A 53,981-nucleotide genomic window follows, 5' to 3' on the forward strand; every position below is an offset into this window, starting at 1 on the left:
GTATCGGGCCCGCCGCCATCGGTGCGCAGCAAACCGCGCGCCAGCAGGTCCGATTGCAGCCGTGCATAGTAGCGGGCGAGGTCACGACTGGCCTGCGATGCCTGTTGTGGTGCCGGCGTCGCCGCAGCCGGTTTGGGCGGCACCAGTCCGGCGGGCCGGGTCTGCGGTGTCGTGGCCGTGTTGCGGGGCGCAAGCTGACTGGTGTCGCACCCGGTCAGGGCCACGGCCAGTGCGGCCGCGCAGGCGGCCCTGAACAGGCGCCCCGCGGCCATGTCAGTTGGCGGGAACCGCGGTGCCGGCATTGTCGCCGACCCCGTCGCGGCGGGCCTTGGCCGACGCGAGCGTGTCGCGCAATTCGGCCTCCATCTTCTTCAACTCGGCCTCGGCGGCGGCGCGTCGCGCCTTGCCTTCGTCGGCGATCTGAAGGCTTTCCTGAATCGTACCGATCAGGTCTGCATTGGCCTGCTTGACCGCCTCGATGTCGAAGACGCCGCGCTCCATTTCCTCGCGGATCATGCGGTTGCTGTCGCGCAGGTTCTTGGCGTTGGCGGTCAGCAATTCGTTGGTCAGATCATTCGCGTCGCGCACGGCGGCGGCGGCCTCGGCGCTGCGCTGGATGGTCACGGCCTGGGCCAGTTGGGTTTCCCAAAGCGGAACCGTGTTGACCAGGGTCGAGTTGATCTTGGTCACCAGCGACTTGTCGTTTTCCTGCACCAGGCGGATCGACGGCAGCGATTGCATCGTGACCTGGCGGGTGAGTTTGAGGTCGTGCACCCGGCGTTCCAGATCGTCGCGCGCCGCGCGCAGGTCGCGCAATTCCTGCGCCATCATCACCTGGTCGTTCTCGGGCGCTTTCTGGACCTGGGCCTCTTTCGCCGGGATATCCTTTTCGTCCAGTTCTTTCAGCTTTTCCTCGCCCGCGGCGATATAAAGCGCCAGTTCATCGTAGAATTGCAGGGTCTTCTCATAGAGCAGGTCGAGCGACTTGATGTCCTTGAGCAGCTTGTGTTCGTGCTCCAGCAGGTTGTCGGTGATCCGGTCGATCTGGCCCTGCACCTTTTCGAAGCGCGCAGTGAACTTGGCGAAGGGCGCGGCCCGGCCCAGCAGCTTTTCCCACCAGGTGCGGTCGCGGCGGACGTCCAGTTCCGATACCGAAAAGCCGCGGATCGTGGTGACGATGCCGCGCAGGCTGTCGCCCGCGGGGCCCACATCCTTGTTGCGGACGTCCGACAGCATCGCCTGGCTGATTTCCTGCAACTCGGCCTGGGCGGCCGAGCCGAAAGAGACGATGGAATTGGTGTCGTCCATGTCGATCTCGCCCATGCGCGACCGGATCTCGGCGCCGACCTCGGCCGGGGCCTCGGCCAATGGCACGACGGCGTTGGCCTCGGCCGGTTCGGGCAGGATCACCGCGGTGACTTCATCGACAAGCGCCAGCGCCTCCTGCGCTTTCTGGCGGACCGTTTCAGACATGGAATACCTCCGTGTAAATTCCGTCACCCCTGGTCGAGGCGCACACCTTCGCGCTGCAAGCGATCGCGCAGCACATCGATTTCGACCGTCAGGTCGGTATTGTCGTCCAGAAGCAGCTTGCGTGTCTTCTGGCCAAAGCTTTCCTCGAGATCGGTCAGCAGCATCATGAAGCCCGACCGCGCCTCGCGGTCCTGCGTGCGCGAATAGACGTCGGCGAACTTGCCTGCCGCATCCCGCGCGCCCATCAGGTAGACGCCCAGGTATTTCTTGGCAGCGGTCAGGTCGCGCGGGTCTTCCTCGACCGTGCGGATCAGTTCGCGTGCCTTGATGGTAAAGCGTTCGACGCGGGCCTCGACCTGGCGGTCGCCGGCGCGACGCACCGCGTCGGCCATCGCGGCAAGATGCGCTTCGGCCTGGTCGACTGCCTTGGCCACGCGATCCTGCTGAAAGGTGTCGATGCCTTCCATTCCCTTGTCGCGCATCGGGTCGAAGCCGAAGGCGCCGATATGCAACACGCCTGCCGCAATTCCGAATATCGCCGGTGCGACGAAACCCGGTTCGGCCTTCCAGGCGGCGACCGCGGTGCCGATCCCGGCCAGGACCGCGGCAAAGGTCTTGCGCGGGATTCCCGGCCGCCGTGCGACCTTGCGGGCGTTGTAGGCGGCTTCGGCCTTGAGCCCGTCGCGCAACAGCCAGGCACCCAGCAGCAGCGACCCGGCTCCGATCAGGCCGGCGGCCAGTCCGGTCGCCCCGTCGTTGAGCGAGGTGAAGGCCAGAATGACAGGAGGGATGAAAAGCACATTCGAGCGCGCGCCGACCGGATCGACCTGCGCGCCGTGATAAGCCGGGCGGTCCGCGCCCTGTTCCGGCCCGCCGCCATCGGGGCTGAATTTTCCGCCATACCGCTTGGCCATCTCACATGCCTCCGATGACCCCGGACGTCACACCGAAGAGCAGCAGGATCAACAGGATGTAGGCGACCTTTTGCAAGGCTGTGCCGGACATAACACCCCCCGTTTGTGCTGTGTCGCAGCAAAGGTAAGGGGAATTGTCACGGCTTGCTAGGGGGAAAGCCCTGCGTTCGTCCTCAGGCCGCGCTTTCCCGCGGCATGCGGTTCAGAAGCAGGTCGGCTTCGCGGTCGTAGATGTCTTCCTTGGGCGACGCGACCCGGCGGTGCATCATGTTCTCGAAGGCGGACACCAACGCGTCGAGCGCCGCGACGTAACGCGTGCGGGCGAACTGAGAGCCCGAGCCGTCCCATTGGGTTTCGAGCCGTGCCACTTCGGCGTCCAGCAGGCGCAGCAACTTGGCTGTCGCCTTTTCGCCTTTCGGCGTTTCGGCATGGCTGGCCGCCGCCGTACGCAATCTGGCGATCACCCGGTCGCGTGCCGATTCCGTGCGGTAGGTCAGATCGGTATCGCCGAGCCTGGCGACACGGCCGATGATCAAGTCGAACTGCCCGGCGGTGCTTCCTGCCGGATCCGGGCTGTCGTCCGTCTCGACAGCGGATTCCTCGGCCCGGGAAGCGTTTTGCGCAAGGGTGTCAGGGCCGAAGGCGGCAAATGCCAGCCCCGCGGCCAATATCCCGCACAGCGATGCCGGAAGCAGTCCGTCGATCTTGTGACCGGCCAGGACGAACACGACCAGCCCGATCAGCAAGTAGCCGAAAGCCTTGTACGGCAAGCGTGGCAGCGGGTTCGACGGATCGGCGCGATGGGCGTTCTGCAGCGCCAGACCGTTGCCGATAAGATGCAGCGCAAGGCCCAGGAAGCCCATCATGACCGCCGCAGTCGTCATGCTGAAATGGTCTGCGCCGAACGGCCAGATCAGAACCGGTATCGCAGCAAGGAAAAGCGCCCCCAGATTGCCGACGGCGTGGGGTTCGACCATGCGGATGATCCGGGCGCGTTGCAGCTTCATGTCGCCATCCTCAAAAATAGCTCAGGCCGAAGATGAGCAGCCACAACGCGGCAAAGGCCAACCGCCCATGCAGGCCGCTGCGCTGGCGCGCGCGTGTCGCAGCCACGCTGATCGCACCGATCGTGTCCTGCGTCACTTCACGCAGGCTGGTCAGTATCGCGACAAGGGTCATGGCCAGAACGGCCAGCGCAATCAAGGTCCACATGGGGCGAGTGTTTCGCCGAATCCCGGCGAAATCTGGGCAAGGATTCGAAAAAACAAGGAATAGTTAACGCCGCGCCAGAAAGGTTCAGCCTGGTTTGCCGCGTCGGCGACGGGACGGTTTGGGCCTGTCGGGCTTGGCGCCGTCCAGTCCCAACTGGTCGCGCACGACCCGTCCTCGGACCTCTTGCACTTCACCCGGTTTCAGCTGTCCCAACTGGAACGGACCATAGGAAACCCGGATCAGTCTGTTCACCGTCAGCCCGATATCGGCCATCGCGCGGCGAACCTCGCGGTTCTTTCCCTCACGCAGGCCGACCGTCAGCCAGGCATTGGCACCCTGTTGCCGGTCCAGCGTTACCACCATCGGCTGGAAACGCTGACCTTCGACCACGATCCCGTCACGGAGCGGTTGCAGCATGGCGTCGGTCGGACGGCCGTTGACCCGGACACGGTACCGGCGCAGCCAGCCGGTGGACGGCAGTTCCATCCGCCGTTTCAGCGCGCCGTCATTGGTCAGCAAAAGCAGGCCTTCGGAATTCAGGTCCAGCCGGCCCACCGACATCACGCGCGGCAGATCGTCGGGCAGGTCGTCGAAGATCGTCGGGCGCCCCTGGTCGTCGCGATGCGTCGTCACGAGGCCGGGCTTTTTGTGATAAAGCCACATCCGCGGCGCTTCGGGCGCTTCCAGGGCGACGCCGTCCACGGTGACCCTGTCACTGTCCGTGACGTTCAGCGCCGGGCTGTCGATCACGGCGCCGTTCACCGTGACGCGGCCTGCCAGGATCAATCGCTCCGCCTCGCGACGGCTGGCGCGTCCCGCGCGGGCGATCACCTTGGCGATCCGGTCGCCTGTCTGTTCGGACTTGCTGCTCATGCGGCGGCTCTAACGCAAAGCCCGCGCCGGGGAAAGCGTTGCGATGCGCGCCTGCGCCGCGCTAAGAGGCGGATCATGCAATCGCCCGGCCATATGGATACCGCCCTTGCTGAAGCCCGCGCCGCAGCCGCGCGCGGCGAAGTGCCCGTTGGCGCGGTACTGGTCGGTCCGGACGGGCGGGTCGTCGCCCAGGCCGGGAACCGCACGCGCGAACGCAGCGATCCCACCGCCCATGCCGAAATCGAGGTGCTGCGCGCCGCCTGCGCTGCCGCCGGGTCGGAACGGCTTCCTGATCACGATCTCTATGTGACGCTGGAACCCTGTCCGATGTGTGCCGCCGCGATATCCTTTGCCCGCATCCGTCGGCTGTACTATGCGGCGGCCGATCCCAAGTCCGGTGGCGTGGCGCATGGCGCGCGGGTCTTCGCGCATCCGCAATGCCACCACGCGCCCGAAATATACGACGGCATAGCCGCCGAAGAGGCCGAGGCGGTGTTGAAAGCGTTCTTCGCCGCAAGGCGGCCATGAGCCGCGTCGTCCTGTTCAACAAGCCCTACGGCGTGCTGTCGCAATTCACCGATCGCGGCAATGCCGACAGCCCCCGCGCCACGCTGTCGGATTTCATCGACCTGCCGGGCGTCTACCCGGCGGGTCGCCTAGACCGTGACAGCGAAGGCCTGCTGGTGCTGACCGATGACGGGCGGCTGCAGGCGCGGATCGCCGCGCCGAAATTCGCCAAACCCAAAACCTATCTCGTACAAGTCGAAGGAAGACCGGACACGCCGCAACTGGATGCGTTGCGGCGCGGCGTTGTGCTGAAGGACGGCCCGACCCGTCCGGCGCAGGCCGAAGCCATCGCACCGCCTGACCTGTGGCCCCGCGACCCGCCGATCCGGCTGCGCAAGACGGTGCCCGATTCCTGGCTGCGGCTGACCATTACCGAAGGGCGCAACCGGCAGGTGCGGCGGATGGTGGCGCATGTCGGTCTGCCCTGCCTGCGGCTGGTGCGCTGGTCGGTGGGCGAGTGGTCGGTCGAAGGGCTCGAGCCGGGGGCTTGGCGCGTGTTGTGATGCCTCGGTGAGGGGCCAGCCCCTCACACTCCCCGGGATATTTCAGGCCAGATGAAGCGGATCAGGTCCACTTGGCCACAGGCGGCAGGCTCATCAGCACCGCGTTGGCGTCGTGACCGGTGGCCAGCCCGAACTTGGTGCCGCGGTCGTAGACGAGGTTGTATTCGGCATAAAGCCCGCGGTGGACTAGCTGGGCGTCCTTGTCGGCATCGGTGAACGCCTGCACCCGGCGCCTTTCGACCAGCGGCAGATAGGCGGGCAGGAAGGCACGGCCGATGTCCTGTGTCAGCGCGAAATCGGCCTCCCAATCGCCGGAATTGCGATCGTCCATGAAGATGCCTCCGACGCCGCGGGCGCGGCCGCGATGGGGAACGAAGAAATACTCGTCCGCCCAGGCCTTGAGCTCGGGATAGAGCGCGTCCCCGTGCGGATCGAGATGGGCTTTCTGCGTGGCGTGGAAATGCGCGGTGTCCTCGGCGTATTCGATACAGGGGTTGAGGTCGGAGCCGCCGCCGAACCACCAGGCATGCGGCGTCCAGAACATCCGCGTGTTCATGTGCACCGCGGGCACGTGCGGGTTCTGCATATGCGCCACAAGGCTGATGCCCGAGGCCCAGAAGCTCGGATCGTCTTCCATGCCCGGCACGCCGCGCGCCGCCATCGCCTTTTGCGCGGCAGGACCAAGCGCGCCGTAGACGGTCGAGACGTTGACACCGACCTTTTCGAACACCCGCCCGCCGCGCATCACGCTCATCAACCCGCCGCCCGCATCCGCGCCGTCATCGGCGTGGCGCGTGGTCTTGGACACCTCGAACCGGCCGGGCGCGCGATCGCTGAACGGGCCTTCGGAATGGCTGTCCTCCAACGCTTCGAAGGCGGCGGTGATGTCGTCGCGCAGCTGCCGGAACCAGGCGCTGGCGCGGGTCTTTTCGGTCTCGAAACTGTCGGTCATCGCGGTCGTCCCCTTTTTTGCGGACCCTTCCGCATCGGGTCGGAAATCGCAACCGGTCAATGCGCCGGCGCGGCCACCGGATCGAGCAGGGTGCGGCCGCCATCCACGGTGATGATCTGCCCGGTCATGAAACCCGCGCCTTCGGAGGCGAGGAACTGCACCGCTTCGGCCACTTCGCCGGGCGCCGCGATACGGCCCAGCGGCGTATGTTTTTCGATATCGCCACGGTAATCGCGGTGGTCGCGAAGTGTTTCCCTGAGGCTGCTTGACATCACCGACCCGAATGCGACGGCGTTGACCCGGATGCGTTCTGGGGCAAGGGCGACCGCCATGGATCGGGTCATCTGATCCAGCGCTGCGCAGGCAACGGAATAGCCCATTAGGTTCGGATGCGACCGGCGCGCCGCGATCGAGGACATGTTGATGATCGCGCCCGCCTGGCCTTCTTCCTGTCCCTTCGCCTGTTTTATCATCCGTTTGGCGACCAGTTGGCTGAGCCTGAGTGCCGTCATCAGGTTCTGGTTCAGCAGTTGTTCCACGGCGTCGTGATCCAGGTCGAGCGGGTCCGAGGGCACCACCTGGCGCGAACCGTTCACCAGGATGTCGACCCGGTCGAAGGCGTCCAGCGTGGCGGAGAGCAGGTTCGCCAGCGTCAGCCTTTCGCGCAGATCTCCCGCGAAATAGCGCATACCGTTGCCGTCATCCTCGGTGCCACATTCCTTGGCCAGACGGTCTTCGTCCATGTCCGCGAACATGACGTTCGCGCCCATGTCCGAGAAATGCCGCGCGATGGCGAGGCCGATGCCGTTGGCGGCGCCGGTCACGATCGCGGTCTTGCCCTCGATGGAAAAACTCATGGGTTTGCCCTTGCTTGTGTTGCGCGACCCTAGCCGGGTTCAGCCCTTGTGACGAGTGGGGCGGCGCGCGTGAAGGATCTTGAACCGGGCGTCGCCGCCGGTTTCGGTGCAGTCCCGAAAATGCTTGGTCAGCGCGGCTTCGTAAGGCAGGTGACGGTTGGCGACCATCCACAGATGCCCCGATTGCGACAGCAGCCGCGCCGCAGCGGCGATAAACGATTGCCCGATACCCGGATCGCCCCGGCGCCCGGCATGAAAGGGCGGGTTCATTACCACGGCGTCCAGCGGCGCGGGCGTTTTCCACGTCGTCGCATCCGCCCAATGAAAGTGCGCGCGGGGGTCGGTCACGTTGCGCCGCGCGCAGTCCAGGGCCGCCTTGTCGGCTTCTACGAGGTGAAGGGCCGCGACCGTGTCGCTGCGCAGTATGGTCGGTGCCAGCGCGCCCCAGCCGGCGCCCAGATCGGCGATCTGCCCGGACAGGCCACGCGGCAAAGCGTCGGCCAGAAAGGCCGAGGCCGGGTCAGTGGCATCGGACGAAAACACACCCGGCGCCGTCCAGAAACCGTCACTGTTGCGTGTCGCGCCATGCGCCCAGTCGGCAAAGGCATCGGATGCGGCCAACCAGGCAAGCTTGCCATGCGCCTTGGACACCACGCCCTCAAGCGTCGTCCTGCCGCGCATCGCCTTGAGCACGGATTCGACCCCGTCTTCCTTTTGCCCGTCGATGATGACCAGTCCGCCCGGCGCGAGCGCGCAGGCCTGCGCGACCCGGCTTTCGGCCAACGCACGCGCACGGGGTATGAATGCGATGGCGATGTCGAATGGGCCCTGCGCGTTATCCGTGACGGTGACGCCCCGCCGCTCCCAATGATCGAAATCCGGGCGAAAGTCCTGTTGCACAACCGTCGAGCCCGGCGCGAAGGCGTCGATTTCGAAATCCCCCGGCGCTCCGATCAGAACGCAGCGCGCGTCGTCGGGAAGGACAAGCCCGGATTTCAAGGCGTGTTGAAGTCTGTCGGATCGCATGCTGACGCGGGCCGTGGCCCGACTATTCCTTTTCCATCGTGCATTGCAGAGGATGCTGATGGCGGCGGGCGAAATCCATCACCTGGCCCACCTTGGTTTCGGCGATCTCGTGGCTGAACACGCCGACCACCGCGACACCCTTCTTGTGCACGGTCAGCATCACTTCGAATGCTTGGGCATGGCTCATGCCGAAGAACCGTTCGAGGACGTGGACGACGAATTCCATCGGCGTGTAGTCGTCGTTCAGCAACAGCACCTTGTAAAGCGGCGGGCGCTTGGTCTTCTGACGGGTTTCCACCACCACACCGGTATCGCCTTCGCCCGGAGGCGTCGCCCCGGCCATGCGGATCGTGTGGAATGTGAAGACGTCGGTCATCGTGGCGCGCGTCTATCCGGTTGGCTGACTTCGTTGCGGTTATATAATCGGACGGGCGGCAGAGAAAAGAGCCGCGATGGGTCTAGGCGCGGCATGACACGGAATTTGCGAACAATCGGCTTCGATGCGGATGATACCCTTTGGCACAACGAACGGTTCTTCCAGCTGACGCAGGAACGATTCGCGGCGCTGCTGCGCGACCATGCGGAGCGTGAGCATCTCGAGCAACGCCTGATCGCCGCCGAGCGCCGCAATATCGGGCATTACGGTTTCGGCGTTAAAGGCTTTGTCCTGTCGATGATCGAAACCGCGGTCGAAGTGACCGACGGCAAGGTGCCGGGAACTGTGGTTGCGGCGCTGCTGGACGCTGGACGCGAGATGCTGGCCCACCCGATCGAATTGCTGCCCCATGCCCGCGACGCGATCGAGGCGCTGGCCGGCAGTCATCACCTGGTGCTGATCACCAAGGGCGATCTGCTGCATCAGGAACGCAAGCTGGCGCAATCGGGTCTGGGCGACCTGTTCGACCACGTCGAAATCGTGTCTGACAAGACCCCGTCCGTCTATGCGCGCATCTTCCATCCGCTTCCCGGCGGCGTTCGAGCCGCGATGATGGTCGGCAACTCGATGAAATCTGATGTTTGTCCGGCGATCGAGGCGGGCGGCTGGGGCGTTTTCGTCCCGCACGATCTGCAATGGGATCTGGAACATGCCGAACCTCCGGACAGCCCCAGATACCGCGCGATCGACGACCTTGGCGGGTTGCCGACGCTTGTCGGCGACATCGGTTGAAAACGCGCGGATCAAGCGCATTTCCGCCGCCTTATTCCCGCCACATTTGCCTTATTTCCGCCACAATGGCCGGTTTTGGGCGGGGTGTTTCCCCAACCGCTAGATGTTGAATGCATGCTTCTGAAAAATAAGGGGATATCAAGGGATTGTAGGCTTCTCCTCATGCCCTTGTTGTGGTAGCCTCTAGAAAATTAAAACAAATGCCCACCGAAAAATCGGGGGCTTGAGGCAGAAGAGGCGGAAAACCGTGACGGGACGGCGCAGGCAGCCGGGCCGCATTGGCCTGTATTTAATCACAATCGTTTGGCTTGCGCTGATCGTGCCATTCAGCGCGTTGGCCGCACCCTACGCGGCGATGGTCATGGACGCCCGAACGGGCGAAGTCCTGCATTCGCGCAATGCAGACACACGCCTGCATCCGGCCTCGCTGACCAAGATGATGACGCTCTACATCGCCTTCGAGGCGGTTCAGAACGGCGAACTCAGCATGGATACAAAGGTGACGATCTCGCAGAAGGCGGCGTCTGAACCTCCCTCCAAGCTGGGTTTGCGTGCCGGTCAGAAGATCGCGCTGCGTTACCTGGTGCGCGCCGCGGCGGTCAAATCGGCCAACGATGCGGCCACGGCCATCGGCGAGGCGATCAGCGGGTCCGAAGCGGCATTTGCCCGGCGGATGAACCGCACGGCAAAAGCGTTGGGCATGACGCGGACCACCTTCAAGAACGCCCATGGGCTGACCGAATCCGGTCACCTGTCCACCGCGCGCGACATGACCATTCTCGGCCGGCACGTCCTGTACGACTACCCGATGTACTACAATCTGTTCTCGCGCCGGTCGACCGATGCAGGCATCCGTGCGGTCAACAACACCAATTCCCGGTTTCTGGCCAACTACAAGGGCGCCGACGGGATCAAGACCGGCTACACCCGAGCCGCGGGGTTCAACCTTGTGGCGTCGGCCGAACGCGGCAGCGAACGGATCATCGCGACCGTCTTCGGCGGGCGTTCGACCACCTCGCGCAATGCGCAGGTCGCCGAATTGCTGGATCTCGGGTTTTCCCGGGCACCCAGCCGCGTTGCCCTGCGCAAACCTTCGAAACCCGCCTATATCGGCGGGTCGCGAATTGCAGAAGCCGAGACAGATACGCTGCCGGCAGTGACGACGACCTCGCAGGATGCCGTTGCGACCACGGGCACCCGGGCCAAGACGATCCGCGTCGCCTCTGCCGCCGTCACACGCAGCTTGCGCCCCACCTCGCGCCCGACCACCGAACAGGATGTCGCGCCTCTGGTGGCCGAGGTGAAGGATGACATCGAAACCCTGCTGGCCGAGGTCAAGACCGCGCCCACCGCGCCCAAACCCGAGGCGCGCCCGGCCGACCTCGTGGCAGAGGCGCCCGTGCAGGAACCCGCTGACGTGACGGTCGCCGAAACGGTGGCCGCCGTTGTCGAAGCGGTCGCCGCTCCGGTCGTCCAGGCGTCTGCGGTGGCCCCGGTGGAGTCGGCCAAGCCGATGATCCGGCCCAAGGGCGTCGTTCTGGCCGCCGTCGCGCCGCAGGAACCGGCGACACCAAGCCGTAAGGCCGAGGTGGTGACCCGCGTGTCGACGTCGGGCGGGCGGCACTGGGGTATCAATGTCGGCCGCTATCCCAGCAAGTTCGACGCCGAGAAGGTGCTGCTGAAGACTGCCCTTGCCGAAATGTCGACGCTGGACGGGTCGCTGCGCAAGGTCGTCAACCGCAAGGGCGGGTTCGACGCCAATTTCCTGGGCCTGACCCGCGAAACCGCCGACCTGGCCTGTCGCCGGCTTCAGGCGCGGCAGATCACCTGTTTCATGATCGGCCCGGACTGATCCGTCACTCGGGCATCTGCCAGTATTTTTCGGTTCCGCGCGCGACTTCGCGCAAGGTGGGCATCCGTTTCGTCGGGGGCCTTTCGCCTGTCTGGAAAAGCCGGCCCAGATCGTCGAGCACGCCGCGGTTGCGGGCATAGATGTTGTGATTCAGCGACAGGATTTCAGTGCCCACGGCGCTGACATCGATGCTGTCCATGCCCGGCACGATGACGGGACCGTTCGGGCCGATGTCACCCAGGCGCACATGGTTCTTTCGCAGCGATTTCGACGCGAAAAGCGCCATGTCGGTAGACGCCGCATACAGCGTCACACCCTTGGCGACATCGGTGAAATGCTTGGCGATCGACGGAAACTGGCTGGCATCGAGATCGGGCGCCGCAAGAACAAGCTGATCGATCGGCTTGCCGTCGCGTCGCGAGATCTTCGTTCCGGCGCGGGTCAGGAACTCTGCCAGCGCCGCGTTGCCCATGGAATGCGCCAAGACATGCACCTTTTCGACCCCGGGGATGCCGAACACGGTGTCAAAGAATTCGTCCATGTGCAGGGCGGCGTTGTCGGCGCTGTCCAGATCGGTCACGTAGTCCGCCGTAGCGCCGACGCTCGGCCAGCTATAGGCGAAGGCCGGGCCGTCGAACCCCAGGTCGTAGGTCAGTTGCGCGGCCCGGAACATCGCGGCGCGGAAGGTGGTGTTGAAGCCGTGGATGAAGACGAAGGCGGAGGCCGGATAGGTTTCTGCCGCCACGGCGGCCTCGGATGCCATCGCGACAAAGGTGTCGCGGTCCAGCACTTGGGTCTCGTACACGGTAAAGTGGCGAGCGGGGTCTTCGGCCTCCTCCCACAGCGTCACCGTGAAAACGGTGAAACTATTGGGCAGCTCGATCTCGCCGATGGCATGGGCATCGCTTGGGATGGTGACGTCGCGATAGCCCAGCGTCAGTTCACCGGCGCGTTCATGGCCGAAAACCGGCCCGATTTCGGTCTCGCGTTCCAGGTTGCGGTCGGTCCCGAAAAAGATGCGCTGGACCGCGTAGTCCTGGTCGCGAGCGGGTTCGACGACCGCGGGCTCGATGACGGGTTCGGCGATAGGGGTTTCCTCGGCGAAAAAACGCGAGCTGTCCCAAAGATAGAACGCCACTGCGCCAAGGGCGAAACACGTCGCCCCGATCAGAATGGCGGCAGTCAGCCCGATAGGTTTCGAAGGTTCAGCCATGCGCGTGATCCAAAGGTGTTTCGCGGCAAACGCCGCTTAATCAACCCTCAGTAGAACGCACGCGGTCGCATTGGGCAAGCACCAAGGCGGGTACGGAAAAACCAAACCCCCGAAGCGGGCTCCGGGGGTTCGTAACTCTTTCAGCTCGGAAATCGGCTGCCGGTCTTAAAGCAGACCTTCACGCTGGGCCTTCTTGCGCGCCAGCTTGCGGGCGCGGCGGATGGCCTCGGCCTTTTCGCGCGCTTTCTTCTCGGACGGTTTCTCGAAATGCTGCTTGAGCTTCATTTCGCGGAACACGCCTTCGCGCTGCAGCTTTTTCTTCAGGGCACGAAGCGCCTGATCGACATTGTTGTCGCGAACACTGACCTGCATGTGGTTGTCACCACCTTTCTAGGTTGAAGTTGCATGGATTTGCAGGAGGTGGCCGTATAGCAACCCGCCCCTAGTTTGTCTAGTCTAGCGATAGCCAACACGCAGGAGTGTGCCATGGACCCCGATCTGACCAACAAGCTGCTGGATGCGGTTTTGATGCACGTACCGTTCGACGGCTGGTCCGAGGCGGCGTTTCGCGCCGCCATCGCCGATATCGGCTGTGATCCGATGGTGGCACGTGGCCTGTTTCCGCGCGGCGCGATCGATCTCGCGGTGGCCTATCATCGGCGCGGCGACGACGCGATGGTCGCCGCCATGAAGGCAGCCGACCTGTCGCAGATGTCGATCCGCGAGCGGGTTACCTTTGCCGTCCGTGCCCGGCTCGAGGCGGTCGAGGATCGCGAAGCGGTGCGCCGGGGCACGACGCTGTTTGCCCTGCCGACCCACGCGGCAGAGGGTGCCCGGCTGATCTGGGGTACGGCGGACCGAATCTGGGATGCCTTGGGCGACAGCTCGCGCGACATCAACTGGTACACCAAGCGGGCCACCCTGGCCGGCGTGTATTCGTCGACCGTGCTGTATTGGCTGGGTGACGATTCGCCGGATCAGCAGGCAACGTGGGCCTTTCTGGACCGCCGGATCGAAGACGTGATGCGGATCGAGAAAATCAAGGCGCAGGTGCGCCGCAACCCCGGACTGCAAAAGTTGCTGGCGGGGCCGAACTGGCTGCTGTCCCGCGTCAAGGCGCCCGAACCGCGCCAGAACGACGATCTGCCCGGCGGATGGGTGGCACCGCGCTGACCCTTTGGCGATTGCACCGGCGCTACGTCCTGTTACCAAGAACGGCCAGGAGGATCGCCCCATGACCAAAACGATGCGCGCCGTTGAAATCGCGAAGCCCGGTGGCCCCGATGTTCTGACCCCGACCGAGCGCACGGTTCCGCAGGCCGGTCACGGACAAGTGGTGATCCGCGTCGCCTTTGCCGGCGTCAACCGTCCCGACGCGCTGCAACGGGCGGGAAGCTACGCACCGCCGCCGGGCGCTTCGGATCTGCCCGGGCTGGAAGCCGCGGGCGAAGTCGTGGCGGTGGGTGCCGGTGTCGATTGGCCCGCGCCCGGCGACATGGTCTGCGCGCTTCTGCCGGGTGGGGGTTACGCTGAATACGTGGCCACCCCCGCCGCGCACTGCCTGCCCGTGCCGCAAGGGATGGGATTGAAAGAGGCCGCATGCCTGCCCGAGACCTTCTTCACCGTCTGGACCAACGTCTTCGACCGGGGTGGTTTGCAGGCGGGTGAGCGGTTCCTGGTGCATGGCGGATCGTCCGGAATCGGCACGACCGCGATCCAGATGGCCAGCGCGTTCGGCGCGCGGGTGTTCGCCACCGCCGGATCGGACGAGAAATGCGCGGCTTGTACGCGTCTGGGGGCGGAACGGGCGATCAACTACCGGGCCGAGGATTTTGTCGAGGTGCTGCGCGCCGAGGGAGGCGCGAACCTGATCCTCGACATGGTGGGGGGCGACTACCTGCCGCGGAACGTCAGGACGCTTGCCGATGACGGCCGGCTGGTGCAGATCGCGTTCCTGCAGGGTCCCAAGGTCGAGTTGAACTTCGCACAGGTGATGATGCGGCGGCTGACGATCACCGGCAGCACGTTGCGGCCGCAAAGCGACCTGGCCAAGGCACGGATCGCGCAGGCGCTGCGAACTCATGTCTGGCCGTTGCTGGAGGCAGGGCGCGTGGCGCCGGTGATGGATTCGGAGTATCCGCTGGAGGACGCGGCGGCAGCGCATGCCCGCATGGAAAGCTCGGACCATATCGGCAAGATCGTGTTGAAAGTGGGCTGACAAGAGGGGAGGAGACCATGGTCAAAACCGTAATCATCGAGGCCCATGGCGGGTCGGATATGCTGAAAGTCGTCGATCGCGAGGTCGGCGAACCCGGGCTGGGCCAGATCCGCATCCGGCACGAGGCCTGCGGGCTGAACTTCATCGATGTCTACCAGCGCTCGGGGCTTTACCCGCTGCAACTGCCGCAAGCCTTGGGAATGGAGGCCGCCGGCGTGGTCGAGGCGGTGGGAGAGGGCGTCACCCACCTGAAACCCGGCGACCGCGCCGCCTATGCGTCGATGCCGCCGGGCGCCTATGCCCAGGCCCGCGTGATGCCCGCGTCACAGGTCTGTCCCCTGCCGGACGGCATTCCGTTCGACCAGGCCGCGGCGATGATGCTCAAGGGGCTGACGGTTCAATACCTGTTCCACCGAACCACGCCGATCAAGGCCGGGGACACGGTGCTGTTTCATGCCGCCGCCGGCGGTGTGGGCCTGATCGCCTGCCAATGGGCGAAATCCGAAGGCATCCGCGTGATCGGCACCGCGGGCACGGACGAGAAATGCCAGTTGGCGTTGGACCACGGCGCCGAGGCTTGTATCAATTACCGCACCGCGGACTGGGTTGCGACGGTGCGCGAACTGACCGGCGCGCGCGGCGTCGACGTGGTGATGGATGCGGTGGGGGCCGACACGTTCGAGGGTTCGCTCGATTGCCTCGCGCCTCTGGGCATGATGATTTCGTTCGGCAACGCATCCGGCCCGGTGCCGCCTTTCAACATCGGCATCCTGGGGCAGAAGGGATCGCTCAAGATCACGCGGCCGACGCTGTTCACCCACATCTCGGATCACGCCACCTGCCAGGACATGGCCTCGATGCTGTTCGACAAGGTGGCGTCCGGGGCAGTGAAGATCCGCATCGACCAGCGGTTCCCGCTGGAGCAGGTCAGGGCCGCGCATGACGCGCTGGAGGCGCGCAGGACGACCGGGCAGACGGTTCTGATCCCCTGAGACAGGTGGCTGGCGCGGCCTATGTCCCGTGCCAGTCGAAAAACCCGGGTCCCGCCGCGCTCAGCAGTTCGCGGGCCAGCGATACCCCCATTTCGGCGGCATCGGAAATCGGCCCCTGGCGTTCGCCCGAAAAGGCGGCGCTGCCGTCCGGGCGCAGGATTTCTCCGCGCAGGAACAGGCCGCCGCCCTGCAACTCCGCCAGACCGGCAATCGGCGTCTCGCAGGACCCGTCCAGTTCGGCCAGAAAGGCGCGTTCCGCCGCGAGGCGGTGGCCCGTCGGCGTGTCGTGGATCGCGTCGAGCATCGCTTCGGTGCGCGGATCGTCGGCGCGCCGTTCGATGCCGATGGCCCCCTGTGCCACGGCCGGCAGCATGTCGGTCGTCTCGATCGGCGTTTTCGGCACGTCGTCCATGCCCAGTCGGTTCAGGCCCGCCATTGCCAGAAACGTGCAGGACGCCACGCCATCTTGCAGTTTCTTCAACCGAGTCTGCAGGTTGCCGCGGAACTCGACCACCGTCAGGTCGCGGCGGCGGTTCATCAGTTGCGCCCGACGGCGCAGCGACGAGGTGCCCACTGTCGCACCCTTGGGCAGGTCGCGGATCGAGGCGAAGTCCGGCGAGATGAAGGCGTCGCGGACATCCTCGCGCGGCAGGTAGCAATCCAGCAGCAGTCCACCCGGTTGTAGCACCGGCATGTCCTTCATCGAATGCACGGCGATGTCGATGTCGCCCGCCAGAAGCTGTTCCTCGATCTCGCGCGTGAACAGACCCTTGCCGCCGATTTCCTTGAGCGGGCGGTCCAGGATGCGGTCGCCTGTTGTCTTGATGACCACGATCTCGAACGCAGCGTTGGGCAGGTCGAAGGCCGCACCCAGACGGCGGCGCGTCTCATGGGCCTGGGCGAGCGCCAGCGGCGAGCCGCGGGTGCCGATTTTCAAGGGCTTGTCGGGTGTGGGCAAGTCGAGTGTCATGTCCGCAGCTTTAGTCGCGTCGCCGGGCACTGACAACCGTCACTTGACACCGCCGCGGCTTCATATGACCACGGGGCTCGACCGAGGAAGGACAGCCGATGACCAAGACCATTCTGCGCGCGCTTGCCGGGGAAACGCTGCCGACGCCGCCGATCTGGATGATGCGTCAGGCCGGGCGATACCTGCCGGAATACCGCGCGACGCGGGCCGAGGCCGGAGATTTCCTGTCTCTGTGCTACAATTCCGAACTGGCAGCCGAGGTCACCCTGCAGCCGATCCGACGCTACGGGTTCGATGCGGCGATCCTGTTCGCCGATATCCTGCTTCTGCCACAGGCCCTGGGCGCGGACCTCTGGTTCGTGACCGGCGAAGGGCCGCGCCTGTCGACGATCACCAGCCAGGCCGATTTCGACACGCTCGGTCGCGGCGAGATGATCCACGACACGCTGAACCCGGTCTACGAGACGGTGCGGATCCTGCGCCGCGAATTGCCGCCCGAGACCACGCTGATCGGTTTCGCCGGCGCGCCCTGGACGGTCGCCACCTACATGATCGCCGGGCGCGGCACGCCCGACCAGGGGCCGGCGCACGCGCTGAAGGCCGAAAACCGCCCGCTTTTCGAGGCGCTGATCGACCGGCTGACGGAATCCACGGTGGATTACCTGTCCGAGCAGGTGAAGGCGGGCGCCGAGGTGGTCAAGATATTCGACAGTTGGGCGGGCTCGATGCAGGGCGACGAGTTCGACCGCTATGTCACGGAACCGGCCCGCATCATCACGCAAGAGATGAAGGCGCGGTTCCCCGGCCTGCCGGTCATCGCCTTTCCGCGCCAGGCCGGCGACAAGTATATCGGGTTCCACGCAGCGACCGGCGCCGATTGCGTGGCGATCGACGACAGCGTCACGCCGGAATGGGCGGCGGAACACGTGCAGACCGGCGGTTGCGTGCAGGGCAACCTGGCGTCGTTGCACATGGTGACGGGCGGGCGGGCTCTGGTCGACGAAACCCGGCGCGTCGTGCAGGCGTTTTCCAAGGGGCCGCATATCTTCAATCTCGGCCACGGGATCACGCCGGATGCCGATCCCGAGAACGTGCAGCTGATGATCGACACGGTGCGCGGAATGTGAGCCGGGGCAGGGGGCGCTGCCCCCGCTTGCCTGACGGCAAGCCCCCCCGGGATATTTCCGGCCAGATGAAGCGGATCAGCGCCGCGCCCAGAGCCCCCGCCGGCCAAGCTGTCGGTGGCCTTTCCGCCGTTCGCGCAAGAACACGAACAGGCCCGAACCGAGGATCAGGGCGCAGCCGATCCAGGTGGTCGCATCCGGGATTTCGCCGAAGATCAGCCACCCCCAGAAGAACGCCAGCGGCAGCCCGAGATATTCGAACGGCGCGATGACGGCGGCGTCGGCCAACCGATAGGCGGCGGTCATCGCATAGACCATGAACCCCGCCACGAATCCGAGAAAGACCAGAAACCAGATCTCTTCGGCCGGGGGGCGGATCCAGGGGCGCAGCAGGAATTCCAGGCTTGCGGGCGTGGTCTCGGCCACGAAACGGCCATCGCCTGCGACGGCGAAGAACAGCAGGCTGACCGCGACAAAGACCGACTGGTTGTAGATCGCCATCGTCGCGGTGCTGGCCGATACGCCCAGCCGCCGTGTCAGCACCTGCATCAGCGCGTAGAAGGTGGCGGCGATCACCGGCAGCGCCATGACGACGCGGGGCGCGTCGGTCGCGTCGGCCCAGGGGCGCTGCATGACCAGAACGCCAACGAACCCGACCAGCACCGCGCCCAACCGCAGCGGGCCGACCCTTTCACCCAGAAGCGGAACCGACAGCAAGGTGATCAGCAGCGGCGCGACGAAAAACAGCGCCGTGACCTGGCCCAGCGGCATCACCGCCAGTGCCGCGAAGAAGGTCAGGTTGGCCATCACGATCAGCAATCCGCGCAAGATGAGCAGGAACGGTTTGTCGGTGCGCAGCGCGCGTAGCCCGCCTTCATGGCTCAGAAAGACGAAGGTCAGCAGCAACCCGCAGACGGCGCGGATGAACACCAGCTGGTGCAGCGGATAGCCGCCCGACAGGTACTTGATCGTCAGGTCGTTGAGCGAAATCAGCAGGACGCCCGCACAAACGAAGAGGATTCCAAGGGTGGGGCGGTCGTGCTGGGCCATGTCTCGGCCTAGCGCGGCGCGTCCGTCTTCGCCAGCCCGATTGCGACATGAACAACGGCCATGCGATATTGCACGATTGCACTTGCGGGGGGCGGGGCTAGGTTGCGCGCACAAGAACGAAAGGACCGATCCCATGGCCATGGTGGAAATCCGCGACCTGCAAAAGGTCTATGACGGCGGGTTCGAAGCGCTGAAGAGCGTGTCGCTGGACATCCAGGAAGGCGAGATCCTGGCGCTGCTGGGCCCCAACGGCGCGGGCAAGACGACGCTGATTTCCGCCGTTTGCGGCATCACTCTTCCGACCGCCGGACGGATCCGCGTGGGCGGCCACGACGTGATCGACGACTACCGCGCGGCGCGCAACCTGGTGGGCCTGGTGCCGCAGGAAATCAACCTGGAACCCTTCGAGAAGGTGATCAACACGGTGCGCTTTTCCCGCGGCCTGTTCGGCAAGCCGCGCGACGATGCCTTCATCGAACAGGTGCTGCGCAAGCTGTCGCTTTGGGACAAGAAGGACAGCCCGATCCGCGCGCTGTCGGGTGGGATGAAACGCCGCGTGCTGATCGCCAAGGCGCTGAGCCACGAACCGCGGGTGCTGTTTCTGGACGAACCCACCGCCGGCGTCGATGTCGAGCTGCGCCGCGACATGTGGGAAACGGTGGCCGAGCTGAAACGTGACGGCGTGACGATCATCCTGACCACCCATTACATCGAAGAGGCCGAGGCGATCGCCGACCGGGTGGGTGTGATCAACCGCGGCCAGATCCTGCTGGTGGAAGAAAAGTCCAGCCTGATGACCCGCATGGGGCAAAAGGAATTGCGTGTCGACCTGGCCGAGCCGTTGACCGCTGTACCCGACGCGTTGTCGGAGTTCGACCTGGCGCTGGATGACGGCGGCCAGACGCTGGTCTTCGCCTATGACACCGCCGCCGACCGGTCGGGCATCGCACGGCTGATGACCGCGCTCAGCGGGGCCGGCGTGGCGGTGCGCGACGTGCATACCCGACAGAATTCGCTCGAGGATATCTTTGTCGGGCTGGTCAGCAAGCAGGAGGACGCGGCATGAACTGGCAGGCCATAGCCGCGATCTACCGGTTCGAGATGGCGCGGTTCTTTCGCACGCTTCTGCAAAGCTTCATCTCTCCGGTCATCTCGACCTCGCTTTACTTCGTCGTCTTCGGTGCGGCGATCGGGTCGCGGATCGACCAGGTCGAGGGGGTCAGCTATGGCGCCTTCATCGTGCCGGGGCTGGTGATGTTGAGCGTGATGACCCAGGCGATTTCCAACGCGTCTTTCGGCATCTATTTCCCGAAATTCATCGGCACGATCTACGAATTGCTGTCCGCACCGGTGAATTTCCTGGAAATCGTGGTCGGCTATGTCGGCGCGGCGGCGACCAAGGCGCTGTTCATCGGGGTGGTGATCCTGGTCACGGCGTCGTTGTTCGTCGATCTGGATATCGCGCATCCGGTGGCGATGCTGGCCTTTCTGGTGCTGACCTGCCTGAGCTTCGCGCTTTTGGGGTTCATCATCGGCATCTGGGCCGGCAATTTCGAGCAGTTGCAACTGGTGCCGCTGCTGATCGTGACGCCGTTGGTCTTTCTGGGCGGGTCGTTCTACTCAATCTCGATGCTGCCGCCGGTCTGGCAGACGATCACGCTGTTCAACCCGGTGGTCTACCTGATCTCGGGTTTTCGCTGGTCGTTCTTCGGCATGGCGGATGTCCCGGTGGGGCTGTCGCTGCTGGCGATCGCCGGGTTCACCGCGCTGTGCCTGGGCGTGATCTGGTGGATATTCAAGACTGGCTGGCGCATCCGCAACTGAACCGGCGAGAGGGGCCAGCCCCTCTGGCGGCAAGCCGCCATTCACCCCGGAGTTTTCCGGGCAAGATGAAGATCAGGCCAGCGCCGGGGCGCCGGGGCGGCGCAGGATCGTGTCCATCGTGATGCCGCCCACCCACATGGAGAACAGCGCAAGCCAGGCGGTGCCGGCGAAGATCGATCCGCCGGTGACGCCCGCGCCGATAGCGCAGCCACCGGCCAGCATGCCGCCGAAACCCATCAGCGCGGCGCCGATCATCGCCTGGCGCATCGGGATGGCGCCTTCGAAGCCCTGGAATTTCAGTTCGTGCGCCCAGGCGGCGGCGGCGAACGAGCCGATCACGACACCCGGCACGAGGCCGATATCGAATTCCAGCAGCGACGAGCGATCGAGGAAGAACATCAGCATGTTGGCCGAAGGCCCCGTGAAGGTCAGGCTTTCGATCGGCACCGGGTCGAAGGCGACCTGCGACAGGGCATGGGTCAGCCCGTAGCCGAGCGCCACGGCAAAGCCGACACCGGACGCGAAAACCAGCCGCCGCGCGCCGATGCGGTGGCGGCGCGACAGTTCCAGCGCCAAGACCGCGATCGCCAGGCCGAAGACCAGTCCCGAACCGCGCGGCAGGTGCAGGGCCGTGAGCAGATCCAGGTTGCGCCCGCCGGAGGTGATCCAAAGGGCCGCCAGCCGGTCGCGCAACGGCGCCAGCCAGCCGGTCAGCGTCATCTGGGCCACCACGGCAAAGATCATCCCCGAGACGACGGAGCGCAGGTTGCCGGTGGCCGCCAGAACCAGCAGACGCCCCGAACAGCCGCGCGCCAGCACCATGCCGGCGCCGAACAGCAGCCCGCCGATGATCGCGCCGGACCAGCTCCCGGGCACTGCCATCATCCGCGCCTCGGCCGTGTCGATCAGGCCCAGCAGGCGCGCCCCCTGCACCCAGACCAGGGCAGTCGAGAAGGTCAGCAGCCAGACCGCAACCTTGTCTTCCAGCTTGCCGCGGGCGAATTCGACCGTTGCGGCGCGCAGACAGAATCGCGAGCGCTGCGCGGCCACCCCGAAGACAAGACCCGTCAGCAGGCCGAACAGCGCCGCCGTGGGCGCTTCGCCGATGCGATCAACAAGACCGACTAGATCCATGGGCTCCTCCGCGATGCCACATACATGCGGGGGTTCGCATCCGACCGCCTTGATTCAGATCAGCCGCGGGGGGACTCGCCAAGTCTGCGCAAACGGCGTAAAGCCGCCGTCATGATGCCCGTTCCCCTGCACGAGGCCCGGTCCCTGCCGCTGTGGCGGCGACCCGTGACGCTGCTGTTTCTCATGGCCATCGCCATGCCGCTGTCCTTTGCGACGTGGTCGGCGCTGCTGAACAACTTCGTCATCGAGGCGGCGCAGTTCGACGGTTCGGACATCGGCTGGCTGCACACGGTACGCGAGATTCCCGGGTTCCTGGCCATCGGTGTGATCGTCGTCATCCTGTTCGTGCGCGAACAGACGCTGGCGATGATCTCGCTGGCGCTGCTGGGCGTGGCCACGGCGATCACGGCGCAGTTTCCGACCATGGGTGGGTTGCTGTTCGTCACGCTCATCAGTTCGATCGGCTTTCACTATTACGAGACCGTGAATCAAAGCCTGCAACTGCAATGGCTGCCCAAGGATCGCGCGCCGCAGATGCTGGGCCTGTTGATCGCGGCGGGATCGGCCGCGACACTGGTGGCCTATCTGGCGATCGTGATGACCTGGCGCGCCTTCGATCTCAGCTACGATTTCGTTTATGTGGTCTCGGGCGGTCTGACGCTGCTGATCGTGGCCTATTGCGTGCTGGTGATCCCGCCCTTCGAGTCACCCAACCCGCAGCTCAAGACATTCGTGCTGCGGCGCCGGTACTGGCTATACTACGCGTTGCAATTCATGTCCGGCGCGCGGCGCCAGATCTTCATCGTCTTCGCCGGCTTCATGATGGTCGAACGCTTCGGCTATTCGGTGGACGAAATCACCCGGCTGATGCTGGTCACGCTCGTGGCCAACATGGCGCTGGCGCCGGTTCTGGGCCGGATCGTGCACCGCTTCGGCGAACGCAACGCGATGGCGTTCGAATATGTCGGGTTGACCACGGTCTTCGTCCTTTACGGCGGGATCTACTGGTTCGGCTGGGGGGCGCTGCTGGCGGCAATCCTGTACGTGACCAACAACATCTTCTTCTCGCTCGCGCTGGCGATGAAGACCTACTTCCAGAAGATCGCCGACCCCGGCGACATCGCGCCGACGGCCGCGGTGGCCTTTACCATCAACCACATCGCGGCGGTGTTTCTGCCTGCGGCCTTGGGTTATCTGTGGCTGGTGTCGCCCGGTGGTGTCTTCGGGCTGGCCGCGGGGATGGCCGTTGTCTCGCTGATTCTGTCGCTGATGATCCCGCGCCATCCCGAGCCGGGCAACGAGACCGTCTTTTCCCGCTTTGCCGCCGCGCCCGCCGAATAGGACCCGAGGATGCCGAAAACCTGGACCGCCTTCACCAGACTTTCCGACCGCGACGCCGCCGAAGCCCTGGGCGAGGCGATGGAAGAGCTTGATCCCGCCCCGACCGGTGTCGGCGTTTTCGAGATCGAGGATGGATCGGGCCAGTGGGAGATCGGTGGATACTTCGTCGAGGAGCCGGACGACATCGGGCTGGCCTTGCTGCAGGCGGCCTACGCGACAAAGCCCTTTGTGGTGTCCGAAGTGCCGGATACGGACTGGGTCGACAAGGTACGCCGGGAACTGACCCCGGTCGAGGCCGGGCGGTTCTTCGTCTATGGCAGTCATGACGCGGACAAGGTTCCGCTGGGTGCGGAACCGTTGCTGATCGAGGCCGCGATGGCGTTCGGCACCGGGCATCACGGTACGACGCTGGGCTGCCTGCAGGCGCTGGACCGGCTGATCTCGGACGGTACGTCCTGTCGAAACGTGGCCGATATCGGTTGCGGCACGGCGGTCCTGGCGATGGCCGCGGCGCGCATCTGGCCCGAGACGGTGATCGCCTCGGATATCGACGCGGTTGCGGTCGAGGTGGCCGAGGCGAACGTGCGGGCGAACGGCCTGACCGGCAAGGTGCTCTGCGTCGAAGCGGCGGGGTTCGGCAATCCGGCACTGGAGCAGCGCGCACCGTTCGACCTGATCTTCGCCAATATCCTCAAGCAGCCGCTGATCGATCTCGCACCGGACGCGGCGGCGCGATTGATTCCCGGGGGTTACATGATTCTTTCCGGTATCCTGACGCGCCAGGCCGATGAAGTGGTCGAGGTTTATGCCCGTTTCGGCATCAATCTGGTCACGCGGCAAGAGATTGGTGACTGGGTGACGCTAACCTTGTCCAAAACAGGGTAAACGCCTGCGAATTCTGTTGAATTTGCCACATCTGCCCCATTTTTGCCGCAATTGACCCATACCAAGGAAAACAACCGGTGGGGGCCGGATCGCCGAGGCTGCTATGGAAGACGCTCTTCGCAAGTTCGAGTTGCGCCAGCGCGCACTAGTCAAGAAGCACCACCGCATGGCGCGTGGTTACGTGACTGTGCTTTCGCGCAACGGCATCTTCCTGCAGCAACCGGACAACAAGGTCGGCAGCAACGCCGCACGGGTCTTTGCCCTGCTGCTGGTGTTCTTTCTTGCCTTCAAGGGTTTCCTGATCGCCGGGCTGGGCACCGACGTCTACATGGGTCATGTCGATGCGCTGATGAGCGGGTCGTTGTCCGAACAGGTGGGCGGCTGGCTGATGCAGATGGATCCGGTCAGCACCGCGTTCTCCAATCTCTTCTCTCCGCTCCTCTCCTGACGGTCGTAACCAGTCACGAAAAAGGCCGCGTCCCTTGGGGCGCGGCCGATTTCGTTGTCACTGAAACCCGGTTTCAGTAGCGGTACGACACCGTGTCGATGTCACCGCGGCACAGGCCGATATCGTCCAGTTCACGATCGGTCAGGGCGGACAGGCTCTTGCGCGTCAGGCGGGCGTCGTTCCAGGCGGCGAAAGCGCCGACGAGGGTGGCGAAAATGCCAGCGGAACGACCGGCGGAGCCGGCGGCCGCGAAGGGGCGGGTGGTGTCAAGTGCAGCCATGACTGGTCTCCAGAAGGGGTTGGGGGGTTCGTAAACCTGAACGGCACGTAGAAGCGAAGCCGTGCGTTTTCAATCGCAAAAAACGCAAGTGTCCCATGCAGAAAACGCATGTCGAAAAGCCCGGTTAATGGTTTGATTCAAATCAAGAATACCAATGCGTGAACGCGTCAATCCATGGTCGGAAAACGACGTCGAAAGCGCGCGATGTCGGGAACGATCCTCGCGATGACGCGAACGGAACATGGCGCATTAACCTTGGCGTTTGTTCGCGTTTCGTGCTAACCGTGCCGGAAAAGCAACAATGGCGGGCAGTGATGCGGGTAATGGGGATCGATCCGGGGCTCCGCAACCTCGGTTGGGGAATCATCGACATCGATGGAAGCCGCTTGCGCCATGTCGCGAACGGCGTCTGCCAATCGACCGGCGCGGCCCTTGCGGACAGGTTGTTGTCGCTGCACGGGCAGCTGACCGCGGTTTGCGAGCAGTTCCGGCCCGCCCTGGCCGCGGTCGAACAGACCTTTGTCAACAAGGACGGCGCGGCAACTCTGAAACTGGGTCAGGCGCGCGGCATCGCCCTGCTGGTGCCGGCGCAATTCGGACTGGAGGTCGGGGAATACGCGCCCAACACCGTCAAGAAGACGGTTGTCGGCGTGGGCCATGCCGACAAGCGTCAGATCGCGCATATGGTGGCGATGCAGCTGCCGGGGATCGCCATTGCCGGGCCGGATGCCGCCGATGCCCTGGCCGTCGCGATCTGCCACGCCCATCACATGGGCGGCGCGGCGAGGCTGCGGGCATGATCGGGCGCATCGCGGGGCGGATCGAGTATCGCGGCGACGACCATGTTCTGATTGATGTGCGCGGGGTCGGTTATGTCGTCTATTGCTCTGACCGCACGCTTGCGGCGCTGCCCGGCGCCGGCGAGGCGGTGGCGCTCTGGACCGATCTTCTGGTGCGAGAGGATCTGTTGCAGCTCTTCGGGTTCACCACGCTGGTGGAAAAGGAATGGCACCGCCTGCTGATGAGCGTGCAGGGCGTCGGCGCCAAGGCTTCGCTGGCGATCCTGGGCACGCTGGGGCCGGACGGGGTGAGCCGGGCGATCGCGCTTGGCGACTGGAATTCCGTCAAGGCCGCCAAGGGGATTGGCCCCAAGACCGCGCAGCGCGTGGTCAACGAGTTGAAGGACAAGGCGCCGGCGGTCATGGCGATGGGCGCGGCCCGCGCGACGGTCGCTGCCAGCGACGCCGCCGAAGACGTGATCGAAACTCCGGTTTCCATATCTCCGGCACCGCAATCGAACCGCAGCGCCCAGGCCGAGGCGCTGTCGGCGCTCGGCAATCTGGGATATGCCCCGGGCGAAGCGGCGGGCGCCGTCGCCCAGGCGGCGGGCGAGACGCCGGAAGCCGACACGGCCGGGCTGATCCGGGCGGCGCTGAAACTCTTGGCGCCGAAAGGATAGGCGGGCTAAACCCCGCCCGACGGAAGGAGCCCCATGACCGAACCCGATCCGACCCTGCGCCCCGAACCGCTGGCCGAAGACCGCGACCGCGCGCTGCGCCCGCAGATGCTGGCCGATTTCGTCGGCCAGGCCGAGGCGCGCGCCAATCTGCGGGTGTTCATCGACAGCGCCCGGCAGCGGGCCGAGGCGATGGATCATACGTTGTTTCATGGCCCGCCCGGATTGGGCAAGACGACGCTGGCGCAGATCATGGCGCGCGAGCTGGGGGTGGGATTCCGGATGACGTCGGGGCCGGTGCTGGCCAAGGCGGGCGATCTGGCGGCGATCCTGACCAATCTAGAACGCAACGACGTGCTGTTCATCGACGAAATCCACCGGCTGAATCCGGCGGTGGAGGAAGTGCTGTATCCCGCGATGGAGGATTTCGAGCTGGACCTGGTGATCGGCGAAGGCCCCGCCGCGCGCACCGTCCGGATCGAGTTGCAGCCCTTTACCCTGGTCGGGGCGACGACGCGTCTGGGTCTGCTGACGACCCCGTTGCGTGACAGATTTGGTATTCCGACACGGTTGAATTTCTATGAAACCGCCGAACTGGAAACCATCGTTGCGCGCAACGCCCTGAAGCTGGGGGTCGAGGTGCAAGGCGACGGGGCGCTGGAAATCGCCCGCCGCGCCCGAGGCACCCCGCGCATCGCCGGGCGGTTGCTGCGCCGGGTCGTCGACTTTGCCGTGGTGGAAGGCGGCGGTGTGGTCACGCGCAAGCTGGCCGATGACGCGCTGACGCGGCTGGGCGTGGACGCATTGGGGCTGGACGGGGCAGACCGGCGGTATCTGCGGCTGATCGCCGAGAATTATGCCGGTGGCCCGGTGGGGATCGAGACGCTGTCCGCCGCCCTGTCGGAAAGCCGAGACGCGCTGGAAGAGGTGGTCGAGCCGTTCCTGCTGCAACAGGGATTGATCCAGCGCACGCCCCGGGGCCGGATGTTGGGGCAGAAAGCCTGGACACATCTGGGTCTGGCGGTGCCGAAAGCGCCGGGGCAGACGGACCTGTTCGACGGCTGAACCGATCTGCGATTGCCATTTCGATCGGAAAGGCAGAAAACCCGCGCCGACAAACCGGGAAAACGGGCATATGGGCAATTTCGAGAAATACCTGTCGGTCTGGATCGCGCTGGCGATCCTGCTGGGCATCCTCCTCGGCAATCTCGTGCCGGGTGTCTTCGGCCTGATCGCCGCCGCCGAACTGGCCAGCGTCAACCTTGTCGTCGCGGTGCTGATCTGGGCGATGGTCTATCCGATGATGGTGGGCGTCGATCCGGGTTCGCTGCGCGACGTGGCGCGCCAGCCCAAGGGGCTGATGGTGACGCTGGTGGTGAACTGGCTGATCAAGCCGTTCACGATGGCCGCCCTGGCCGTGCTGTTCTTCGACTGGGTCTTTGCCCCGTTCATCCAGCCCGAAGATGCCCAGCAATACATCGCCGGTCTGATCCTGCTGGGTGCCGCACCCTGTACGGCGATGGTGTTCGTCTGGTCGCAACTGACCCGCGGCGACGAGACCTACACGTTGCTGCAGGTGTCGGTGAACGACCTGATCATGGTCTTCGCCTTCGCCCCGATCGTCGCCTTCCTTCTGGGCGTGACCGATATCGCCGTGCCGTGGGAAGTGCTGGTCTGGTCGGTCGTCCTGTTCATCGCGCTGCCGCTGGCGGCCGGTATCCTGACGCGGCGGCGATTGGGCAGCCGCGATGCCATCTCGGCCTTTCAGACGCGGGTCAAACCCTATTCGGTGATCGGTCTAGTCGCCACGGTGGTGATCCTGTTCGGTCTGCAAGGTAAGGTCATCGTCGACAGGCCGCTGGTGATCGTGCTGATCGCGGTGCCCATCCTGGTTCAAAGCTACGGGATCTTTGCCTTGGCCTATGCCGCCGCCTTTGCGCTGCGGGTGCCGCACCGCATCGCCGCGCCCTGCGCGCTGATCGGGACGTCGAATTTCTTTGAACTGGCCGTGGCCGTGGCGATCAGCCTGTTCGGCCTGAATTCGGGTGCGGCGCTGGCCACCGTGGTCGGCGTGCTGGTCGAGGTGCCGGTCATGCTGACGCTGGTCGCCTTCGCCAACCGGACCCGCGCCCGATTTGCCGCCTGACACCGAAAGAGGTGCCGCAACCATGAGCCCCGAAGACATCGAAGCGCTGTTCACCCGAAGCGACGGGTCTTATGCCTTTGCCCGTTGGGGGCGGCCGATCTCGCCGGTGGTGTTCGGAGTCGAGCAGACGACGCTGGGCGTCATCAAGGGCGCGTTCGAAGCGGTCTGCACGCTGGCCGGGCACCCGATGGCCGAGACCGATCCGGAGCTTGGCGCGAACGTGATGGTGTTCTTCTGTCGGGATTGGGAGGAATTGCTGGAGGTGCCCAACCTTGACCGGCTGGTCGACGGGCTGGCGCCGCTGGTGGGGCGCCTGCGCGAGGCCGGGGCGAACCAGTACCGGGTGTTCCGGTTCGACACGGATGGCGCGATCCAGGCCTGTTTCGTTTTCCTTCGGATGGAGGAGAACCTGTCGGCGGTTCCGGCCGATACGCTGGCGCTGAGCCAGGTGGTGCAATCCATCCTCTTGTGGTCCGACAGGGCCTTTACCGACCGGTCGCCGCTGGGCCGTCTGGAGGACGGGCGCGTCGTGCTGCGGCCCGATATCGGCGCGGTGATCCGCGCCGCCTATGACCCGATCATGCCCGGCGCATCGCAGGATGCCAGCCACGCGCTGCGTCTGGCTGCGCGGGTGGTTTCGGGCCGGTCGACCTAGGCCTCAGCGCACCATTCCGACGATGTCGTAGGTGCGTTGCAGGATCGGCGCCGAGATGGCGCGGGCCTGTTCCGCGCCGTGGCGCAGGATCGCATCGATTTCGTCGGGGGCCTGCATCAGCCGCGCCATCTCGGTCGAGATCGGCGCCAGTTTCGCCACCGCCAGCTCGGCCAGCATCGGCTTGAATTCCGAGAATTGCCGGCCGCCCACGTCGCGCAGGACCGCGTCGACATCCGTATCGGCGAGTGCGGCGTAGATGTTCACCAGGTTGCGCGCCTCGGGGCGGTCTTCCAGCCCCTTGGCTTCGGAGGGCAGGGCGTCGGGATCGGTGCGCGCCTTGCGGATCTTGCCGGCGATGGTGTCGGCGTCGTCGGTCATGTTGATCCGGCTCATGTCCGAGGCATCGGATTTCGACATCTTCTTGGACCCGTCGCGCAGGCTCATCACCCGGGTCGCAGCGCCTTCGATCACCGGCTCGGTGAGCGGAAAGAAATCGATGCCGAAATCGTGGTTGAACTTGGTGGCGATGTCGCGGGTCAGTTCCAGATGCTGTTTCTGGTCCTCGCCCACAGGCACATGCGTGGCGTGATAGGCCAGGATGTCGGCGGCCATCAGCGCGGGATAGCCGAACAGGCCCAGCGAGGCGTTCTCGGCGTTCTTGCCGGCCTTGTCCTTGAACTGGGTCATCCGCTTCATCCAGCCCATGCGGGCGACACAGTTGAAGATCCAAGCCAGCTGGGCGTGTTCGGCCACCTGGGACTGGTTGAACAAGATGGATTTGTGCGGGTCGATGCCGCTGGCAATGTAGCCCGCCGCGATTTCGCGCGTGCTGCGGCGCAGGGCGTCGGGATCCTGCCAGACCGTGATGGCGTGCAGATCGACCACGCAGTAGATGGTTTCAAAGCCCTGTCCCTGCATCTCGACGAAACGCTTGATCGCACCCAGGTAATTGCCCAGCGTCAGGCCACCCGAAGGCTTGATGCCGGAAAAGACGCGGGGGGTGAAGGCAGGGGCCTGAGACATGGGGCTGCTCCGTCTGGAAGTCTGGTCGCGGCTGGCTTAACCATGCCCCCAACCGCCGTCAAGAAAGGTCCCCCGATGCCGTCCGCGCATGACGAACCGCCGCTGAACCCGCTGCCGCCGGTGGTGGTGGTCCTGTTCCTGCTGATCGTCGGTGTCGAAGCGGCGTTTTCGCTGGGCGCGCGGGGGCTGATCGGGGGGCCGGGCGCGGTGGGCTGGCGGCTGGAGGCGGCCGAGACCTATGGCATTTCCGGCCCGGTGATCGGCTGGATGATCGAAACCGGCCGCTGGCCTGCCGAGCACCTTATGCGCTTCGTCACCTACCCGTTCGTGCACGGCACCTTCACGCATGCGCTGTTCGCGGGTGTGATCCTGCTGGCGATGGGCAAGATGGTGGCCGAGGCGGCAGGGCAGCTGGTGGTGCTGGCGGTCTTCGTGCTGGCGGGGGTGGTCGGCGCGCTGGTCTTCGGGCTGGTGCTGGACACGCGCATGGTGCTGGTCGGAGCCTTTCCGCCGGTCTACGGGCTGATCGGGGCGTTCACCTACCTGCTCTGGGTGCGACTGGGGCAGGTCGGTGCGCCGCAGATCCGCGCGTTTTCGCTGATCGGTGTGCTGATGGTGCTGCAACTGGTCTTCGGTCTGTTCTTCGACGCGGCGCCCGGCTGGATCGCCGATCTGAGCGGCTTTGCCGCCGGGTTCGGGCTGAGCGTGGTTCTGGTGCCGGGCGGCTGGACGCGCCTGCTGGAGCGTTTGCGGCGGCCGTGAGGGGCTAGAACAGCGCCTCGGGCACGAACCGCCCAAGACGCGACGGGGGTGTTGTTTCAGGGATCGGCAGCGGCAGAACGGGACTGAGCCGGTCGGCGGGTTCGGCGGCGGCATTGGCCAGTGCCGCCTGACGCCAGGTGGCGGCGCGGCGGGGGTCGTGGGCCTGCAGATGCGGGCCCAGCCATTTCGCGGCCAGCCTTTCATGCAGCGCTGCGACGGCGGCGGCATCCGTGAAGGCGACCGAAGCTTCGGTATCCCAGCACATCGACCGGCCGTTCAAGTTTGCCGACCCGACCAGTCCGAAATCGCCATCGATCAGAACGACCTTGGAATGCACGTAGATCGGCCCGGCGCCGGCAATGGCCGGGCGGCCTTCGGGTGCGGGCAGAGACTGAGCAGGCGTGACCAACGCCAGCCTGTCGCCGAAAGCCTGTGCCAGCCTGTGCAGCGCGCGGGTCTGCAGCGCCATGCCGTGGCGCAGGTCCCAGCCGGTGGTGTCGCCGAACAGCAGGCGTTCGGGTGCCGCGGGCAGCAGCAGAACAAGTTGCAGGTCGGGCGCCGCGGCGGAGGCGCGTGCCAGGGCCTCGGCGATCGGGACGTGACGCAGGAACTGGGTTTCTGCGTAGATCCAGTGGCGCGCGTTCGAGAACGTCTCGATCAGCAGGGTTTCGTGATCCCGAACCAGCGGTTTCGGGCCAAGCGCGGCAAGCCCGCGGCGCGGCGTGGTCAACGTGCGCACGAGGCGCAATTCGGGGCGGCTCTGGCGACGGATGGCGGTATCGATGCGGCTGGCCCCGTCGCCGAAGTTTTCGGCACCGGCCTCGATGGCCATGTTCCAGCAGGTGGCGAAATGGCTGTCCAGCGCGGCGGCGAAATCGGTGTCCGCGATCTGCATCGACACATCGTGCCAGGTGTCTTCGGGCAAACGGGTATGGCCTGGATCGTCAAAGCGGCGTTCGTCGATATCCAGCCCGCCGATCACGCAAAGTGCGCCGTCGGCGACCGCGAATTTCTGGTGCAAGGTCGCGGGGCGCAGGGGCGTCGGCGCCTTGAGGGCATGGCGTTGCAGCGCCGTCAGCGGCATGTCGCTGCGCGCCAGCCGGTCGCGGGCCTTGCGCAGCATCGGCCGGGCCAGTGCGCGCCACAGCGGTCCGGCGGCCTGGCCGTGGGGGGCGCAAAGAACCTGTGTATCGCCGGTCGCCGTATCGGCGAAACCGGTCGCGGCGGCCCAGGCCTGGCGGTGCAGATCCGGGGCGAGGAGCGGATCGAAATCGGCCAGCAGGATGCGGATGCGCACGCCGCGACGGGCGGTCCAGGTGATCAGGTCGGCCCAGTTTTCCAGGCCACGTTCGCGCAGGTCGGGGCGGCGCAGGCGGGTCTTGGGATCGAAGATGCGGAACGACAGGAAAACGTGGTCTTGTGCGCCGGACACCAGGGCTTCGAAGGCGGGATAACCCTCGTCGGCGGTGATGAGCGGCGTCAGCGTCATGGCGTTCCGTTTCGTCCGCGCCGGAAGGCGGCGCGCAGTTCCTGCATCGAGAAGGCGCCCAGGACCTGCCCGGCGATACCGTAGGACAGGATGCCCACCGCGAGAAGAAGCACAAGGGCCGGGACGCGCCAGCCGGCCATCACGAGGGCCGGGCCGAGCGCCCAGGCGGCTGCAAGCAGGGCGGCCCCCATCGCCGCCGATGCCGCGCAGATGCGGATCAGTCGCGCGCGGAACCGGGCGTCGAAGCGCGCCACGTCACCCAGTTTTCGCGCGCCGCCGGCCAGCAGCCAGACCATGATCCACGCCGCGGCCGAAGTGGCGATGGCGGGCGCGTACCAACCCAGAACCGGGGCCAGGCCGATGGCCAAAGCGGCATTGACCAGCATCGCCCAGACGGCGTAGCGGAACGGCGTGCGGGTGTCCTCGCGGGCGAAAAACACTGGCTGCAGAACCTTTTGCAGGACGAAGGCCGGCAGGCCGAGGCCGTAGATCGCGACGGCAAAGGCAATGGCCGCGCTGTCCGCGGCGGTGGTCTGTCCCCGTTCGAACAGCACCGCGACGATGGGCAGCGGGATCACCACCAGCGCGACGGCGGCGGGGATGGTGAGGGCGAGGCTCAGCTCTCCGGCGCGGGAAAAGGCGGCGCGGCCGCCATTGTGATCTTCGGCCTTGAGACGGCGCGACAGGTCGGGCAGCAGCACGATGCCGACGGCGATCCCGACCACGCCGAGGGGCAGCTGGTAGAGGCGGTCGGCGGCGTATAACCAACTGACGGCCTTGTCGAAATGCGACGCGACCTGCTGGCCGACCAGCAGGTTGATCTGCATGACGCCGCCGGCCAGGGCGGCGGGAATGGCGATCATCGTCAGGTGCTTGAGGTCCGAGGTCAGGCGCGGGCGGGCGGGGCGCAGGCGGATGCCGGCGCGGTCGGCGGCGATCCAGACCAGCGCCAGTTGGGCGATGCCCGCGACAGGTACGGTCCAGACCAGCCAGGTGATGACAGAGCCGCCCAGCCATGCTGCCAAGCTCATGGAAACAATGACAAAAATATTCAGAAAGACGGGTGCGGCGGCGGCGGCGGCGAAGCGGCCGGTGGCGTTCAGCGCACCGGAAAACAGCGCGGCGAGCGAGATGAAGACGATATAGGGAAAGATCACCCTTCCATAGCCCACGGTCAGGTCGAACCGGGTGTCGGCGGCAAAGCCGCCGGCGGTGGCCCAGACGAAGGCAGGCATGAAGACCAGCGCCAGCCCGGTCAGCGCCAGAAGCACCAGCGCCAGCCCGTTCATGGCGTTCTGGGCAAACGCCATCGGATCCTCGTCGCCCTCGTACTTCTTTGAAAACATGGGCACAAAAGCCGCGTTGAAGGCGCCTTCGGCAAAGAAGCGGCGAAACATGTTGGGCAGGCGGAAGGCGGCGACGAAGGCATCCATCACCGGGCCGGGGCCGATCAGGGTGAGGATCATGATCTCGCGCACCACGCCCAGAATACGCGAGGCGAGCGTCCAGACTCCGACCGTGAAGATGCCTGCGATGAGACGGATCGGTTTCATGCCTGCCCTGCCGATGTTTCAGCAAGCCTTACCGGATCACAGGGGCGCGTAAAAGGGGCGCGCGGTGGGTAACGGAGCGCGCGGTGGCCCGGGGCGGCGCGGTGGCGGGGCAATCCGTCCTGTTCGGCGCGCGTTCGGTACGGATTGCCGGGGGGTGGTTTCGGGCGTTTCGGGCGGCTGCCGCACCAATCCGTCCGATTCGGCCGGAAATCGGGACGGATTGCCGGATGCTTGCGGTCCGACGGGTGTTGCGTGGCGCAACAGCCGTTAACCTTTGCCGCGATAGGCGGGGCCGGGGGCCGGTTCGGGCTTCGTGTACCGGGTGGGTCGACACGCGCGGTCGGGGTCGGCTGGCGAGGCTGCCTCTGGCTCCGGTCGCCGGCCTGGTGTTCTTGCAAGGCGGGACATCCGGCTTCGAGCATCGCGAAACCCGGGGTCGCATTCGGTGATGTCCATCAACATTGCCACGTTCGCCCGGAAGGCGGCCGGGCCGGGTTTTCAAGGTTGCGTCACGGCGAATGGAGGTCGTCTTTGCGCATTGCGCGGACGTTCGTGGTTGTGATGCGGAGGGCGGCGGCTGCCCGGGGGCCGTCGAAGCGGCTGTTGCCCCGGGTGGGCGCGAGTGACCGGGTGTTTTCCTATTTCGGATTGTCGGGACGAAGAAGACGGTCGTTCAGAGCACCCAAGGCGCGGAATCGAGGGCCGCAGGCCCGCCGCGCCAGCGGTCATGCCAACGGCATGCCTGCGGCATGACCCGGCCCGATGGGCCGGCGCTTTGTCACCGTCTGCACCTTGCTCGGATCGAAGGCGGGATTGGCTGCGATAAAGCGCGGCAATTCGGCCCAAAGCTGCGCCGTCCCCCGGTCCGGCGCTGGCGCGGCTGAACCCGAACGTCCGCCAAGGGCTCGACCCCCCGCCATTTGCCAGCGGTGAGTGTCGGCGTGGTTCGGGTGGGTGTGGCGGCGGTCGCGGACCCACGAGCCGTGAAACGCGCCCCGTGCTGCCGTGTTGGGTCGGCGCTGCGGGGTGCGCGGTGTCCTCCCTGTGAATGACCGCCGCCGCGGGCACAGCATCCAGCCGGGGGTTGCTTTCGCAAAGCGAATTGGAATTATGGATATCCTGAGTTTTCGCAATGGATGGCCCGCGATGGATATCACCCTGATCCGAACATTCCTGGAGGTCGCCGCCACCGGATCCTTCGTCAACGCCGCCGACCGGCTGTATGTCACGCAATCGGCGGTCAGCCTGCGGGTGCAGCGGCTGGAGGACAGCCTGGGGAGGGCGCTGTTCACGCGCTCCAAGGCGGGGGCCGAGATGACCGCGGCGGGGCGCGAGTTCGAACGCTACGCGCTGTCGCTGATCAAGATCTGGGAAGAGGCCCGTCAGCAGGTCGCGATCCCCGAGGGGTTCACCGAAAGCCTGTCGATCGGGGCGCAGTATTCGCTGTGGCCGCGGCTGGGCTTTCGCTGGATCGACGCGCTGCGGGCCGCCCGGCCGTCGCTGAACATCCGCGCCGAACTGGGGATGCCCGACCGGCTGACGCGGTTCCTGATCGAGGGCGTGGTGCAGGCGGGGCTGTTGTACACGCCGCAGCTGCGCCCGGGCCTGGCGGTGGAAAAGCTGATGGAGGAGGAGCTGCTGCTGGTGGCGGCCTGGCCGGACGCGGATTACGAGACGGACCTGGCCGGGCGCTATGCCTTTGTCGACTGGGGGCCGGAATTCGTGATGGCCCATGCGCTGCATCTGCCCGAGCTGACCAATCCGGGCCTGACCCTGTCGCTGGGGGCGCTGGGAGCGGATTATATCCGCAACCGCGGCATGGCGGCCTATCTGCCGGCGCGGTATGTCAAACGGTTCCTGGACAGCGGCGAATTGCACCTGGTGCCCGATGCGCCGATCTTTCCCTACCCGGTCTGGGCGGTCTGGCGCGAGGATCTGGATCACGATTTGCGGCAGGTTGCGGCGCAGGCGCTGCGCAACGTCGTGTCGGCGCTGAGCGCGGATCAGCATAAGGTACGGACCGATCTGGACAATCTCAGCGAAGACGAGATCGAAGTGCTGGGGCAGGCGTGATCCATAAGCGATATTCAGCTGAAACATATTTATTTTGAATTTCACTTTCTCAAGGGGGGTTCCTATCTGACCGGTAGCAGCAATGCTCCCCGCCCTTTCTGAAGAGGGCAGGGTCACCTGGTTTTGGAAAAGGAAAGACCCATGAACACATACGCCAAGCTGACCGCTTCGGTTCTGGCTCTGGCCGTCGCAGCGCCTGTCTATGCACAGGGCGCGCTGGTCGGGGTCGAAGATCTGGACGACCGTATCGACGATATCCAGGAAACCGTTTCGGACGACATGGACGAAGCGGAGGATTCAGCCCGTTTCGGCTTCAACCAGTACCAGCAGGGCTGGTCCGGCAGTTTCTCGCTGGGCATCACGGCGACGTCGGGCAACACCGACACGGCCGACCTGTCGCTGGGTGGGCGCCTGCGCTATGGCAATGGCCCATGGAACCACACCCTGGGTGTGGCCGCCGAGGTCGCCGAAGACAACGGCGTGCGCAACAAGGAAGAGGCGTTCCTGACCTATGATGTGAACCGTTACTTCAACGACCGGTTCTACATGTTCGGTCTGGGCTCGGTGCGCTACGACAATTTCGGCACCAACGAATGGGATGCCTTCCTGGGTGTCGGTCCGGGCGTGCGCATCATCAACACGCCGAACAACGCCTGGCGCATCCAGGCCGGCCCGGGCGTGCGTTACCTCAAGGACCAGCTGGGCGACGACACCACCGAAGTCGCCGGCATCGTGTCGTCGCGTTATTACCAGAAATTCACCGACACCGTGTTCCTGACCGCCGATACCGACGTGCTGTTTTCGGAGACCGATACGGTGGCGACCAACGAATTCGGCGTGAATTTCAAGGTGACCGACGTGCTGGCGACCCGGGTTTCGTTGCGGACCGAATACACCGACACTCCGCTGCCGGGCTTCGAGGAGATGGATCACGCGGTCGGTCTGTCGCTGGTTTACGGGTTCTGAAGAAAACCCGGTTCGGCACTGTCCCCATACACTGCCTTACTGGCCGGGTGGCGTTCGCCACCCGGCTTTTTCATGCCTGGGAGAGGATAAAAAGGGGCAGGCCGGGCCGGACGCGGGAGTGTCGCCGGGGGGGCGGTTGAGTGACGTCCGGTCCAGCCTGCCTCAGGGGGGTCAGCTGGCCAGCAGGCGGCGTGCCGCCGGGCGGATCATGCCGGCCTTTTCAAGCAGTTGCGCAAGCCGTCCCGCGGCGTCCCGATCTTCGGGCGTTTCGGCGGTGTCGATCAGGTCGCGGCAGTAATCCTCGAGCAGGGTCGGGCGTGCGTGCCGGGCCGGCGCCGGGGCCGGATCAGCGAGCGCCCGCGCGGTGGCGTCATCCACAAAGACGTTTCCCGTGATGCCCGCGAAGGCGCGGATGCGGTCGATGCGTTCGTCGGTGCAGTCGAGCAGCGCCGCCATCGCCGCGACCTTGCCCATCGGCTTGGTCGAGCCGACATAGCCGTAGGGCGCGCAGTCGGAGCGTTTCAGCACGCGGTTCATGATCGGATCGATCACGGTGACGATGTCGGTGATGCCGGAGTCGCGGGCGTATTCCAGCGAGGCCGCCATCAGTTCGCACGTGGCGTAGCTGACCGAGTTGCGCGCCGAGCCGCGTTCCAGCACGTCGGTATCGACGCAGAAACGGGTGGATTCCCAGATCGTCGGGCTGCGCAGCGGCGGTTCGCCGTCGAGGATGTCGTAGAAGACGTCGGACAGCATGTGCGGGCCGGTGGTCTGCAGGGCGCGCACGCAGGACACCACGCGACCGTTGTCGTTCAGGCCGATCACATAGGCCGGGTCGAGCGCATCGAACTGATCGACCTCGCGGCCGTTTTCGATTGTCACATCCCAGCCGAGCCTTTCCCCGAAGACCCGGGCGCGGAGCGCGAACATTTCATCCAGCAGGCGCGTGTAGCGGTGCCGGTTCAAACCGTCGACAACAATAATCATGACCTTCTCCCGTTACTGAGTGCTTGAGTCATGATCCGCTTTTCGCGAATGCGGGGCTATTGGGGAAATCCCGTAGGCGGATTTTCGGCGTGTTTCGACCGATATCAGCCGGGTTCAGCCGGGGTAGATCAGCCCCAGTCCGATCGCGCGCCCGACCGCCTGCGAGGTGGTCAGCGCCCCCAGCTTCGACCGGCTGGAACGCAAATGCACTTCGACCGTGCGGTTCGAGATCGACAATATGTCGGCCACGTCCTGCTGGGTCTTGCCGCTGGCGATCCATTGCAGGATTTCCACCTCGCGCGAGGACAGGGCGGGATGCATCAGCGTGTTGGTCATCGCATCCGAGCGCACGACGTGGTCGTGAAGGTGCACGGCGGCGTTCTGCAGCGCGCCCATGATCTTGGCCTTCAGCAGGCCCCATTCGCGGTCGCCGCAATCGCGGGTGACGCTGAACAGCCCGACATCGCCGAACGGCCCGCGCACCGGGATCGTCAGGCCCTGTTCGGAAATCCCGAAATCATGCGCGGCATGAAAGACGGTGCGGAATTCGGATTCGTCGCGCAGGCGTCGCCAATCGACCGGCGCGATGCTGCGGCTGGCCGCCAGCAAGACCGGGTCGCGGTTCTGGAAGCCGGCCTCGACGTAGCGGGTTTGCCATGCATCGGGATAATTGACGAAGCCGTGCACCGATTGTGCGATGGGGTTCATCCCGGCATAAGCGGCGAAATCCAGTTCATTTTCCGCGCAGATGCCATCGAGAAACGACCTGAGATTGTTCTCGGGGAAGGGGAGCTTGCTCAGGTCGATGACTGACAAGACGCGCCTCGCTTCACCTCAGGGTTGCCGGTCCTCCTCGGCGTCGGCCGAGCCTTTGGCAGTGTCGGCCCGTTCCTTGCCGGACGCAATCAGAAATTCGAAGACTGCCGAGCGATAATCCAGTGGCAGCGCGTGATAGTCGTCTTCCACGTCGTTCGCGTCGCGCCAGCCGGAGCGCCCTTCGTCCCGCGCGCCGGTCTGCGCGGCGGCGGCGATGTCGCGGAACAGGGTTTCGATCCGGATGTCCAGCGCGCGGGCGATGCCGAAAAGCTGGCTGGCCGTCGCGCGTGCCGTGCCGGCCTCGAAACCGGCGATATCGTGTTTTGAAATGCCGGTGCGGATTGCCAGGTCGCCCTGCGAAATTCCGCAGGATACCCGTTTTCGGGCGATACTGCGCCCCAATAAGAAATCTATCTGACTCATAATACTTCGGTCCTGATTCCGTACATATTAGCGTATGGAATTACCGGTCCGTCAACTCATGCATTCAAAAAAATAAATCCCAATCGCGGGAAAGCTGATTTCCCTTTTTCCGAATCCCGTCCGCCCGGGCCTAACCCTGGGCGCGTTCCGCGCCGGCGGTGATCGCGTCGCGCAGCTTGCGTTCCAGCGCCTTCTGCTTGGCGGCGCTGTGCAGCTTCAGCCCGAACATGTCCTTGACGTAGAAGGTGTCGACCACCTGTTCGCCATAGGTGGCGATCACCGCCGAGAAGATCTGGATATTGGCGTTGGCCAGGGTGCGGGTCAGGTCGTAGAGCAGGCCGGGCCGGTCGCGGGTGTCGACCTCGACGATGGTGAAGATTTCCGAGCCGTCGTTGTCGAAGGTGATCGTGGTGGGAACCTTGAACGCCTTTTCGCGCTTTTTCAGCTTGTCGCGCGACTGGATCGCGTCGCGGGCGACGACCTCGCCGGCCAGCGTCTTGCGGATCATCTCGCGCAGGCGGGGCAGGCGGGCGGCCTCGTAGGGCGCGCCGTCGGCATCCTGGATCCAGAAGGCCGGGGTGGCATAGCCGTCCTTGGTGGTGAAGGTGCGGGCATCGACCACGTTGGCACCGACCAGCGCCAGCGCGCCGGCCAGCCGCGAGAAGATGCCGGGATGGTCGGCCAGGGCAAAGCAGACGCGGGTGGCGTCGCGGTCTTCGTCGGGGTGGATGTCGATGCGGATCTCGTCGTCGCCGATATCGCGCAGCAGGTTGGCGAAGACGACATGCGCGGTGACGTGCAGGCCCTGCCAATAGGGCGGGTAATGGCGCTGCGTCTCGGTGCGCAGATCGGCCTCGGACCAGTCGGAGAGTTTCTCGCGCAGCAGCTTGCGGGCCTCGGTGCCGCGGTTCTCGCGGTTGAGCGCCTCCATCCCGTCCTCGAGCGCGCGGCGGGTCTGGCGGTAGAGCGCGCGGATCAGCGCGGCCTTCCAGTTGTTCCAGGTGTCGGGACCGACGCCGCGGATGTCGCAGACCGTCAGCACGCAGAGCAGGTCGAGCCGTTCGCGGGTCTGCACCAGCTTGGCGAAGTCGCGCACGGTGCGGGGGTCGGCGATGTCGCGTTTCTGCGCCATGTCGGACATCAGCAGGTGATAGCGCACCAGCCATTCGACGGTGTCGCATTCCCTGGTGGTCAGCCCCAGGCGCGGCGCCACCTTGCGGGCGATCTGGGCGCCCAGCACGGAATGGTCGACATCGCGCCCCTTGCCGATGTCGTGCAGCAGCAGCGCGACATAGAGCACGCGGCGGTTGACGCCCTGCTTGAGGATCGACGAGGCGACCGGCAGGTCCTCGACCAGGTTGCCGTGCTCGATTTCGCTGAGGTGCCAGAGGCATTGGATGATGTGTTCGTCCACCGTGTAGTGGTGGTACATGTTGAACTGCATCATCGCGACGATCGGGGCGAATTCGGGGATGAAGGCGGCCAGCAGGCCCAGTTCGTTCATCCGCCGCAGGGCGCGGTCGGGATTGCCGTGTTTCAGCAGCGTGTCGAGAAAGATGCGCTGTGCCTCGGGGTTCTCGCGCAGGGTGTCGTCGATCAGGTTCAGGTTGGCCTTGACCAGGCGCATGGCGTCGGGGTGGATCAGCAGGCCGGTGCGCAGGGCTTCCTCGAACAGCCGCAGCATGTTCATCGGGTCGGACAGGAAGGTCTTGTCGCTGGCGATGGCCAGGCGGTTGTGGATGATGGTGTAGCCGTCCTTGACCCGCGGGCCGCGCTTGAAGATGCGCATCAGAAGCGGCGCGTCCTTGGTGTGGTCGGCTTCCAGCGAGGTCAGGAAGATGCGGGTCAGGTCGCCCACTTCTGTGGCGTGGGTGAAGTAGGCCTGCATGAACCATTCCACCGCGCGGCGCCCGCCACGGTCGGCATAGCCCATGCGTTCGGCCACCTCGACCTGCATGTCGAAGGTCAGCTGTTCCACGGCGCGCCCGGCGGCCAGGTGCAGGTGGCAGCGGGTGGCCCAGAGGAATTCCTCGGCCCGCACGAAGGTGGCGTGTTCCTCGGGGCGGAAGACGCCGCGCTTGACCAGCGCCGAGGTGTCGTCGGTGCGGTAGACGTATTTGGTGATCCAGAACAGCGATTGCAGGTCGCGCAGCCCGCCCTTGCCTTCCTTGACATTGGGTTCGACCATGTAGCGCTGGCCGCCTTGCTTTTCGTGCCGCGCGTCGCGTTCGGCCAGCTTGGCCTCGATGAATTCGCGTTCGGTGCCCTTGAACAGCTCGGCCCAGAGGCGCTTGTCCAGTTCGCGCGCCAGCGCTTGCTGCCCGGTCAGGAAACGGTGTTCCAGCATGGCGGTGCGGATGGTGAAATCCTCGGCGCCCAGGCGCAGGCAGTCTTTGACGGTGCGCGAGGAATGGCCGACCTTCAGCTTGAGATCCCACAGCATGTAGAGCATCGATTCGATGACGCTCTCGGCCCAGGCGGTGATCTTGTAGGGGGTCAGGAACAGCAGGTCGACATCCGAGAACGGCGCCATCTCGCCGCGGCCATAGCCGCCGACGGCGATCACGGCGATCTGTTCGCCCTCGGTCGGGGTGGGATTGGGGTGCAGGCGCTGCGCGGCGATGTCGAAGCACAGGGTGACGACGCCGTCGGTCAGGTGCGTATAGGCCCGCGTCGTCGCGAAGGCGGCGAAGGGGGCGGCGGCGAAGGCCGCGGCGATGGCGGCCCGGCCGTCCTTCATGGCCTGCGCCAGCACCGCGACGGTGGCCTTGCGCACGGCGGCCTCGTCGGCGCCGTCGGGCAGGGCTGCGGCGATCTCGGCGCGCAGGCGGGCGGCGTCGAAAAGCGTCTGCGCCGGAACGATCAGGTCGTCCGGCGCGGGCTGCGGAGGGGCCTCAGAAGCCGGCGCCGCCGAAGGAGTTTGGAGCGGGGTCAAGGATCACCAGCTGGTTGTTCTGCACACTGGCCACGGCCAGCGCGCGCTGGTTGGTCCCGTCGGCCCGCAGCCGGAATACACCGCCCGTGCCCTGGAAGCCAGAGGCCTGCGTCAGCGCCCGTCCCGACAGCGCGTCGCTGCGGCCCTGCGCGGCCAGCGCGCCGATCGCGGCGATGCCGTCGAAAGCCAGCCCCGCAAGCGGGTGCGGTTCGCTGCCATAGGTGGCGCGGTAGCGCGCCTCGAAGGCGTTCTGCGCGGCCTGGTTGGGCAGCGCGAACCAGGCACCCTGGGCGCCGGGGAAGCTGAACAGGTCGGGGCGCACGTCCCAGCGGGTCAGGCCGACATATTTCGTCTGCGCGGGGTTCAGCCCGGCCTCGGGCATGACCTGCAGCAGGATCGGCATGGCGGCGTTGGTCGCGTCGGTGGTGATGAAGACCGAGTTGGCGCCAGCCTGCGCCGCGGCGCCGGCGGCGGCGCGGGCGGTGGCGTTCACCCCTTCGATGCTGAGCGTGTAGCCGTGCACCGAAGCCACGTTGATGCCGTTGCTCAGCGCGGCCTTGCGCACCGCCGCCAGCCCGGTGGCGCCGGGGACGTCGTTGGAATGCACCACGACCACCGCCTTGTGGCCGTTGCGGCGGGCATAGGACATCAGCCGGTCGGCGGTGTTGTCGAAGGTCGGGCCGAGGATGAAGACGTTGCCGCCGGCGATGGCGGCGTTGTTGGAAAAGCTCAGCACGTTGATGCCGTCGTCGATCACCTGCTTGCCGGCGGCATTGGCGGCCTCGCCGAAGAGCGGGCCGAGGATGATCTTGGCGCCTTCGTCGGCGGCGCGCTGCGCCTGCGCGGCGGCGGTCGAGGGCGACCCGGCGGTGTCGTAGACGCGCAGGTCGATCTTGACGCCGCCGAGACTGGCGATGGCCAGCCGCGCGGCGTTTTCCAGCGATTGCGCGACCGAGGCGGCGCCGGCATCGGATTTCGGCACCAGCAGCGCCACCGGCACCGGTTTGGCGGGGTCGATCGCGGGGCCGCCCGAATTGGCGCCGCCGAGGCCCGGAACCGGGACCGCGTCGCAGGCGGCCAGGCCCAGCATCGCGGCGGCAAAAGCCAGACGGCGCAGCGCCTTGCGCGCTGGTGACAGAACGGCAAACATGGTACGCACACTCCCTCGTTGGCGGGCGCGGTTCTGGTCCCGCGCGACATCGGGGCAATCATAGACAAGGCGGGATGGGGGTCCAGTGACGAATCCGCAACAGCGCGAAATGACGCCGGGCCTGTACCTGGCGGCGACGCCGATCGGCCATGCGCGCGACATCACGCTGCGGGTGCTGGATGCGCTGGCCGGCGCCGATGTGCTGGCGGCCGAGGATACGCGCAGCCTGCGCAAGCTGATGGAGATCCACGGCATCGGGCTGGGCGACCGGCCGCTGGTGGCCTACCACGACCACAGCGGCGCGCGGGTGCGCGACCGGCTGATGGCCGAGATCGCGGGCGGCAAGGCGGTGCTCTACGCGTCCGAGGCGGGCACGCCGCTGATCTCCGATCCCGGCTTCGAGCTGGTGCGCGCGGCGCATGCGGCGGGCCACGCGGTGACGGCGCTGCCCGGCGTCTCGGCGGTGGTGACGGCGCTGAGCGTGGCGGGGCTGCCGACCGACCGGTTCCTGTTCTTGGGCTTTCTGCCGAATACCGGCGCGGCGCGGCGGCGCGCGCTGGAGGCGGTGGCGCCGGTCGAGGCGACGCTGGCGGTCTACGAATCGCCGAAACGGCTGGCGGCGATGCTGGGCGACGCGGCGGCGGTGCTGGGTGCGACACGCCCGGCGGCGGTCTGCCGCGAACTGACCAAGAAATTCGAGGAATGCCGCCGCGGATCGCTGGCCGAGCTGGCCGAGGCCTACACCGCCGCGCCACCCAAGGGCGAAATCGTCGTGCTGATCGGCAAGGGTGTGTCGATGGGCATTAATGAATCATTATTGGAAGATGCGGTAAGACAGGCCCTGATGACGATGTCGGTGCGCGATGCGGCGGACCTGGTGTCGCAGGCGCATGGCGTGCCGCGGCGCAAGGTCTACCAGATGGCGATGGCCGTCGCCCGTGACGCGGCGGACAAGTGACCGGTTTCAGGAGGGTGCCCGTGACGGCGATGCAATTGGCCTTCGATTTCTCGCAGCCGGTGGCGGCGGCCTCGGGACGGGCGGTTGCGGACGACCGGCGCGCCCGCGGCCGGCGTGGCTATCATGCCGGCCTGTCGGCCGAGGAATGCGTTGCACGGGACTACCAGCGCCGCGGTTACCGCGTCGCCCGGCAGCGCTGGCGCGGCAAGGGCGGCGAACTGGACCTTGTGCTGGAGGATGGCGACGGCCTGGTCTTTGTCGAGGTCAAGGCCAGCCGCGATTTCGACCGGGCGGTGGCGCGGGTCACGCCGCGCCAGCAGGCGCGGCTCTGCCGCGCGGCGGAGGAATTCCTTGGCGGAATGCCGCGCGGCAGCCTGACGCCGGTGCGCTTCGACGTGGCGCTTGTGGATGGACGCGGCGCCATCCGGGTGATCGAGAACGCGCTGGCGCCCTGACCCATTGCACCGCGTCCGCGGCTGCGCCATGAAGGCGGGGTTGCAGCCTGGGGATGCGGATGAAGATCGCCTTTCAGATGGACCCGATCGGTCCGGTCAATATCGACGCCGACAGCACGTTCCGGCTGGCCGAGGAGGCGCAGGCGCGCGGGCACGAGCTGTTCTACTACACCCCCGATCACCTGGCCTATGACGAGGGCCGGGTCACGGCGCTGGGTCATGCGCTGGAGGTCCAGCGGGTCAAGGGTGCCCATGCCACGCTGGGCGCGCGCCAGCGGCTGGACCTGCATGCGATGGACGTGGTCTGGCTGCGCCAGGACCCGCCGTTCGACATGCATTACATCACCACGACGCATCTGCTGGACCGGCTGGCGCCGGACACGCTGGTGGTCAATGATCCGTTCTGGGTGCGCAACTATCCCGAGAAGCTGCTGGTGCTGGATTTTCCCGACCTGACGCCGCCGACCACCATCGCCCGCGACCTGGAAACCATCCGCGCCTTCAAGGCGCGCCACGGCGACATCATCCTCAAGCCGCTTTATGGCAATGGCGGTGCGGGGGTGTTCCGGCTGGACGAGAACGACCGCAACCTGTCGTCGCTGCACGAGCTGTTCACCGGGTTCTCGCGCGAGCCGCTGATCGTGCAGCAATTCCTGCCCGCGGTGTCGAAGGGCGACAAGCGGGTGATCCTGGTCGACGGCGAACCGGTGGGGGCGATCAACCGCATGCCGGCGGCGGGCGAGGTGCGGTCGAACCTGCATGTCGGCGGGCGCGCCGAGAAGGTCGCGCTGAGCGATCGCGACCGCGAGATCTGCGCCGCGATCGGGCCGCTCTTGCGCGAGAAGGGGCAGGTGTTCGTCGGCATCGACGTCATCGGCGACTGGCTGACCGAGATCAACGTCACCTCGCCCACCGGCATCCAGGAACTGGAGCGGTTCGACGGGATCAACGTGGCCGAGAAGATTTGGCAGGCGATCGAGGCGCGGCGGGCATGAGCCTGATCCGGCCGATCCTGAACGCCTATCTGCGCCTGACCGAAAAGCCGCATATGCGCCGGGCGCAGCGCCCCGAACAGCTGCGCCGGCCGTTCGAGATCAAGGCGCGGCTGTTCTTTCACGGCCCGCGCGGCGTGGCGGCGCGTTGGGATGATCTGGGTGCCGTGGCGGCGCTGGAGCTGGAACCGGCCACGCCGCGCGACGGGCCGACGATCCTGTATTTCCACGGCGGAGGCTATGTCTTCGGCAGTCCGAACACGCATCGCGCCATGCTGGCGCAACTGGTCCGGCGCACCGGCCTTTCGGCCCGTCTGCCGCGTTACCGGCTGGCACCGGAGCACCCGTTTCCGGCGGCGCTGGAGGATGCGCTGAGCGCCTATGACGCGCTGGCGGCGCAGGCGCCGGGCGGGATCGTGCTGGGCGGGGACAGCGCCGGGGGCGGCCTTGCGCTGGCGTTGCTGGGCGAAATCCTGAGCAGCGACCGGACGCCACCGCTGGGCCTGTTCGCATTCGCGCCGCTGACCGACATGGGGTTCACCGGCGCCAGCGTCCGCGACAATGCCGAGAGCGAGGTGGTCCTGGCACCCGAACGCGCAAGCGCGCTGGCCGAGATGGTGTTGCAGGGCGCCGATCCGGACGACCCGCGCGCCTCGCCGCTGCACATGGAATTCACCGGTGCGCCGCCGGTCTGGCTGGCGGCGTCCGACACCGAGATATTGCTGGACGACACCCGCCGGCTGACCGCGCGGATGCGCGCGCAGGGCGTGCCGGTCGACGAGATCATCGAACACGACCTGCCGCATGTCTGGCCGATCTTTCACAACCTGCTGCCCGAGGCGCGCGCGACGCTGGACCAGGTGGCCGGCTGGATCAGCTCTCTTTCGCGGCCATCAGCCGGTAGCTGAGCGCCTCGGCCAGGTGCGGCCGGGCGATGGTGTCGGCGGCGTCGAGATCGGCGATGGTGCGCGCCACCCGCAGCACCCGGTGATAGCCGCGCGCCGACAGGCCGAGACGGTCGGCGGCGCGGGTCAGCAGCGCCCGGGACTCAGTATCGAGCGGGGCCGCCTGTGCCAGCGCGTCGCCTTCGGCATCGGCATTTGTGCGGATCGCCGCGCCCATCCCGTAGCGCGCGGTCTGGGCGGCGCGGGCGCCCGCCACCCGGGCGGCGATGTCGGCGGACCGTTCGCCCGGATCGGGCAGGTCGAGATCGGCGAAGGCCACCGGCGGCACCTCGACGCGCAGATCGAAGCGGTCCATCAGCGGGCCCGAGATGCGGCCCAGGTAATCCTCGCCGCATTGCGGGGCGCGGGAACAGGCGCGGCCGGGATCGGAGAGATATCCGCATTTGCAGGGATTGGCCGCGGCGACCAGCAGGAAACGGCAGGGATAGCTGACATGGGCGTTGGCGCGGGCCACCATGACCTGCCCGGTTTCGATCGGCTGGCGCAGGGTTTCCAGAACGGTGCGGGGAAATTCCGGCAACTCGTCCAGGAACAGGACGCCGTTATGAGCCAGGCTGATCTCGCCCGGCTTGGCGCCGCGCCCGCCGCCGACGATGGCGGCCATCGACGCGGTGTGATGCGGTTCGCGGAAGGGGCGCGCGCGCGAGATGCCGCCTTCGTCCAGCAGCCCGGCGAGTGAATGGATCATCGAGGTTTCCAGCGCCTCGACCGGGGTGAGCGGCGGCAGGATGCCGGGCAGGCGGGCGGCCAGCATCGATTTGCCGGCGCCGGGGCTGCCGACGAACATCACGTGATGGCGCCCGGCGGCGGCGATTTCCAGCGCCCGCTTGGCCCGTTCCTGGCCCTTGACGTCGGCCATGTCGCGGCCCGCCGGGCCGGTCGTGACCTCGCCCGGTTCGCAGGGTTCCAGCACCGCCTGGCCGGTCAGGTGGCGCACGATGTCCATCAGCGTCCCGGCGGCGATCACGGTGCAGGCGCCGACCCAGGCGGCTTCGGCGCCCGAGGCACGCGGGCAGATCAGGGCGCGGTCGTCCTGGGCGGCGGCCATGGCGGCGGGCAGGGCGCCCACCACCGGCACCAGCGTGCCGTCGAGCGACAATTCGCCCAGCGAGACCGATTGCGCCACCGCGTCATGCGGCAGGATGTCGAGCGCGGCGAGCAGGCCGAGCGCGATGGGCAGGTCGAAATGCGAGCCTTCCTTGGGCAGGTCGGCGGGCGAAAGGTTGATGGTGATGCGTTTGGAGGGCAGCGCGATGGCCAGCGCGTTCAGCGCCGCGCGCACGCGGTCGCGGGCCTCGGACACGGCCTTGTCCGGCAGGCCGACGATGGAGAAGGCGGGCAGGCCGGGGGTGACGGCGCATTGCACCTCGACCGGGCGGGCCTCGACCCCTTCGAAGGCGACCGTGTAGGCATGTGCGACCATGCGGAACTCCCAAACCCCGGGATGCAGGGTTGCGGGATCGTGGTTTAGGAATGGTTAACGCGCGGCGGCGGCAGCGGCGGGGCCGGCGTATTTTTCAAAGAGAAGAAGGGGGGGTGTCGAGCAGGGCGGCGAAGGCGGGCCAGGCCATCGGGTCGACCGCGGTCTTGTCGCGGCAGAGCGGGTTGCAGAAGCCGAAGACGCGGCCGCCGGTTTCCATGAGATGCGCGACCGGCTTGCCCGAATAGGGGCAGGCGGCGTTTTCCGGCGTGCCGGTTTCGGTGGCGCGGGCGGCCAGCGGTTCGGGCCCGGGCCAGGGGCGCGTGGCGAAGGGGCGGTCGTACCAGGGCAGCGTCTGGCCCTTGACCAGCCCGGTGGCGCGCCAGCGGCGGAAGGCGGGGTCGGCCAGGTGAGCGGCCGCATAGGCCCGGGCGGTGTCGCCGACCGGCAGGTCGTAGGTTGCGATGCGCGCCGCGACCGGGGCGAAGCAGGCGTCGGCGATGGAATAGCCGCCGCAGAGCCACGGGCCGCCGGAGCGGTCGAGCGCGAAGGACCAGATCGTTTCGATCCGCGCGAGGTCGGCGCGCACGGCGTCGGAGGGTTGGAAGCCCTTGTAGGCCGTGCGCAGATGCATCGGGCAATCGCCGCGCAGGGCGGAAAAGCCCGAATGCATTTCCGCCGCCAGGCTGCGGGCGGTGGCGCGCAGCACCGGGTCGGCGGGCCAGAGCGGTTTGTCGGGAAAGCGGCTGGCCAGTTCCTCGGCGATCGCCAGGCTGTCCCAGATCACCGCGCCGTCGGCGGTGACGAGGGTGGGCACGGTGCGGGCGGGCGGGGCGGCCCGCAACATCTGGTCGGAAACCTTGGCGGCGTTGAAATCCACGTCGCGCCGGGCGACGGGAATGGCGAAGCGGTCGACCAGCAGGCCCACGCGCATCGACCAGCTGGAATAGGCGTAATCGCCGAGGAAGAGGGTGTCGGTCATGGGCACTCCGGGTTTGGTGGTATCCTAGCGGCGGGCGGCGGCGCGGAAAAATCGCGAATTGTGGCCGTGCCGATCACCGCCCCTGATGCAATGGCGGCGAAAGGCAAGTCGGCCCGGCATCTTTTTTCCGTCCGAGTGATCCGAAGCGGATTTCCCTGCGTAACCCTTACAAAACCGCCCGAACGGGCCTGCCAAAGACACTGGGGAGCGACCATGGCGCTTGATGCTTTCAACGATCAGACCCTGCCCCGCCGCGCGATGAAGGCGGAACTGCTGGATGCCGAGACGGAATTGAAACTGGCCTATGCCTGGCGCGACCAGCGCGACGAGGCGGCGCTGCACCGGCTGATCACCGCCTATATGCGGCTGGCGATCTCGATGGCGGCCAAGTTCAAGCGCTACGGCGCGCCGATGAACGACCTGATCCAGGAGGCCGGGCTGGGCCTGATGAAGGCGGCCGACAAGTTCGACCCCGATCGCGGCGTGCGCTTTTCGACCTATGCGGTGTGGTGGATCAAGGCGTCGATCCAGGATTACGTGATGCGCAACTGGTCGATGGTGCGCACCGGGTCGACCAGCAGCCAGAAGTCGCTGTTTTTCAACATGCGGCGCGTCCAGGCGCGGCTGGAGCGCGAGGCCGACCAGGCCGGCGAGGTGCTGGACCGGCACCAGCTGCGCCAGATGATCGCCACCGAGATCGGCGTGCCGCTGGCGGATGTCGAGATGATGGAGGGCCGGCTGTCGGGCAGCGACTATTCGCTGAATGCCACCCAGTCGACCGACGAGGATGGGCGTGAATGGATCGACGCGCTGGAGGATGACGGCGCGCAGGCCGCCGAGATCGTCGAGGACCGCCACGACAATGCGCAGCTGCGGCAATGGCTGGTCACGGCGCTGTCGGGTCTGAACGAGCGCGAGCGGTTCATCGTGCGCGAGCGCAAGCTGCGGGACGAAGCGCGGACGCTGGAAAGCCTGGGCCAGGAGCTTGGCCTGTCGAAGGAACGCGTGCGCCAGCTGGAAGCGGCGGCGTTCCAGAAGATGCGCAAGTCGCTTGAAGCCCAGAGCCGCGAGGTGCAACACTTCCTGGCATGAGGCATTTCATTTTCGCAATCGCGATCAGCGCCCCCGCCGCGAGCGTCGCCGGGGGCGTTTTCGATGGCGCCGAGGTCGTGTTCCTGGGCGAACAGCACGACAACGCCACCCACCACCAGGTGCAGGCCGAAATCGTCGCCGAGTTGAACCCGCCGGCGCTGGTGTTCGAGATGCTGACGCCCGAGCAGGCGGCGCGGGTGACCCCGGCGCTGATCTCCGACGAGGCTGCACTGGAGGCGGCGTTGGGCTGGAATGCCAGCGGCTGGCCGGATTTCGCGATGTATTACCCGATCTTCGCCGCCGCGCCCGAAGCGCGGGTCTTTGGCGCCGCGGTGCCGCGCGATGCGGCGGGCCGCGTGCGCGACGAGGGCATCGTGGCGGTGTTCGGCCCGGGGGCGCGGGATTACGGGTTGACCGATGCGTTGGAGCCCGGTCAGCAGGCGGCGCAGGAACAGCTGCAATTCGAGGCGCATTGCAATGCGATGCCCGAGGAGATGCTGCCGATGATGGTCGATATCCAGCGGTTGCGCGATGCCCGGCTGGCACAGGAGGCGGCGCGCGCTTTCGCCGATGAAGGCGGGCCGGTTGTGGTCATCACCGGCAACGGCCATGCGCGCAAGGATTGGGGCGCGCCGGTCTACCTGGACCGGGTGTTGCCGGGATTACGGATCGTGTCTCTGGGTCAGGGCGAAGAAGCCTATGGCGACCCGGCGGGCGAGTTCGACCTTGTCAAGGTCGGCCCCGATACCGACCGGGGCGATCCCTGCGAGGCGTTCCGCTAGCGCGCTTCCGCGGCCTGCTCTGCCAGCAGCCTGTGCCAGTTTCCTTGTCGGTGACGATAGAAACCACGCGCCCAGAGCGCGACCACCGGTGTCAGCCAACCGGCATCCAGGACAAGATGATCGCTGTACCGGCAGCGGTTGTCACCTTCCGGCTCGACAAAGATCCAATGATCCCAGGTCTTGACGAGACTGCCGCGACCGGCGTCACGCAGGGCCCGCTTTGGTGGCGCGACTGGGGGCCGGCGTGTCGCGATGACCTGTTGTCCCAGGGGGATCACGCCAAAGGCCCGCGGACGCACGAGGAAATCGGCGTCTTGCTCGGGCCAGTGCTCGGGCAGGCTGGGCGGATCGACGGGTGTGAATGTCAGCCAGCCGCACGAAACGCGGGCCATGGTTGCGGGTTTTTGCAGAAGTGCCCAGACAGTTTCGATATCGGCATTCAGCGTTGTGGACAGTGTGAACTCGACCATAAGCCATTGTTTCAGCCCCGGGCATTTCCTACAACCGTCGGGCGGGGAGCAGGAGCGACCGGATGCTTGCGAAGAAACGCATATTGCTGATCATCGGCGGCGGGATCGCGGCCTACAAGGTGCTGGACCTGATCCGCCGCCTGCGCGAGCGCGGCGCGGCGGTGACGCCGGTGATGACCCGCGCGGCCGGCGAATTCGTGACGCCCTTGTCGGTGAGCGCATTGGCGGGAGAGAAGGTCTATACCGACCTGTTCGACCTGACCGACGAGGCCGAGATGGGCCATATCCAGCTGTCGCGTGTCGCCGACCTGGTGCTGGTGGCGCCGGCCACGGCGGACCTGATGGCCAAGATGGCGGGCGGGCATGCGGACGACCTGGCCTCGACCCTGCTGATGGCGACGGACACGCCGGTGATGATCGCGCCCGCGATGAACGTGCGGATGTGGGAGCACGCCGCGACGCGGCGCAACCTGGCGGTCTTGCAGGGCGATGGCGTGCGGGTGGTCGGCCCCAACGAGGGCGACATGGCCTGCGGCGAATACGGGCCGGGCCGGATGGCCGAGCCGCTGGAGATCGTCGCCGCGATCGAGGCGGCTTTGGCCGACGGGCCCTTGAAGGGCAAGCGCGTTGTCGTGACCTCGGGCCCGACGCATGAGCCGATCGACCCGGTGCGCTATATCGCCAACCGGTCGTCCGGGGCGCAGGGCACGGCGCTGGCCGAGGCGCTGCGCGACCTGGGGGCGGCGGTGGTCTTTGTCACCGGCCCCGCCGTGGCGGCGCGGCCCGCGGGCGTCGAGGTGATCGAGGTGGAAACCGCGGTCGAGATGCGCGCCGCGGTGCTGGGCGCCCTGCCGGCGGATGCCGCGGTCTTTGCCGCGGCGGTGGCGGATTGGCGGGTCGAGAACGCTGCGGCGTCGAAGATGAAGAAGATCGCGGGCAAGCTCCCGGCGCTGAGTTTCACCGAGAACCCGGACATCCTGGCGGAAGTGGCGCAACTGAGGGACGGACGGCCCGGTCTGGTGGTGGGGTTCGCCGCCGAGACCGACGATGTGGTCGCCCATGCCAGCGCCAAGCGGCAGCGCAAGGGCTGTGACTGGATCGTCGCCAACGATGTACGGCCCGAGACCGGGATCATGGGCGGGTCGGAGAACGCGGTGGTGCTGATCACCGAAGGCGGCGCCGAGGAATGGCCGCGCATGGGCAAGCGCGACGTGGCGGCGCGGCTGGCGATGCGGGTGGCCGAGGCGCTGTCTGGCGCATGACGGGAGCCTCCGGCGGGAGTTTTTCTGGCAAGATGAAGGGGCGGGCGTGGTTTCTGTTCGGGTGATGTGGGACGAAGGCGCGGACCGGTCTTTGGGCCTGCCCGCTTATGCCAGCGCGGGGGCGGCGGGCGCCGATCTGCGCGCCAACTTTCCCGACCGCGGTGCGGTGGACCTGGCGCCGGGTGCCTGGGCGCTGGTGCCGACCGGTTTGCGGATCGCCGTCCCGGAGGGTTTCGAGGTGCAACTGCGGCCACGTTCGGGCCTGGCGCTGAAATACGGCATCACCCTGCCCAACAGCCCGGGGACGGTGGACAGCGACTACCGCGGGCCGCTGGGGGTGATCGTGATGAATGCCGGGGATGAACCGTTCGAGATCACCCATGGCGACCGGATCGCGCAGATGGTTGTGGCGCCGGTCGTGCGCGCGGCGTTCGACCTGGTGGACCGGCTGGACGACACCGCGCGCGGCGCCGGCGGTTTCGGATCGACGGGAGTGTCGGAATGATCCTGGTGCTGGGCCTGGCGGCGCTGATCTGGGGCGTGGGCCATGCGATGGGTGCCCCCCGGGCGGCGCGGGGCTATATGCTGGGATTGCTCTATGTGGCGGTTCTGGGCGTGCAGGTGCTGTTCCCCGAGGGCCATCCGCTGCGCGCGGCGACCGGCGGGTCGGCGGCGCTGTGGCTGATCCTGGGCGGCTTTGTCGTTCTGGTCCTAGCCTACCGGTTCGGCCTGGGCCGGTTGCGCAGCCGGGTCGAGGCGAAGGAGGCCGCCGAGGCGGCGCCGCAGGCGGGGACGTTTTCGGGTGGCGAACTGGAGCGCTATGCCCGCCACATCGTCCTGCGCGAGCTGGGCGGGGCGGGGCAGAAGCGGCTCAAGGCCGCGCGCGTGCTGGTGATCGGCGCCGGCGGGCTGGGCTCGCCCGCGCTGCTGTACCTGGCCGCGGCGGGCGTCGGCACCATCGGGGTGATCGACGATGACGTGGTCGACAATGCCAACCTGCAGCGCCAGGTGATCCACCGCGACGCCGCCATCGGCACCCCCAAGGTGTTCTCGGCCCAGGCCATGATGGAGGCGCTGAACCCCTACGTGACGGTGCGGCCCTACAAGCGCCGCCTGACCCGGGATATCGCGGCGGAGCTGTTTGCCGACTACGATGTGATCCTGGACGGCACCGACAATTTCGACACCCGCTACCTGGCCAACCGGGTGGCGGTGGCGCAGGGCAAGCCGCTGGTGTCCGGTGCGCTGAGCCAATGGGAGGGACAGCTGTCGGTGTTCGATCCGGCGCAGGGC

At 66.4% G+C, this 53,981-nt stretch carries 57 protein-coding genes (2 of these 57 running past the window's edge); 30 read left to right on the top strand and 27 right to left on the bottom strand.

What is annotated here, in order from left to right; genetic code table 11:
- The 6 genes from KUH32_RS09030 to KUH32_RS09055 all read right to left on the bottom strand — a co-directional run.
- Positions 1–272, bottom strand: partial view of a DUF2927 domain-containing protein gene (locus KUH32_RS09030; protein WP_217777701.1) — the 5' portion only. The gene continues 715 nt to the left of window position 1, outside the view; only the first 272 of its 987 coding nucleotides appear in the window; its start codon is at positions 270–272; its stop codon lies beyond the left edge, outside the window.
- Position 273: 1 nt separating this feature from the next.
- Positions 274–1,473: a toxic anion resistance protein gene (locus KUH32_RS09035; RefSeq protein ID WP_217777702.1), complete on the bottom strand. Its 1,200-nt coding sequence runs from the start codon at positions 1,471–1,473 to the stop codon at positions 274–276.
- A gap of 23 nt (positions 1,474–1,496) precedes the next feature.
- Positions 1,497–2,387, bottom strand: a complete 891-nt coding sequence (locus KUH32_RS09040) for a 5-bromo-4-chloroindolyl phosphate hydrolysis family protein (protein ID WP_217777703.1) — start codon at positions 2,385–2,387, stop codon at positions 1,497–1,499.
- Between the two features lie 173 nt (positions 2,388–2,560).
- Positions 2,561–3,394, bottom strand: a complete 834-nt coding sequence (locus tag KUH32_RS09045) for a hypothetical protein (protein ID WP_217777704.1) — start codon at positions 3,392–3,394, stop codon at positions 2,561–2,563.
- A gap of 10 nt (positions 3,395–3,404) precedes the next feature.
- The gene (locus KUH32_RS09050) at positions 3,405–3,599 is read right to left on the bottom strand and encodes a hypothetical protein (protein ID WP_217777705.1); all 195 of its coding nucleotides are present in this window, start codon (positions 3,597–3,599) and stop codon (positions 3,405–3,407) included.
- 84 nt (positions 3,600–3,683) lie between these two features.
- Complete coding sequence (locus KUH32_RS09055; protein WP_217777706.1) at positions 3,684–4,472, bottom strand: pseudouridine synthase; 789 nt, start codon at positions 4,470–4,472, stop codon at positions 3,684–3,686.
- Positions 4,473–4,547: 75 nt separating this feature from the next.
- On the opposite strand from KUH32_RS09055, the gene KUH32_RS09060 reads away from it, so the two are divergent.
- Positions 4,548–5,000 (top strand): nucleoside deaminase, encoded by a 453-nt coding sequence (locus KUH32_RS09060; protein WP_217777707.1) that lies wholly within the window; start codon positions 4,548–4,550, stop codon positions 4,998–5,000.
- Entirely contained in the window at positions 4,997–5,542 is a 546-nt protein-coding gene (locus KUH32_RS09065) for a pseudouridine synthase (protein WP_217777708.1), read from the top strand. The genes KUH32_RS09060 and KUH32_RS09065 overlap by 4 nt, the downstream gene beginning before the upstream one ends.
- 61 nt (positions 5,543–5,603) lie before the next feature.
- On the opposite strand, the gene hemF is transcribed toward KUH32_RS09065, so the two are convergent.
- From hemF to clpS, 4 genes are read right to left on the bottom strand one after another with little or no spacing between them, the layout of a single operon-like run.
- Positions 5,604–6,494, bottom strand: coding sequence for an oxygen-dependent coproporphyrinogen oxidase (gene hemF, locus KUH32_RS09070; protein WP_217777709.1), 891 nt, complete (start codon positions 6,492–6,494; stop codon positions 5,604–5,606).
- 56 nt (positions 6,495–6,550) lie between these two features.
- Entirely contained in the window at positions 6,551–7,351 is an 801-nt protein-coding gene (locus tag KUH32_RS09075) for an SDR family NAD(P)-dependent oxidoreductase (protein ID WP_217777710.1), read from the bottom strand.
- A 39-nt stretch (positions 7,352–7,390) separates the two neighbouring features.
- On the bottom strand, positions 7,391–8,377 hold the full coding sequence (locus KUH32_RS09080) for a class I SAM-dependent methyltransferase (protein WP_217777711.1): 987 nt from the start codon (positions 8,375–8,377) through the stop codon (positions 7,391–7,393).
- Between the two features lie 22 nt (positions 8,378–8,399).
- Positions 8,400–8,753: an ATP-dependent Clp protease adapter ClpS gene (gene clpS, locus KUH32_RS09085; RefSeq protein WP_431358180.1), complete on the bottom strand. Its 354-nt coding sequence runs from the start codon at positions 8,751–8,753 to the stop codon at positions 8,400–8,402.
- Positions 8,754–8,846: 93 nt separating this feature from the next.
- On the opposite strand from clpS, the gene KUH32_RS09090 reads away from it, so the two are divergent.
- Complete coding sequence (locus tag KUH32_RS09090; protein WP_217777712.1) at positions 8,847–9,545, top strand: HAD family hydrolase; 699 nt, start codon at positions 8,847–8,849, stop codon at positions 9,543–9,545.
- Between the two features lie 361 nt (positions 9,546–9,906).
- Positions 9,907–11,397, top strand: coding sequence for a D-alanyl-D-alanine carboxypeptidase family protein (locus tag KUH32_RS09095; protein ID WP_431358181.1), 1,491 nt, complete (start codon positions 9,907–9,909; stop codon positions 11,395–11,397).
- Between the two features lie 4 nt (positions 11,398–11,401).
- On the opposite strand, the gene KUH32_RS09100 is transcribed toward KUH32_RS09095, so the two are convergent.
- Both KUH32_RS09100 and rpsU read right to left on the bottom strand, forming a co-directional pair.
- Positions 11,402–12,610, bottom strand: coding sequence for an alpha/beta hydrolase (locus KUH32_RS09100; protein WP_217777713.1), 1,209 nt, complete (start codon positions 12,608–12,610; stop codon positions 11,402–11,404).
- Between the two features lie 165 nt (positions 12,611–12,775).
- Positions 12,776–12,982: a 30S ribosomal protein S21 gene (gene rpsU / locus KUH32_RS09105; protein WP_005614280.1), complete on the bottom strand. Its 207-nt coding sequence runs from the start codon at positions 12,980–12,982 to the stop codon at positions 12,776–12,778.
- Between the two features lie 114 nt (positions 12,983–13,096).
- Between rpsU and KUH32_RS09110 the strand changes: the two genes are divergently transcribed.
- From KUH32_RS09110 to KUH32_RS09120, 3 genes are all read left to right on the top strand, one after another.
- Positions 13,097–13,783, top strand: a complete 687-nt coding sequence (locus KUH32_RS09110; protein ID WP_217777714.1) for a COQ9 family protein — start codon at positions 13,097–13,099, stop codon at positions 13,781–13,783.
- A gap of 61 nt (positions 13,784–13,844) precedes the next feature.
- A complete protein-coding gene (locus KUH32_RS09115) occupies positions 13,845–14,828 on the top strand; it encodes an NAD(P)H-quinone oxidoreductase (RefSeq protein ID WP_217777715.1) in 984 nt (327 codons plus the stop codon).
- 17 nt (positions 14,829–14,845) lie between these two features.
- The gene (locus tag KUH32_RS09120) at positions 14,846–15,820 is read left to right on the top strand and encodes a quinone oxidoreductase family protein (RefSeq protein ID WP_217777716.1); all 975 of its coding nucleotides are present in this window, start codon (positions 14,846–14,848) and stop codon (positions 15,818–15,820) included.
- A gap of 19 nt (positions 15,821–15,839) precedes the next feature.
- On the opposite strand, the gene hemC is transcribed toward KUH32_RS09120, so the two are convergent.
- On the bottom strand, positions 15,840–16,790 hold the full coding sequence (gene hemC / locus KUH32_RS09125; protein WP_217777717.1) for a hydroxymethylbilane synthase: 951 nt from the start codon (positions 16,788–16,790) through the stop codon (positions 15,840–15,842).
- A gap of 98 nt (positions 16,791–16,888) precedes the next feature.
- Between hemC and hemE the strand changes: the two genes are divergently transcribed.
- Positions 16,889–17,917: a uroporphyrinogen decarboxylase gene (hemE, locus tag KUH32_RS09130; protein WP_217777718.1), complete on the top strand. Its 1,029-nt coding sequence runs from the start codon at positions 16,889–16,891 to the stop codon at positions 17,915–17,917.
- Positions 17,918–17,992: 75 nt separating this feature from the next.
- On the opposite strand, the gene KUH32_RS09135 is transcribed toward hemE, so the two are convergent.
- Entirely contained in the window at positions 17,993–18,964 is a 972-nt protein-coding gene (locus KUH32_RS09135; RefSeq protein WP_217777719.1) for a DMT family transporter, read from the bottom strand.
- A 133-nt stretch (positions 18,965–19,097) separates the two neighbouring features.
- Here KUH32_RS09135 and KUH32_RS09140 point away from each other — a divergent pair, with 133 nt between their 5' ends.
- Positions 19,098–20,030, top strand: coding sequence for an ABC transporter ATP-binding protein (locus tag KUH32_RS09140; protein WP_217777720.1), 933 nt, complete (start codon positions 19,098–19,100; stop codon positions 20,028–20,030).
- Positions 20,027–20,788: an ABC transporter permease gene (locus tag KUH32_RS09145; protein ID WP_217777721.1), complete on the top strand. Its 762-nt coding sequence runs from the start codon at positions 20,027–20,029 to the stop codon at positions 20,786–20,788. The genes KUH32_RS09140 and KUH32_RS09145 overlap by 4 nt, the downstream gene beginning before the upstream one ends.
- A gap of 72 nt (positions 20,789–20,860) precedes the next feature.
- Here KUH32_RS09145 and KUH32_RS09150 read toward each other — a convergent pair whose 3' ends face one another.
- Positions 20,861–21,922, bottom strand: coding sequence for a YeeE/YedE family protein (locus tag KUH32_RS09150; protein WP_217777722.1), 1,062 nt, complete (start codon positions 21,920–21,922; stop codon positions 20,861–20,863).
- Between the two features lie 111 nt (positions 21,923–22,033).
- Between KUH32_RS09150 and KUH32_RS09155 the strand changes: the two genes are divergently transcribed.
- From KUH32_RS09155 to KUH32_RS09165, 3 genes are all read left to right on the top strand, one after another.
- Positions 22,034–23,263, top strand: a complete 1,230-nt coding sequence (locus KUH32_RS09155; RefSeq protein ID WP_217777723.1) for an MFS transporter — start codon at positions 22,034–22,036, stop codon at positions 23,261–23,263.
- Between the two features lie 9 nt (positions 23,264–23,272).
- Complete coding sequence (locus tag KUH32_RS09160) at positions 23,273–24,148, top strand: 50S ribosomal protein L11 methyltransferase (RefSeq protein ID WP_217777724.1); 876 nt, start codon at positions 23,273–23,275, stop codon at positions 24,146–24,148.
- Positions 24,149–24,251: 103 nt separating this feature from the next.
- Positions 24,252–24,596: a hypothetical protein gene (locus tag KUH32_RS09165; protein WP_217777725.1), complete on the top strand. Its 345-nt coding sequence runs from the start codon at positions 24,252–24,254 to the stop codon at positions 24,594–24,596.
- Positions 24,597–24,669: 73 nt separating this feature from the next.
- Here KUH32_RS09165 and KUH32_RS09170 read toward each other — a convergent pair whose 3' ends face one another.
- Entirely contained in the window at positions 24,670–24,876 is a 207-nt protein-coding gene (locus tag KUH32_RS09170) for a DUF1127 domain-containing protein (protein ID WP_217777726.1), read from the bottom strand.
- Between the two features lie 314 nt (positions 24,877–25,190).
- Here KUH32_RS09170 and ruvC point away from each other — a divergent pair, with 314 nt between their 5' ends.
- From ruvC to KUH32_RS09195, 5 genes are all read left to right on the top strand, one after another.
- Complete coding sequence (gene ruvC, locus KUH32_RS09175; protein WP_217777727.1) at positions 25,191–25,676, top strand: crossover junction endodeoxyribonuclease RuvC; 486 nt, start codon at positions 25,191–25,193, stop codon at positions 25,674–25,676.
- Complete coding sequence (gene ruvA / locus KUH32_RS09180) at positions 25,673–26,335, top strand: Holliday junction branch migration protein RuvA (protein WP_217777728.1); 663 nt, start codon at positions 25,673–25,675, stop codon at positions 26,333–26,335. The genes ruvC and ruvA overlap by 4 nt, the downstream gene beginning before the upstream one ends.
- A 33-nt stretch (positions 26,336–26,368) precedes the next feature.
- Positions 26,369–27,397, top strand: coding sequence for a Holliday junction branch migration DNA helicase RuvB (gene ruvB, locus KUH32_RS09185; protein ID WP_217777729.1), 1,029 nt, complete (start codon positions 26,369–26,371; stop codon positions 27,395–27,397).
- Between the two features lie 70 nt (positions 27,398–27,467).
- Positions 27,468–28,478, top strand: coding sequence for an ACR3 family arsenite efflux transporter (gene arsB, locus KUH32_RS09190; protein WP_217777730.1), 1,011 nt, complete (start codon positions 27,468–27,470; stop codon positions 28,476–28,478).
- 22 nt (positions 28,479–28,500) lie between these two features.
- The gene (locus KUH32_RS09195) at positions 28,501–29,133 is read left to right on the top strand and encodes a hypothetical protein (protein ID WP_217777731.1); all 633 of its coding nucleotides are present in this window, start codon (positions 28,501–28,503) and stop codon (positions 29,131–29,133) included.
- A 3-nt stretch (positions 29,134–29,136) separates the two neighbouring features.
- Here the strand turns inward: KUH32_RS09195 and trpS are convergent, their stop codons facing one another.
- Positions 29,137–30,156 (bottom strand): tryptophan--tRNA ligase, encoded by a 1,020-nt coding sequence (trpS, locus tag KUH32_RS09200; protein WP_217777732.1) that lies wholly within the window; start codon positions 30,154–30,156, stop codon positions 29,137–29,139.
- 75 nt (positions 30,157–30,231) lie between these two features.
- Here trpS and KUH32_RS09205 point away from each other — a divergent pair, with 75 nt between their 5' ends.
- Positions 30,232–30,918 carry a rhomboid family intramembrane serine protease gene (locus KUH32_RS09205; RefSeq protein ID WP_217777733.1) on the top strand — a complete coding sequence of 229 codons (687 nt, stop codon included), beginning with the start codon at positions 30,232–30,234 and terminating at the stop codon, positions 30,916–30,918.
- 4 nt (positions 30,919–30,922) lie between these two features.
- Here KUH32_RS09205 and KUH32_RS09210 read toward each other — a convergent pair whose 3' ends face one another.
- Entirely contained in the window at positions 30,923–32,407 is a 1,485-nt protein-coding gene (locus KUH32_RS09210; RefSeq protein ID WP_217777734.1) for a phospholipase D family protein, read from the bottom strand.
- Entirely contained in the window at positions 32,404–33,960 is a 1,557-nt protein-coding gene (gene murJ / locus KUH32_RS09215; RefSeq protein ID WP_217777735.1) for a murein biosynthesis integral membrane protein MurJ, read from the bottom strand. Before murJ ends, KUH32_RS09210 begins: the two co-directional genes overlap by 4 nt.
- 1,146 nt (positions 33,961–35,106) lie before the next feature.
- Here murJ and KUH32_RS09220 point away from each other — a divergent pair.
- The gene (locus KUH32_RS09220; RefSeq protein WP_217777736.1) at positions 35,107–36,033 is read left to right on the top strand and encodes a LysR family transcriptional regulator; all 927 of its coding nucleotides are present in this window, start codon (positions 35,107–35,109) and stop codon (positions 36,031–36,033) included.
- Positions 36,034–36,174: 141 nt separating this feature from the next.
- The gene (locus tag KUH32_RS09225) at positions 36,175–36,999 is read left to right on the top strand and encodes a DUF481 domain-containing protein (protein WP_217777737.1); all 825 of its coding nucleotides are present in this window, start codon (positions 36,175–36,177) and stop codon (positions 36,997–36,999) included.
- Positions 37,000–37,170: 171 nt separating this feature from the next.
- On the opposite strand, the gene KUH32_RS09230 is transcribed toward KUH32_RS09225, so the two are convergent.
- The 5 genes from KUH32_RS09230 to KUH32_RS09250 all read right to left on the bottom strand — a co-directional run bounded on the left by KUH32_RS09230 (position 37,171) and on the right by KUH32_RS09250 (position 43,310).
- Positions 37,171–37,986, bottom strand: coding sequence for an acyl-homoserine-lactone synthase (locus KUH32_RS09230; RefSeq protein ID WP_217777738.1), 816 nt, complete (start codon positions 37,984–37,986; stop codon positions 37,171–37,173).
- A gap of 114 nt (positions 37,987–38,100) precedes the next feature.
- A complete protein-coding gene (locus tag KUH32_RS09235; protein ID WP_217777739.1) occupies positions 38,101–38,802 on the bottom strand; it encodes an autoinducer binding domain-containing protein in 702 nt (233 codons plus the stop codon).
- 18 nt (positions 38,803–38,820) lie between these two features.
- Positions 38,821–39,225 carry a helix-turn-helix domain-containing protein gene (locus KUH32_RS09240; RefSeq protein WP_217777740.1) on the bottom strand — a complete coding sequence of 135 codons (405 nt, stop codon included), beginning with the start codon at positions 39,223–39,225 and terminating at the stop codon, positions 38,821–38,823.
- A gap of 130 nt (positions 39,226–39,355) precedes the next feature.
- Positions 39,356–42,160: a [protein-PII] uridylyltransferase gene (locus tag KUH32_RS09245; RefSeq protein ID WP_217777741.1), complete on the bottom strand. Its 2,805-nt coding sequence runs from the start codon at positions 42,158–42,160 to the stop codon at positions 39,356–39,358.
- Positions 42,120–43,310: a penicillin-binding protein activator gene (locus KUH32_RS09250; RefSeq protein ID WP_217777742.1), complete on the bottom strand. Its 1,191-nt coding sequence runs from the start codon at positions 43,308–43,310 to the stop codon at positions 42,120–42,122. Before KUH32_RS09250 ends, KUH32_RS09245 begins: the two co-directional genes overlap by 41 nt.
- A gap of 109 nt (positions 43,311–43,419) precedes the next feature.
- On the opposite strand from KUH32_RS09250, the gene rsmI reads away from it, so the two are divergent.
- Genes rsmI through KUH32_RS09270 form a run of 4 tightly spaced genes read left to right on the top strand, consistent with a single transcriptional unit; the run spans position 43,420 to position 46,623 of the window.
- A complete protein-coding gene (gene rsmI, locus KUH32_RS09255) occupies positions 43,420–44,268 on the top strand; it encodes a 16S rRNA (cytidine(1402)-2'-O)-methyltransferase (protein WP_217777743.1) in 849 nt (282 codons plus the stop codon).
- Positions 44,269–44,297: 29 nt separating this feature from the next.
- Positions 44,298–44,723: a YraN family protein gene (locus tag KUH32_RS09260; protein WP_217778375.1), complete on the top strand. Its 426-nt coding sequence runs from the start codon at positions 44,298–44,300 to the stop codon at positions 44,721–44,723.
- Between the two features lie 59 nt (positions 44,724–44,782).
- Positions 44,783–45,718 (top strand): glutathione synthase, encoded by a 936-nt coding sequence (gshB, locus tag KUH32_RS09265; RefSeq protein ID WP_217777744.1) that lies wholly within the window; start codon positions 44,783–44,785, stop codon positions 45,716–45,718.
- Positions 45,715–46,623, top strand: coding sequence for an alpha/beta hydrolase (locus tag KUH32_RS09270; RefSeq protein WP_217777745.1), 909 nt, complete (start codon positions 45,715–45,717; stop codon positions 46,621–46,623). Before gshB ends, KUH32_RS09270 begins: the two co-directional genes overlap by 4 nt.
- Here KUH32_RS09270 and KUH32_RS09275 read toward each other — a convergent pair.
- Positions 46,589–48,103 carry a YifB family Mg chelatase-like AAA ATPase gene (locus KUH32_RS09275; protein WP_217777746.1) on the bottom strand — a complete coding sequence of 505 codons (1,515 nt, stop codon included), beginning with the start codon at positions 48,101–48,103 and terminating at the stop codon, positions 46,589–46,591. The genes KUH32_RS09270 and KUH32_RS09275 overlap by 35 nt on opposite strands.
- A gap of 94 nt (positions 48,104–48,197) precedes the next feature.
- On the bottom strand, positions 48,198–49,082 hold the full coding sequence (locus KUH32_RS09280) for a glutathione S-transferase (protein ID WP_217777747.1): 885 nt from the start codon (positions 49,080–49,082) through the stop codon (positions 48,198–48,200).
- A gap of 213 nt (positions 49,083–49,295) precedes the next feature.
- Between KUH32_RS09280 and KUH32_RS09285 the strand changes: the two genes are divergently transcribed.
- On the top strand, positions 49,296–50,174 hold the full coding sequence (locus tag KUH32_RS09285; RefSeq protein ID WP_217777748.1) for an RNA polymerase factor sigma-32: 879 nt from the start codon (positions 49,296–49,298) through the stop codon (positions 50,172–50,174).
- On the top strand, positions 50,171–50,956 hold the full coding sequence (locus KUH32_RS09290; RefSeq protein WP_217777749.1) for a ChaN family lipoprotein: 786 nt from the start codon (positions 50,171–50,173) through the stop codon (positions 50,954–50,956). Before KUH32_RS09285 ends, KUH32_RS09290 begins: the two co-directional genes overlap by 4 nt.
- Here KUH32_RS09290 and KUH32_RS09295 read toward each other — a convergent pair.
- The gene (locus KUH32_RS09295) at positions 50,953–51,426 is read right to left on the bottom strand and encodes an SRPBCC family protein (protein WP_217777750.1); all 474 of its coding nucleotides are present in this window, start codon (positions 51,424–51,426) and stop codon (positions 50,953–50,955) included. The two genes, KUH32_RS09290 and KUH32_RS09295, sit on opposite strands and share 4 nt — an antisense overlap.
- A 62-nt stretch (positions 51,427–51,488) precedes the next feature.
- On the opposite strand from KUH32_RS09295, the gene coaBC reads away from it, so the two are divergent.
- The 3 genes from coaBC to KUH32_RS09310 form a co-directional block, all read left to right on the top strand.
- Positions 51,489–52,688, top strand: coding sequence for a bifunctional phosphopantothenoylcysteine decarboxylase/phosphopantothenate--cysteine ligase CoaBC (gene coaBC / locus KUH32_RS09300; RefSeq protein ID WP_217777751.1), 1,200 nt, complete (start codon positions 51,489–51,491; stop codon positions 52,686–52,688).
- Positions 52,689–52,752: 64 nt separating this feature from the next.
- A complete protein-coding gene (gene dut / locus KUH32_RS09305) occupies positions 52,753–53,193 on the top strand; it encodes a dUTP diphosphatase (RefSeq protein WP_254899131.1) in 441 nt (146 codons plus the stop codon).
- Positions 53,190–53,981, top strand: the 5' portion of a protein-coding gene (locus KUH32_RS09310) for a HesA/MoeB/ThiF family protein (RefSeq protein ID WP_217777753.1). The gene runs 273 nt beyond the window's last position; only the first 792 of its 1,065 coding nucleotides appear in the window; it begins with the start codon at positions 53,190–53,192; the stop codon falls past the right edge of the window. Before dut ends, KUH32_RS09310 begins: the two co-directional genes overlap by 4 nt.

Origin of the sequence: Thalassococcus arenae, from assembly GCF_019104745.1 — a bacterium.
GTDB classification, from domain to species: Bacteria; Pseudomonadota; Alphaproteobacteria; order Rhodobacterales; family Rhodobacteraceae; genus Thalassococcus_B; species Thalassococcus_B arenae.

Excerpts from the sequence above, each read along its gene's own strand:
- KUH32_RS09035 (WP_217777702.1), bottom strand. The coding sequence starts at position 1,473 with ATGTCTGAAACGGTCCGCCAGAAAGCGCAGGAGGCGCTGGCGCTTGTC.
- KUH32_RS09040 (WP_217777703.1), bottom strand. The coding sequence starts at position 2,387 with ATGGCCAAGCGGTATGGCGGAAAATTCAGCCCCGATGGCGGCGGGCCG.
- KUH32_RS09045 (WP_217777704.1), bottom strand. The coding sequence starts at position 3,394 with ATGAAGCTGCAACGCGCCCGGATCATCCGCATGGTCGAACCCCACGCC.
- KUH32_RS09050 (WP_217777705.1), bottom strand. The coding sequence starts at position 3,599 with ATGTGGACCTTGATTGCGCTGGCCGTTCTGGCCATGACCCTTGTCGCG.
- KUH32_RS09055 (WP_217777706.1), bottom strand. The coding sequence starts at position 4,472 with ATGAGCAGCAAGTCCGAACAGACAGGCGACCGGATCGCCAAGGTGATC.
- KUH32_RS09060 (WP_217777707.1), top strand. The coding sequence starts at position 4,548 with ATGCAATCGCCCGGCCATATGGATACCGCCCTTGCTGAAGCCCGCGCC.
- KUH32_RS09065 (WP_217777708.1), top strand. The coding sequence starts at position 4,997 with ATGAGCCGCGTCGTCCTGTTCAACAAGCCCTACGGCGTGCTGTCGCAA.
- hemF (WP_217777709.1), bottom strand. The coding sequence starts at position 6,494 with ATGACCGACAGTTTCGAGACCGAAAAGACCCGCGCCAGCGCCTGGTTC.
- KUH32_RS09075 (WP_217777710.1), bottom strand. The coding sequence starts at position 7,351 with ATGAGTTTTTCCATCGAGGGCAAGACCGCGATCGTGACCGGCGCCGCC.
- KUH32_RS09080 (WP_217777711.1), bottom strand. The coding sequence starts at position 8,377 with ATGCGATCCGACAGACTTCAACACGCCTTGAAATCCGGGCTTGTCCTT.
- clpS (WP_431358180.1), bottom strand. The coding sequence starts at position 8,753 with ATGACCGACGTCTTCACATTCCACACGATCCGCATGGCCGGGGCGACG.
- KUH32_RS09090 (WP_217777712.1), top strand. The coding sequence starts at position 8,847 with ATGACACGGAATTTGCGAACAATCGGCTTCGATGCGGATGATACCCTT.
- KUH32_RS09095 (WP_431358181.1), top strand. The coding sequence starts at position 9,907 with ATGGACGCCCGAACGGGCGAAGTCCTGCATTCGCGCAATGCAGACACA.
- KUH32_RS09100 (WP_217777713.1), bottom strand. The coding sequence starts at position 12,610 with ATGGCTGAACCTTCGAAACCTATCGGGCTGACTGCCGCCATTCTGATC.
- rpsU (WP_005614280.1), bottom strand. The coding sequence starts at position 12,982 with ATGCAGGTCAGTGTTCGCGACAACAATGTCGATCAGGCGCTTCGTGCC.
- KUH32_RS09110 (WP_217777714.1), top strand. The coding sequence starts at position 13,097 with ATGGACCCCGATCTGACCAACAAGCTGCTGGATGCGGTTTTGATGCAC.
- KUH32_RS09115 (WP_217777715.1), top strand. The coding sequence starts at position 13,845 with ATGACCAAAACGATGCGCGCCGTTGAAATCGCGAAGCCCGGTGGCCCC.
- KUH32_RS09120 (WP_217777716.1), top strand. The coding sequence starts at position 14,846 with ATGGTCAAAACCGTAATCATCGAGGCCCATGGCGGGTCGGATATGCTG.
- hemC (WP_217777717.1), bottom strand. The coding sequence starts at position 16,790 with ATGACACTCGACTTGCCCACACCCGACAAGCCCTTGAAAATCGGCACC.
- hemE (WP_217777718.1), top strand. The coding sequence starts at position 16,889 with ATGACCAAGACCATTCTGCGCGCGCTTGCCGGGGAAACGCTGCCGACG.
- KUH32_RS09135 (WP_217777719.1), bottom strand. The coding sequence starts at position 18,964 with ATGGCCCAGCACGACCGCCCCACCCTTGGAATCCTCTTCGTTTGTGCG.
- KUH32_RS09140 (WP_217777720.1), top strand. The coding sequence starts at position 19,098 with ATGGCCATGGTGGAAATCCGCGACCTGCAAAAGGTCTATGACGGCGGG.
- KUH32_RS09145 (WP_217777721.1), top strand. The coding sequence starts at position 20,027 with ATGAACTGGCAGGCCATAGCCGCGATCTACCGGTTCGAGATGGCGCGG.
- KUH32_RS09150 (WP_217777722.1), bottom strand. The coding sequence starts at position 21,922 with ATGGATCTAGTCGGTCTTGTTGATCGCATCGGCGAAGCGCCCACGGCG.
- KUH32_RS09155 (WP_217777723.1), top strand. The coding sequence starts at position 22,034 with ATGATGCCCGTTCCCCTGCACGAGGCCCGGTCCCTGCCGCTGTGGCGG.
- KUH32_RS09160 (WP_217777724.1), top strand. The coding sequence starts at position 23,273 with ATGCCGAAAACCTGGACCGCCTTCACCAGACTTTCCGACCGCGACGCC.
- KUH32_RS09165 (WP_217777725.1), top strand. The coding sequence starts at position 24,252 with ATGGAAGACGCTCTTCGCAAGTTCGAGTTGCGCCAGCGCGCACTAGTC.
- KUH32_RS09170 (WP_217777726.1), bottom strand. The coding sequence starts at position 24,876 with ATGGCTGCACTTGACACCACCCGCCCCTTCGCGGCCGCCGGCTCCGCC.
- ruvC (WP_217777727.1), top strand. The coding sequence starts at position 25,191 with ATGCGGGTAATGGGGATCGATCCGGGGCTCCGCAACCTCGGTTGGGGA.
- ruvA (WP_217777728.1), top strand. The coding sequence starts at position 25,673 with ATGATCGGGCGCATCGCGGGGCGGATCGAGTATCGCGGCGACGACCAT.
- ruvB (WP_217777729.1), top strand. The coding sequence starts at position 26,369 with ATGACCGAACCCGATCCGACCCTGCGCCCCGAACCGCTGGCCGAAGAC.
- arsB (WP_217777730.1), top strand. The coding sequence starts at position 27,468 with ATGGGCAATTTCGAGAAATACCTGTCGGTCTGGATCGCGCTGGCGATC.
- KUH32_RS09195 (WP_217777731.1), top strand. The coding sequence starts at position 28,501 with ATGAGCCCCGAAGACATCGAAGCGCTGTTCACCCGAAGCGACGGGTCT.
- trpS (WP_217777732.1), bottom strand. The coding sequence starts at position 30,156 with ATGTCTCAGGCCCCTGCCTTCACCCCCCGCGTCTTTTCCGGCATCAAG.
- KUH32_RS09205 (WP_217777733.1), top strand. The coding sequence starts at position 30,232 with ATGCCGTCCGCGCATGACGAACCGCCGCTGAACCCGCTGCCGCCGGTG.
- KUH32_RS09210 (WP_217777734.1), bottom strand. The coding sequence starts at position 32,407 with ATGACGCTGACGCCGCTCATCACCGCCGACGAGGGTTATCCCGCCTTC.
- murJ (WP_217777735.1), bottom strand. The coding sequence starts at position 33,960 with ATGAAACCGATCCGTCTCATCGCAGGCATCTTCACGGTCGGAGTCTGG.
- KUH32_RS09220 (WP_217777736.1), top strand. The coding sequence starts at position 35,107 with ATGGATATCACCCTGATCCGAACATTCCTGGAGGTCGCCGCCACCGGA.
- KUH32_RS09225 (WP_217777737.1), top strand. The coding sequence starts at position 36,175 with ATGAACACATACGCCAAGCTGACCGCTTCGGTTCTGGCTCTGGCCGTC.
- KUH32_RS09230 (WP_217777738.1), bottom strand. The coding sequence starts at position 37,986 with ATGATTATTGTTGTCGACGGTTTGAACCGGCACCGCTACACGCGCCTG.
- KUH32_RS09240 (WP_217777740.1), bottom strand. The coding sequence starts at position 39,225 with ATGAGTCAGATAGATTTCTTATTGGGGCGCAGTATCGCCCGAAAACGG.
- KUH32_RS09250 (WP_217777742.1), bottom strand. The coding sequence starts at position 43,310 with ATGTTTGCCGTTCTGTCACCAGCGCGCAAGGCGCTGCGCCGTCTGGCT.
- rsmI (WP_217777743.1), top strand. The coding sequence starts at position 43,420 with ATGACGCCGGGCCTGTACCTGGCGGCGACGCCGATCGGCCATGCGCGC.
- KUH32_RS09260 (WP_217778375.1), top strand. The coding sequence starts at position 44,298 with ATGCAATTGGCCTTCGATTTCTCGCAGCCGGTGGCGGCGGCCTCGGGA.
- gshB (WP_217777744.1), top strand. The coding sequence starts at position 44,783 with ATGAAGATCGCCTTTCAGATGGACCCGATCGGTCCGGTCAATATCGAC.
- KUH32_RS09270 (WP_217777745.1), top strand. The coding sequence starts at position 45,715 with ATGAGCCTGATCCGGCCGATCCTGAACGCCTATCTGCGCCTGACCGAA.
- KUH32_RS09275 (WP_217777746.1), bottom strand. The coding sequence starts at position 48,103 with ATGGTCGCACATGCCTACACGGTCGCCTTCGAAGGGGTCGAGGCCCGC.
- KUH32_RS09280 (WP_217777747.1), bottom strand. The coding sequence starts at position 49,082 with ATGACCGACACCCTCTTCCTCGGCGATTACGCCTATTCCAGCTGGTCG.
- KUH32_RS09285 (WP_217777748.1), top strand. The coding sequence starts at position 49,296 with ATGGCGCTTGATGCTTTCAACGATCAGACCCTGCCCCGCCGCGCGATG.
- KUH32_RS09290 (WP_217777749.1), top strand. The coding sequence starts at position 50,171 with ATGAGGCATTTCATTTTCGCAATCGCGATCAGCGCCCCCGCCGCGAGC.
- KUH32_RS09295 (WP_217777750.1), bottom strand. The coding sequence starts at position 51,426 with ATGGTCGAGTTCACACTGTCCACAACGCTGAATGCCGATATCGAAACT.
- coaBC (WP_217777751.1), top strand. The coding sequence starts at position 51,489 with ATGCTTGCGAAGAAACGCATATTGCTGATCATCGGCGGCGGGATCGCG.
- dut (WP_254899131.1), top strand. The coding sequence starts at position 52,753 with ATGTGGGACGAAGGCGCGGACCGGTCTTTGGGCCTGCCCGCTTATGCC.